Genomic DNA, 57460 nt, shown 5'->3' on the forward strand with positions numbered 1-57460 from the left:
GAACCTGGGAAGGCTGAGCCGGCAGATTTACAGTCTGCTCCCTTTGGCCGCTCGGGCACACCGCCTAGACCGTGTCACGAAGTGGAACCGGCTTGCGGCCGGGTCTCCCTCGCGACGACGTAAACAATACCTGATGCGCGGGGGTGCTCCGCCACTCCATTGATCGCGGTTCGGGGGCCGGGTGATGGCTAGGCTTGGGCGGGCTCGGTCCGGGGCGCGTTCCCGGGTCCGCGGCCCCGTCACGCACCCCGACACAGACCCCGATGCAAGGAGCCACAGGACATGGCCGACTCCAGTTTCGACATCGTCTCGAAGGTCGAGCGGCAGGAGGTCGACAACGCCCTCAACCAGGCCGCCAAGGAGATCTCGCAGCGCTACGACTTCAAGGGCGTCGGCGCCTCGATCTCGTGGTCCGGTGAAAAGATCCTGATGGAGGCGAACTCCGAGGACCGGGTCAACGCGGTCCTCGACGTCTTCCAGTCCAAGCTGATCAAGCGCGGCATCTCGCTGAAGGCCCTGGACGCCGGCGAGCCGCAGCTGTCCGGCAAGGAGTACAAGCTCTTCGCGGAGATCAAGGAAGGCATCTCCCAGGAGAACGCCAAGAAGGTCGCGAAGCTCATCCGCGACGAGGGCCCCAAGGGCATCAAGGCGCAGGTCCAGGGCGAGGAGCTGCGGGTCAGCTCCAAGAGCCGGGACGACCTGCAGGCCGTGATCGCACTGCTGAAGAACCAGGACTTCGACTTCGCGCTGCAGTTCGTCAACTACCGGTAACCATCGGTCGGTTGAGGCGCCGGACCGGCAGGGGCGCATCGCGGGGCCCGGCCCTGCGGTGCGCCCCTGCCGTGCCCCGCTGCCGTGCCCCCGGCCCGTGCCGCCCCGCCCTCGCGCCTGGCGGAAAGGGGACCGCGTCCGGCAGATTCGCCCCATGACTTCCGTGGTGCAGAACATGGCGATCGACTGTGCGGACGCGTACGCGCTGGCGCGGTTCTGGAGCGAGGTGACCGGGTTCCCGCTGGATCCGGACGCGCGGCCCGGGGACCTGGAGACGCAGGTGACGGCGCCGGAGGGGCCGCACCTGTACTTCAACCAGGTGCCGGAGCCCAAGACGGTCAAGAACCGGGTCCATCTCTGCCTGCGGCCCCGGACCTCGCGCGACGAGGAGGCGGCGCGGCTCATGGGGCTGGGCGCGACCCTGGTGAACGACCTGCGGAAACCCGACGGGTCGGGCTGGGTGGTGCTGGCCGACCCGGAGGGCAACGAGTTCTGCGTGCTGCGCGGGGACGCGGACCGCGCGGCGGCCACGGTCGCGGCCACGGCGACCTGAAGGCCCGCAGCGGCGGGCGCCTGACGCGTCCGCCGGTAGCGTGCCCGGCATGAGTGAGCAGGGCGGGCTGCGGCGGACGCTCGGGACCGGGGACGCCGTGGTGATCGGACTGGGTTCGATGGTGGGGGCCGGCATCTTCACGGCGCCCGCTCCCGCGGCACGGGCGGCCGGCTCCGGCCTGTTGGCGGGGCTCGCGCTGGCGGCGGTCGTCGCCTACTGCAACGCCATGTCCTCGGCGCGGCTGGCGGCGCTGTACCCGGCGTCCGGGGGCACTTACGTGTACGGGCGGGAGCGGCTCGGGGAGTTCTGGGGCCATCTCGCCGGGTGGGCGTTCGTGGTGGGGAAGACGGCGTCCTGCGCCGCGATGGCGCTGACGGTCGGGGCGTACGTCTGGCCGGGGCACGAGCGGGCGGTGGCCGTGGGCGCGGTGGTGGCGCTGACCGCCGTGAACTACCGGGGGGTGCGCCGTTCCGTCCGGGTCACGCGGGTGACCGTCGCGGTGGTGCTGGCCGTGCTGGCCGCCGTGGTGGTGGCGTGCCTGGGCGGGGGCGGGGGCGGGGAGGCGGGGCGGTCGCCGGGGCCCGCGGTGACCCCGGGCGGGGTGCTGGAGGCGGCGGGTCTGCTGTTCTTCGCGTTCGCCGGTTACGCCCGGATCGCCACGCTGGGTGAGGAGGTGCGGGACCCGGCGCGGACCATTCCGCGTGCCGTGCCGGTGGCCCTGGGCCTCGCGCTGGTGGTGTACGCGGTGGTGACCGTGGCCGTGCTGTCGGTGCTGGGGGCGGGCGGGCTGGCCGGGTCCGCGGCGCCGCTCGCGGACGCCGTGCGGGCCGCGGGGGCCGGGTGGCTGGCGCCGGTGGTGCGGGTGGGGGCGGCGGTGGCCGCGCTGGGGTCGCTGCTGGCGCTGATCCTGGGCGTGTCCCGGACCACGCTGGCCATGGCCCGGGACCGGCACCTGCCGGGCGCCCTGGCGGCCGTGCACCCGCAGTTCCATGTCCCGCACCGGGCCGAGGTGGCGGTGGGAGTGGTGGTCGCGGTGGTGGCGGCCACGGTGGACCTGCGGGGCGCGATCGGGTTCTCGTCGTTCGGCGTGCTGCTGTACTACGCGATCGCCAACGCCTCGGCCTGGACGCTCAACCGGACGGCCGCCGCGCGCGTCCTCCCCGGTGTCGGGCTGCTCGGCTGTCTGGTCCTGGCGTTCGCGCTGCCCGCCGTCCCGGTGGCCGTGGGGTCGGCCGTCGTCCTGGCCGGCGCGCTCGTGTACGGCATCAGGCGGACACTTGAGACGTAGAGGGCCTCACACGAAGGGGGAACAGCCGTGAAGCCGGTCAATCTGGTGCTCAACATCCTGTGGGTGGTGTTCTGCGGATTCTGGATGGCGGTGGGCTATCTGGTGGCCGCGCTGATCAGCTTCGTGCTGATCATCACCATCCCGTTCGGCGTCGCCTCGCTGCGGCTGGCCGGGTACGCGCTCTGGCCGTTCGGGCGGACCACGGTGCCCAAGCCGACGGCGGGCGTGGGATCGATGATCGGGAACGTGGTGTGGGTGATCGTGGCCGGCTGGTGGCTGGCCATCGGGCACCTGGTGACCAGCATCCCGTTGTTCATCTCCATCATCGGCATCCCGTTCGGCTGGGCGAACCTGAAGATGATCCCGATCTCGCTGATGCCGCTCGGCACCGAGGTCGTCTCCACGGAGGAGGCCGAGCGGGCTCCGGCGGGCGGCCCGCAGCGCTGGTGACCCCGACGGCGCGGTGAAGGGCGTTGGCCCGGCCCCGCCCTTCACCCGTGCCCTGGCGCCCCAGGCGGGCCAAAACGGCTCCAGCGGGGCTGGACTTCCCCTCCACGGCGGGTGGATGACCGCACGAGTGCTGCCGGAACTCACGCCCGCGCAGCCCGCCGCGCTGTCCGCCGCACGCGTGCGGAACCGGGCAGAAGCTGTCCGTCGACCCGTTCGCGACTCCCGCCGTCCCGACGGCTTCCGCCCCTCTTGCACCTCTGTGACCTGGGAGAACGAGGACCGGACGGGTGCCGGTGGGCACCGGACCGCGCACGCCGAACGCGTGTCGCCGCTGTCCGATTACTTTCCGTTGACTGACCGAACGGTGCCTGCCAAGGTCATGGCGCGGCGCACCGCCTGATCGATCGGAAGCGCCGCGGAACGGCCCGTTTCCCTTCTCACGGGGAAGCGCCCACCGCCCACCGCAACGGGGAGCGCCAACTGTCATGGACGACGTGACCACCGCCGCCGCGACACCACCCGCACCGCTCCTGCCGGCTCTCGCCGGACGGACCGCTCACGCGCGGTCGGCGGGCGCGTCGGTCCGGGTGACCTGATCCGTCCGCACCCCACGAGTGCGCTGGTGAAGCCGGCGTTCCCCCGTACCCGGCGCGCCGCCGAGCAGGAACACCCGCGTGGTCACCGCCTGCTTCCCGTGCCGCCGGGGGAGTCGTTCCGCCCCAGTTCGAGAGACACGGCCTTCGTATCAGGGAGCAGAGGAACAACCATGGCCCAGGACACCACGACCTCCGGCCCCACCGAGACCCGTCCGGTAGCGAGGGTGCGCCTCACCCCCGCGTCGGTTCGTGCGGCGTGCCGCCGGGGGACCGGCCGGTCGACGAGGGACCCGGTGCGTCCAGGACGGCGGCTTCGGCGCCTGCGCCTCCTGTCCGCACGTCCCCTGTCCGCACGCGTCTTGTCCGCACGCGTCTTGTCCGCACGCGCCTTGTCCGCGCGGGCGACGCCGGGGAAGCCGGTCGGGACCGGGTGATCTCCAGGACGCGTCCGCGCCACGACGGACGCCGCGGAGAGCGAGGCCGTCGCCGGGTGGAGTGCGGGGCCACCTCGGCGGTGGTCCCGGCCACCTCTGCCGCGGCCCGGGCTGCCCGGCCCGCGACCGGGGCGCCTCGTACCGGCTGATCCCCCCCACCCACACCTCCCAGCGAAGGACAGGACAGTCATGACGCACCCACCGGTCCCCCAGGTTTGCGTGGTGATCCCGACCTACAACCGGGCCGAACTGCTGCGCCGCCAGCTCGAGGGGCTCATCCGGCAGAGTCTGGCGCCAGAGCGGTTCGAAGTCGTCGTCGCCGACGACGGGTCCGCCGACCACACGGCCGAGGTCGTCGCCTCGTTCTCCGGCAAGCTCCGGATCGGGTTCCACACCCAGGAGGACCTGGGGTTCCGGGCCGCCGCCGCCCGCAACGGCGGAGCCCGGCTGGCCACCGCCCCGCTGCTGGTCTTCCTCGACACCGGCGCCCTGGTCGGACCCGATTTCCTCGCCGAGCACATCGCCGCGCACGTCGGGCCGCGGCCCGACGGCACCCCGGGCGGACGACTCGTCCTCGGCTACACCTACGGCTACAACCCCTACCGTCCCTTCCCCGGCCTCGCCGAGATCCTCAGGCAGAGCGATCCCGAGGACGTGGTGCGCTCCTACGGCGGGCAGAAGGACTTCCAGGACCTGCGCCACGAGGAACTCGCCGAGGCCGGGTTCGACCTCGGCCGGCTCGCCACACCGTGGATGCACGTGTGGGCGCTGAACCTGTCGCTGCCCACCGCCGACTTCGAGGCGGTGGGCGGCTTCGACGAGGACTTCCGCTCCTGGGGCGGGGAAGACCTCGAGTTCGGCTTCCGGGTCCACGAGCACGGCCTCCCCCTGGTGCTGTCGCAGCGGGCGTGGGCCCTGGAGAGCCCCCACGAACGCGACCTGGACGGCAACCGCAACAGCAACTGCGCCAATTCCTGGCTGCTGTGGGAGAAGCACCCCGAGCCGGTCATGGAGCTCTACGGCGCCATGTACTCCCGCAACCACTACGACCCGCCCCTGGAGTACGAGTACGGGCGGCTTCTGGAGTGGCAGGAGCACGCCAGGGATCTCGACGTGCGGGCGGAGGCGGAGCGGCTGGCGGCCGAGCCGCTCCCGGACGGCGGGACCGCCTCCCGGGTGGTGGTCGTGGGCGCCGGCGGTCACCCGCCCCGGCTTCCGGACGGCGCCTCGTGCACCCTGGTCGACTTCGACCGGGGGCTGCTCGACGCCCTGCCGGCGGCCGACGGCGTCACAGCGGTCCACGCCGTCGGCCTGCGCACCGTCCTCGCGGCGGGCTCCGCGGACCTCGTCGTGATCACGTCACGGCTGCGGGGGCTGTGGGGACGCTGGTCCGGCGACCTGCTGGACGAGGCCCGGCGGATCGGCGCCACGGTCCGGGTCGCGTTCACCGACGGGTCCGGGTCCCGGTGAAGGCGGTCACGACCCGGACCTCACTGGTCAGCACACCGCAGCGCAAGATCATGCTGGCCGTGCTGCTCGTCGACACGATCGCGGCCGGGGCGTTCTACCCCCTGACCTTCCTCTACGTCCGCCTCAGCACCGACCTGCCGGTCACCCGGATCGGCCTGATCCTGACCTGTGGCGGGGTGATCGCCCTGCTGCTCAACCCCCTCGCGGGAAGCATCGCCGACCGCTGGGGCGCGCAGCGGACGATCGTGGCGGCGAACGCCTGCTGCGGCGTCGGCTACCTGGGGCTCGTCGACATCCACGGCTGGCCCCAGCTCGTCGTCGCGGTCGCGTTCATCACGTTGTCCCAGCGGCTGTACTGGGTCGGCTGGCCGGTCTTCGTGGCCGAGCAGGCCGCCGAGGGCGAAACGCTGGACCGCTGGTTCGCGGTGGTCAACGCGTTCAAGAGCGGCGCGCTCGGCCTGGGAGCGGCCCTCGCGGCGGTGGCCCTCTCCGTCGGGGACGTCGGCACGCTGCGTGCCATCCTCCTCGCCGCGGTCGTCGCCTCGTTCCTGTCCGCGGTGGTGTTCGCACGGCTGCGGATGACCCCCTCACCCCCGTCGGGGAAGGACGGCGCGGACGAGGGGTCCGGCGGCGGGACGGGCCAGGGTTCCGGGGCGGGCCAGGGTTCCGGCGGGGCGGCCGAGGCGTCCGCGGCCGGCACGGGGTGGCTGGCGGTGCTCCGCGACCGCCCGTACACCGCGATGACCGCTGCCCACACCGCCCTGACCTTCGCCTGGCTGCTGCCGAGCGTGGCGCTGCCGGTGTACCTCGTCGACACCCTCAGCCTGCCGCCGTGGGTGCCGTCGGTCGCCTTCGCGATGAACACCGTCCTGCCCGTCCTGTTCCAGACGACGGTGTCCCGCATGCTCATGCCCCTGCGGCGCACCCGTGCCGTGCTGGTCGGGGCAGGCTTCTTCGTCCTGGCGTTCGCCCTGTTCGCCGGGGCCCACGACGCCCCACTGACCTTCGCCCTCCTGTGCACCGCAGCAGGCATGGTCCTCTTCTCCCTCGGCGAGATGGCGGCCGGGCCCGCGGCCCAGGCCCTGTCGATGGACGCCGCCCCCGTACCTCTGCGCGGCAGGTACTCCTCGGTCTTCCAGATGTCCTGGACCGTCTCCAACGTCGCCGGCCCCGCCGTCGTCGGCGCACTGCTGGGGTGGAACGGTCTGGTCCTCTGGCTCGTCCTGGGCCTGCTGATCGGAGCCGGGGGGCTGGGCTTCGTCGCCTGCGAGAAGAGGTTCCCGGCACGTGTGCTGCGTCCCGAGCCGAACGGAAGCAACCGATGAACGACGGACCCCGCATCCTGCATGTGAGCACCAGCACCGAACTGGGCGGCGTCGCCGAGGTCGTGCGCAGCGAACTGCCGTACCTCGCCGAACTCGGCTGGCGGACGCAGTGGGTCCTGGCGCACGCCCTGGACGCCGCCCACGACGCCGCGTTCGTCCTGCACAACGGCCTCTACGGAGCCCGGAGCGGGGACTTCCCCGAGGAGAGGGTGCGGCACGGTGTCGGCCACTTCCTCGCCGCCAACGAGGCGGCCGTGGTGGCGGCGGCCCGTGACGCCGACGTGGTCGTCCTGCACGACCCGCTGGTGCTCACGCTGGCGACCGCCGTCCGGGCGGTGGCACCACGCATCGCCTGGCGCTGCCACGTCGGCTCGGAGAACCTGGCCACGGTCGACCGGAACGCCATCGAGTTCCTCCGCCCCCAGCTCGACGTCGTCGACCATCTGCTCTTCTCCGACGCGGGCCAGGTCTGGCCGGGGTGGCGGGACGACGGCCGGACCGTCGTCGTCCCGCCGGGCATCGATCCCCGGTCGTGGAAGAACCGGGACCTCCCGGACGACCTCGTCGGCGAACTGTGGTCCTCCCTGCACGCCGCGCGCGGCTGCTCCCTCGCCCGTGTCACGGGCGAGGAGGACGCGCGGATCCTGGTCGACGACTTCGGTACCGGCGGTCTGCGCCACCCCGACGCCCCGTTCGTCCTCCAGGTCTCCCGGTGGGACCCGCTCAAGGGCCAGCTGGGAGTCCTCAAGTCCTTCGCCCGGCTCGCCGCCGACGACCCGGACACCGAGCTGGTCCTCGTCGGGCCGCACATCGACGACCGGCAGAACTATCCGATGAACCGTGCGATATGGCAGGACCTCATGGACTTCTGGGCGAAGCTCCGGCCCCGGACGCGCGACCGCGTGCACATCTGGCGCTTCGGCCCGGTCCAGCGCACCGGGGAGGACCTCGCCCTCAACCTGCTGCGCGGCCGGGCCCGCACGGTCGTGCAGAACAGCAGCCGGGAGAGCTTCGGCCTCACCGTCTCCGAGGCCCTGTGGAAGGGCGCGGTCGTCGTCGGCGCCGACACCGACGGCATCCGGGCCCAGATCCGGCACGACGTCAACGGCCTGCTCACCCCCTACACCGAAGGCGACGGGCCCTGGCCGCGGACGGTGCTCCGCTCGCTGACGGACGAGGAGGGGCGTGCCCGCTGGAGCGCGGCCGCGCGCGCCTCCGTCGAGGAGCACCACCTCTCCCGTCTCGGTGTCCTGCGGCAGGTGGCGGCCTACGAGGGCGCCACGGACCCCGCACGGGAACGCGTCCGTCCGGCCCCGTCCGCCGACGGGGCGGCCCCGGCCGCCCTGGTTCCGCCCGCTCCCCCCTCCTGACCTGTCCTGCCCCGTCTCCTGCGGCCTCGGCCGGGGGTCGGCGGCCGGGGTCGGCAGCCGGCGGTCGGGGGTCGGCGGTCGGCGGCGGGGGGTCGGCGGCCGGGGGTCGGCGGTCGGCGGCTGACAGCTGACGGTCGGCGGCTGACGGTCGAGGGCTGGCGGTCGGCCCGAGGCCGCAGAAACCGACGCCAGCCTCAGCCGCGGTCGCTGCCCGCCATGCGCTTCAACCGCCGCCCCAGCTCCTGCGGCCTCGGCCAGCGGCCGGGGGACGGCGGCCGGGGGACGGCGGCCGGGGGACGGCGGCCGGGGGACGGCGGCCGGGGGACGGCGGCTGACGGTCGGCGGCTGACAGCTGACGGTCGGCGGCTGACGGTCGAGGGCTGGCGGTCGGCCCGAGGCCGCAGAAACCGACGCCGGCCTCAGCCGCGGTCTCTGCCCAACATGCGCTCCAACCGCCGCCCCAGCTCCTGCGGCCTCGGCCGGCGGCCGGGGGCCGGGGGCCGGAGGCCGGGGGCCGGAGGCCGGGGGTCGGCGGCTGACGGTCGACGGGGGTCGGCGGCTGACGGTCGACGGCTGACAGTTGGCGGTCGAGGGCTGACAGCTGGCGGTCGAGGGCGGGCGGTCGGCACGGGGCCGCGGGAAGCGGCGCCGGCCTCAGCCGCGGTCGCTGCCTGCCATGCGCTCCAGCCGCCGCCCCAGCTCCTGCGGCCTCGGCCGGCGGCCAGCGGCCGGGGGTCGGCGGCTGACGGTCGACGGCTGACGGCTGACGGTCGGGGGCTGACAGCTGGCGGTCGGGGGCTGGCGGTCGGCACGGGGCCGCAGGAACCGACGTCGGCCTTAGCCGCGGTCGCTGCCCGCCATGCGCTCCAACCGCCGCCCCAGCTCCTGCGACCTCGGCCAGCGGCCGGGGGTCGGCGGCCGACGGCTGGCGGTCGGGGGATGGCGGCCAGGGGACGGCGGCTGACGGCTGACAGCTGACAGCTGACAGTCGGGGGCTGGCGGTCGGCCCGAGGCCGCAGGAACCGACGTCGGCCTCAGCCGCGGTCGCTGCCCGCCATGTGCTCCAACCGCCGCCCCAGCTCCTGCGGCCTCGGCCAGCGGCCGGGGGCCGGGGGCCGGGGGCCGGGGGCCGGGGGCCGGGGGTCGGCGGCTGACGGCTGGCGGTCGGCACGGGGCCGCGGGAAGCGGCGGCGGTCTCAGCCGCGGTCGCTGCCTGCCATGCGCTCCAGCCGCGCGATCCGCTCGGTCATGGGCGGGTGGGTGGAGAACAGCTTCGAGAGGCCCTGCCCCGGCCGGAACGGGTTGGCGATCATCATGTGGCTGGCCGTCTCGATCTTCGGCTCCGGCGGCAGCGGCAGCGCCTTGGTGCCCGCTTCCAGCTTGCGCAGGGCGCTGGCGAGGGCCAGTGGGTCGCCGGTGAGGCGGGCGCCGTCGGCGTCGGCCTCGTACTCCCGCGAGCGGCTGATGGCGAGCTGGATCACGGAGGCGGCGAGGGGGCCCAGCAGCATGATCAGCAGCATTCCGAGCAGGCCCGGCCCCTCGTCGTCGTTCGAGCGGCCGATGGGGATCAGCCAGGCGAAGTTGACCAGGAACATGATCACCGATGCGAGCGCTCCCGCGACGGACGAGGTCAGGATGTCCCGGTTGTAGACGTGGCTCAGCTCATGCCCGATCACGCCCCGCAGCTCGCGTTCGTCGAGGATGCGCAGGATGCCGTCGGTGCAGCAGACCGCGGCGTTGCGCGGGTTGCGTCCGGTGGCGAAGGCGTTGGGCGCGTCGGTCGGTGAGATGTAGAGCCGCGGCATGGGCCGCCGGGCCTGTGTGGAGAGATCGCGGACGATCCGGTAGAGGCCGGGGGCCTCGAACTCGCTGACCGGGCGGGCCCGCATGGCGCGCAGCGCCAGTTTGTCGCTGTTCCAGTACGCGTAGGCGTTGGTGGCCAGCGCCACCAGCACGGCGGCGATCAGGCCGTTGCGCCCGAAGAAGCCGCCGATGACGATGATGAGCGCCGACAGCCCCCCGAGGAGGACCGCGGTTCTGAGTCCGTTGTGCCGACGGTGCACGGTACGCCCTCCATTGGTGCGGCGGGGGGAGCCTCTGGTGCGTCGCGTCCAGTGGACCCTTACGTACAGGTCAACGCGGTGCGGGCGGTCGCAGTTCCCCGCACCGGTTCCGGGTGGGTACCCCGGCACGCCCGGGTCGCACCCGCCCCGCGGAGGGACGGAGGCCGTCCCGGGCGGGACCGGCGCCCGGGCGCGGGCAGCGGGTCGTCGGAGCGGGTCAGAAGAGGGTCACGCCGGTGAAACGGAGGATCAGCTGGGGCGCGCCGGAGAGGGCGACGGCGAGGAGTCCGGTGACCACCAGGGCGGCGGTGAGCGGGGCCGTGGCGCGGCGGGCCGCGGGGGCGTCCTCGGGGGCGTCCTCGGGGGCGGGACGGAAGAGCAGCGCGGTCCAGCGCAGGTAGTAGACCAGCGCGATGACCACGTTGACGGCCATCAGCACGGCCAGCCAGCCCATCCCCGCCTCCACGGCCGAGGCGAACACGGTGACCTTGGCGAAGAGACCGACGATGCCCGGCGGCAGTCCGGCCAGGGAGAGCAGGAAGAAGGCGAGCAGCAACGCGGCCACCGGGCGGGCGGCGTACAGGCCGCGGTGGTCGTCGACCCGGCCCGCGGGGCGGCCCCGGCCCACCAGGGCGACCACGGTGAACGCGCCGAGGTTCACGGCGGCGTACATCAGGGCGTAGGCGAGGGTCGAGCCGATCGCCCGGGAGGCGTCGTCGGTGTAGGCGGCGGCAGCGATCGGGACCAGCAGGTAGCCGGCCTGGCCCACCGACGACCAGGCCAGCAGCCGGACGGCGCTGCGGTCCCGGTCGGGGCGCTGGCGCAGCGCGCCGACGTTGCCGACGGTCATGGTGAGCGCGGCCAGCGCGGCCATGACCGGGCCCCAGACCGGGGCGTACGACGGGAAGGCGAGGACCGCGACCAGGATCAGGCCGGTGAAGCCGACCGCCTTGCCGGTGACCGAGAGGTAGGCGGCGACCGGCAGCGGGGCGCCCGCGTAGGTGTCCGGCACCCAGAAGTGGAAGGGCACGGCGGCGGTCTTGAAGGCGAACCCGACCAGGGTGAGGATCACGCCGGTGCGGGCCAGCGTCGAGAACTGGCCGTCGACCTGCTGGATCTCCTCCGCAACGACGGTGAGGTGCATCGACCCGGTGACGGCGTAGACGAAGCTGACGCCGAGCAGGCTGACGGCGGTGGCGGTGACCGAGGAGAGGAAGAACTTGAGGGCGGCCTCGGAGGAACGGCGGTCCCCGTGACGCAGGCCCACCAGGGCGAACGCGGGCAAGGAGGCCACCTCGAGGGCGACGATCAGGGTGGCCAGGTCACGGGAGGCGGGCAGCAGGGCGGCGCCCGCGGCCGAGCTGAGGAGCAGGAACCAGTACTCGCCCGCGGGCAGCCGCCGCGGCTCGTCCTTGAGCGCCGTCATCGACAGGAGGGCGGCGAGCAGCGCTCCGGCGAGGACGATGAGCTGGACGACCAGGGTGAAGCGGTCGGCGACGTAGCTGCAGACGCTGGGGTCGGTGGTGAGGCAGAAGGTGGAGCGGTCGCCGTCGAGCAGCGGCAGCAGGGTGAGCAGGGCGGCGGCGAGGGCGGCGACGGAGATCCACCCGAGGAGCGCCTTGCGGGCCTCGGGGAGGAACAGGTCGGCGACCAGGACCGCGAGGGCGGCCACGGCGGTGAGGGTGGGGGGCGCGACGGCGAGCCAGTCGACGGACTGGACCAGGCTCTCGGCGGCGGCCGGGGCGCTCATCGGGTGCCTCCTGCGAGGAGCTGCTGGACGGCCGGGTCGGTGAGGCCGAGGAGCACCTTCGGCCAGAGCCCGGCGAGGACGGTGAGGACCACCAGCGGGGTCCAGGCGGCGAACTCGTGGCCGCGGACGTCGGCGAGGAGTGGCACCTCGTCGGTGTCCCGCGGCGGCGCGCCCATGCAGACGCGGCGGACCACGACCAGCAGGTAGGCGGCGGTGAGCAGGGTGCCGAAGGCGCCGATCGTCATGAAGACGAGGTAGGCCGTGCGGCTGAGACCCGGCGCCGGTTCGAAGGCGCCGAAGAGGGCGAGCATCTCGCCCCAGAAGCCGGCCAGGCCGGGCAGGCCCAGGGAGGCGACGGCGGCGAAGGCGAGCAGGCCCCCCAGGCGGGGCGCGCGGCCGTAGAGGGCGGCGCCGGTGGCCTGGAGGCCTTGGGCGGAGAGGGTGTCCAGGTCGGTGGTGCCGGTGCGGTTTTTGAGGGCGCCGACCAGGAAGAAGAGGAGGCCGGTGATCAGGCCGTGGGCGACGTTGGCGAAGAGGGCGCCGTTGACGCCGGTGGGGGTCATGGTGGCGATGCCGAGCAGGACGAAGCCCATGTGGCCGACGGAGGAGTACGCGATCAGGCGCTTGAGGTCGCCCTTGGCGCCCTTGCGGGCCAGCGCGAGGCAGGCGAGGGACCCGTAGACGATGCCGACGACGGCGAAGGCGGCCAGGTAGGGCGCGAAGACCTCGAAGCCCTCGGGCGCGGCGGGGAGCAGGATGCGCACGAAGCCGTAGGTGCCCATCTTGAGCAGCACGCCGGCCAGCAGGACCGAGCCGACGGTGGGCGCGGCGGTGTGGGCGTCGGGCAGCCAGCTGTGCAGGGGCCACATCGGGGTCTTCACGGCGAGGCCGACACCGATCGCGAGGACCGCGACGACCTGCACCGTCACGGTGAGTGACCGGCCGTTGTCGGTGGCGAGTGCCACCATGTCGAAAGTGCCCGCCTTGATCCCGATCAGGAGCAGGCCGAGCAGCATGACCACGGAGCCGAGCAGGGTGAAGAGGATGAACTTCCAGGCCGCCTGCGCGCGGCCCGCGCCGCCCCAGCGGGCGATCAGGAAGTACATCGGGATCAGCACGGTCTCGAAGGCGAGGAAGAACAGCAGCAGGTCGAGGACGGCGAAGGAGGCGAGGGTGCCGGTCTCCAGGACGAGCAGCAGGGCGACGAACCCCTTCGGGGAGCCGCCCGGTGGCTGGTTGAAGTACGCGTGGAGGGCGCAGAGGAAGGTGAGCAGGGCGGTGAGGACCAGCAGGGGCAGCGAGATCCCGTCGACGCCCAGGTGGATCCGCACGTCGAGGGCGGGGATCCAGCTGATGTCGGTGGTGGCCTGCATGGTCTGGGGCCGGCTGTGGTCGAACCCGGCGGCGAGCGCCAGGGCGGCCAGGAGGACGGCCGCGGTGACGGTCACACCGTGCCGCAGGACGGCCTGTTCGGGTGACTTCCCCTTCAGCCCGGGCGGGGCCGGAAGGAGGGCCGCCGCGGCCCCGACCAGCGGGATCACCACGACGAACGCGAGAAGGGCCCGCATCACGGACTCGTTGATATCGATCACGCCTGCTCACGCTCCCGAGACGGCGAGGACGACGGCGACCGTGAGGACCACGGTTCCGGCGAGCAGCGCGCTCACATAGGTCTGGAGGTTGCCGGTCTGGGCGCGGCGGACGGCGGCGCCCAGCAGGCGGGGCGCGGCGGCGGCGCCGCGGACGTAGGTCTCGACGACCTCGCGGTCCAGGAACCGGACCAGGGATGCCGCGGCGGTCACCGGGCGGACGAAGGCCGCGCGGTAGAGGGCGTCCAGGTGGAATCCCTCGGCCGCGTGGCGGTGCAGGGGTCCCAGCAGGAGGCGGCCCGGGTCGGAGGGGTCGGGGGCGTCGGCCAGGTCGCCGTAGGCGGGGGCGTGGCTGGCGATGGCCTCCGCCTCGACCTGGCCGGGGTCCGCGTCCGGGTGGGCGGCGACCGCGCCGAGCGGGGTGCCGGCCGCGAAGGCGGTGGTGTGCCGCCAGGTCCCGTAGGTCACGATGCCGCCGACCAGGGCGATGCCGGTGGCGAGCAGCGAGGTGGCCCAGCCCGGGGCCAGCGAGCCGCCGCCGAACCAGTCGGGGAGCACGCCGAAGGCGGCGCCCAGTGCGAGGGAGGGGACGGCCAGCACCCACAGGACGGCGTTCATGGCGACCGGCTGCCTGCCGTGGTCGGGGGCATCGGTCCCCCGGCCGCGGAAGGCGCGCAGCCACAGGCGGGTGGCGTAGGCGGCGGTCAGCAGCGCGGTGAGCAGGCCCGCCGCCAGCACGATCCATCCGGCGGCGACCGGGCCGCCCTCGCCGGTGGCGGCGTGCTCGGCGGCGACCAGGACGGCCTCCTTGGAGAAGAAGCCGCTGAACGGCGGGATCGCGGCCAGCGCGAGCAGGGCGACGGTCATCGTCCAGTAGGCGTCGGGCACGCGGGTGCGCAGCCCGCTCATGCGGGACATGGCGGCCAGCGAGTTGGTGCCGGCGGCGTGGATGAGCACGCCGGCGGTGAGGAACAGCAGCGCCTTGAAGGCGCCGTGGGTGAGGAGGTGGAACGCGGCGGCGGAGCGGTCTCCGGCGGCGAGGGCGCCGGTCATGTAGCCGAGCTGGCCGATGGTCGACCAGGCCAGGACCCGTTTGACGTCGTCCTGGGCGAGTGCGGCGAGGGCCGAGCCGATCATGGTGACGGCGGCCATCACCGCCAGCACCAGCATGGCGGCGGCCGACGCCTGGAAGAGCGGGAGCAGCCGGGCGACGAAGTAGACGCCGGCGGCGACCATGGTCGCGGCGTGGATCAGCGCGGAGACGGGCGTGGGGCCGGCCATCGCGTCCGGCAGCCAGGTGTGCAGCGGGAACTGCGCCGACTTGCCGGCCACTCCGGCCAGCAGGAGCAGGGCGATCAGGGTGGGGTTGTCGATCCGCTCGACCGCGGCGAAGGTCGGCGTGCTCGGGTCCAGGGCCGTGTTCCGGACGGCTTCCAGGATCTCGGTGATCCGGAACGAGCCGGCGTCGGCGGCGAGCACGAAGAGGCCGATCAGGAACGGGACGTCACCGGCCTTGGTGACCAGGAAGGCCTTGATCGAGGCGGCACGTGCCTCGGGGGTCTCCCAGTAGTGGCCGACCAGGAAGTAGGAGCAGATGCCCATGACCTCCCAGCCGACCAGCAGCACCATCAGGTCGCCGGTGTAGACGACCAGCAGCATGGCGGCGGTGAACAGGGAGACCAGCGCCGCGTAGGAGGCGTACCGGGCGTCGTGGCGGAGGTAGCCCGTCGAGTAGATCTGCACGCACGCCGAGACCAGGGTCACCAGCAGGGCGGTGAGGGCGGCGAAGCCGTCGACGTGCAGGGCCAGCTCGATCGGCACCGAGCCGGTCGGGGTGAGTTCGGTCGCGGCGTCGATCGGGTCCCCGCCGCCTTGGCGGGCCGCGACCAGCGCGGCGAGGGCGAGGGAGGCGACCACCGGGAGCACGGCGAGGGGGCGGACGAAACCGGGGGCGGTGCGGCCCAGCAGGAGTCCCGCGACCGCGCCGAGGAACGGCAGCAGGGGGACGAGGACGGCGAGGGTGATCGTGCTCATGCTGAGGCCTCGGCCTTCTCGCCGCTCCCCGGGGCGGGGACGCCGGCCCGTGCGGTCGCGTCCGTGCCGTCGGACCCGCCGCGGTCCTCCGCGGTGTCGCGGAGGCGGTCGACGTCGGCGGTGCCGCGGTTGCGGTACACGGCGAGGACGATCGCCAGGCCGATGCCGATCTCGGCGGCGGCGATGGCGATGGTGAACAGGGTCAGTGCCTGGCCCGAGTGGAGCCCGTCGTGCGGGAACGCGGCCTGGGCGGCGCGGCTCAGCCAGGCGTCGAAGGCGACGAGGTTGAGGTTGACGGCGTTGAGCATCAGCTCGACCGACATCAGCACCAGGATCGCGTTGCGGCGCGCCAGGACGCCGTAGACCCCGGTGCAGAAGAGGAGGGCGGAGAGGACGACGGGGTAGGCGAGGTGCATCAGCGCTCTCCTCCTTCGCCGGAGTCGGCGTTCCGCTTGCGGGAGAGGACGATGGCGCCGACCAGGGCGGCCAGCAGCAGGACCGACAGGGCCTCGAAGGGGAGCACCCAGTGCTGGAAGAGGGACGCGCCGGTGACCTCGGTGGTCCCGGCGGAGGCGCCGTCCAGGTCGATCCAGGTGGTGCGGAAGGCGTCGACGACCACCCAGACCAGGGCGACCGCCGCGGCCACCGCCACCCCGAGGGCGACCCCGCGGTTGCCGGAGTCGGCGTCCGGGGAGCGGCCGATCGGCGCCCGGGTGAGCATCAGTCCGAAGAGGAGGAGGACGACCACCGAGCCGACGTAGATCAGGACCTGCACCCAGGCGATGAACTCGGCGGTGAGCAGCAGGTACTCGACGGCGAGCCCGCCGAGGGCGACCACCAGCCAGAGCGCGGCGTGCACCAGTTGCCGGGTGGTCACGCTGACCACCGCGGCGCCCAGGGTGACCAGGCCGACCAGGACGAAGGTGATCTCGACCCCGGTCGGGGAGAGGAATCCGTGGCTCACGGGGTCTCCTCCCCCGCCGGGCCTTCCGCCTTGCCATCCGCCGGGCCTTCCGCCTGGCGCAGTTTGTCGGCCGTCCTGCGCGCGGCGGCGACCTCCTTGGGCTCCTCCGCGGCGGCGTCCAACGCGGGCGGCGCCGGAACCGTCCACATCCACTCGCGGAGCTTGTCCCGCTCGTGGGTGAGCTCGCGGATGTCCGTCTCGGCGTACTCGAACTCCGGGGACCAGAAGAGGGCGTCGAACGGGCACACCTCGATGCAGATCCCGCAGTACATGCAGAGCGCGAAGTCGATGGCGAACCGGTCGAGGACGTTGCGCTGCCGCTCGCGGCCGCCGGGCGCGGCCGGGGGCACCGTCTCCTTGTGGGAGTCGATGTAGATGCACCAGTCCGGGCACTCGCGGGCGCACAGCATGCAGACGGTGCAGTTCTCCTCGAAGAGACCGATCACCCCGCGGGTGCGGGGGGCGAGCTCGGGCTGGACGTCCGGGTACTGCGCGGTGACGTTCTTCCGCACCATGGTGCGCAGCGTGACGGCCAGGCCCTTGGCCAGCCCGCTGCCGGGGATGCCGCGGGAGGACGAGGCGGAGGCCGACGCGGAGTCGGAGGCGGAGACCGACGGCTTCACGGGATCACCACCTTGACGACGCCGGTGAGGGCGATCTGGGCGAGGGCGAGCGGAACCAGGAAGGTCCATGACAGCTTCTGCAACTGGTCCTCCCGCAGCCGGGGGTAGGTGACGCGCAGCCAGATGACCACGAAGGCCAGGACGGCGGTCTTCAGCAGCGTCCAGAACCAGCCGAGGTCGTCGCCCCCGAACGGGCCGTGCCAGCCGCCGAGGAACAGCACGGTGGTCAGACCGCAGAGGACGACGATGCCGGCGTACTCGGCGAGCAGGAAGAACGCGAAGCGCAGGCCGGTGTACTCGGTGTACGCGCCGAAGATGATCTCCGAGTCGGCCACCGGCATGTCGAACGGCGGGCGCTGGAGCTCGGCGAGGCCGGCCACGAAGAAGACGACCGCGCCGACGAGCTGCCAGGGCAGCCACCACCACTGGAAGGCGCCGGCGATGCCGGTGAGCGAGACGGTCCCGGCCGCCATGGCGACGGAGGCCGCCGCGAGCAGCATCGGCAGTTCGTAGGAGAGCAGCTGGGCGGCCGTGCGGAGGCCGCCCAGCAGGGAGTACTTGTTGGCGGAGGCCCAGCCGGCCATCAGCGAGCCGAGGACGCCGACGCCCATCACGGCGAGGGCGAAGAAGACGCCCGCGTCGATGGCCTGGCCGACCGCGTCGCCGGGTCCGAGCGGGATGACCAGCAGGACCAGCAGGTACGGCAGGAGGGCGACGGCGGGAGCGAGCTGGAAGACGCGGCGGTCGGCACCGGCCGGGACCACGTCCTCCTTCTGCACGAACTTCACGCCGTCCGCGACGAGCTGGGCCCAGCCGTGGAAGCCGCCGGCGTACATCGGGCCGAGGCGGCCCTGCATGTGGGCCATCACCTTGTGCTCGGTCTGGCCCACGACGAGGGGGAGGACCAGGAAGGCGGCGAGGACGGCGAGCAGGCGCAGCGTGACGTCGAGCGCGTCGGTCACTGTCCGCCTCCCTCGGGGTCGTCGGTGGGTCGTTCCTCCGGACGTTCGTCCGGTCGTTCGCCCGAACGCTGTTCCGGACGTTCGTCCCGCGCGGGCCCGCCGTCGCGGGAACCGTCCGGCTCCTCGTAGGCGGGCTTGGCGTGGTGCCACGGGGCGTCGGGGCTGCGCGGCGCGGTCCTCGGCCGCCGGGGTTCCGGCTCGGCCGGGGGCGTCCCCTCGGCCGGGGACGGCGTCCCCTCGGCCCGCTGCGACGCGGACCCGCCGGAGGCGGAACGGGACCGACGCGGCCCGGGGGGCGGTGCGGCCTCGCCGCCCGGCTCCTCACGCTGCGAGGCAGAGCCCTCCGACACGCTCCGCGACCGCCGCGGACCGGTCCCGCGCGCCGGTGCCGCGGGGGCGCCGCCCTCCTCGCGCTGCGAGGCGGACCCCGCGGACGCGCTGCGGGAACGCCGGGGTGCGGCCGGGGACTGCCCGGCCGGGGTCTCCGCGGCGGGGGTTTCCGCGACCGGGGTCTCCGCGGCCGGGGTCCGCCCGGCTGAGCTCCCGGCGGCCTGGGAGGCCGTGCCCTCGGCGGCGGTCCGGGTGCGGCGCGGGCGGTCTCCGCCCGCCGCGCGGGCCGCGCCGCGGGCCGGGGCGGCCGGGAGCTGCCCCTTCAGCGGGCCCCACTCGTTCGGGTCGGGCACCCCCGGCGGCAGCATCTGCCGCCGCTTGGGCCCACCGTGCTCCGACTCACCCGGTTCCTTCGCCCCGGGCCATGCCTTGGCGACCCGCGCCGCCAGTACGAAGTCCTTGCGCAGCGGATGCCCCTCGAAGCCCTCGGGCAGCAGCAGCGGTTCCAGGCCGGGATGGCCCTCGAACCGCACGCCGAACATCTCGTGGGTCTCCCGCTCGTGCCAGGCCGCGCCCGCGTGGACGCCGACCGCGGAGGCCAGCACCGGGGCGTCGTGCGGCACGGTGGTGCGCAGCAGCAGCCGGCGGACCGGCCGGCCCAGGGCGGCGACATGGGCGCAGACCCGGAAGCCCGTGCCCGGCTCGTCCACCGCGCTCAGCCAGTCGAAGAAGGTGCAGCCCAGCCGGTCCCGGGCGACGGTCAGCGCCTCGGTCCAGGACTCCGGCGGCACGTCGACGGTCAGGACCTCGTAGGACTCCTCGGCCACGGCCCGGTCGCCGAAGAGCGCGGCCGCCGGTTCCGGGAGCCAGCCCTCGCTCATCGGTCCCCCTCCGCGGCGGGCGGCCGGACCAGTCCGCTCGTGAGCGCCGCGGTGGAAGGACGCGGGGCCGTGCCGCTCCCGCCGTACCGCTTTCCCAGCGACTCCCGGGCGATCTTCTCCTGGAGTTTGATGATCCCCTGCAGCAGCGCCTCGGGCCGCGGCGGGCAGCCCGGCACGTAGACGTCGACGGGGACGATCTGGTCGACGCCCTTGGTGACCGAGTAGGAGTCCCAGTACGGCCCGCCGCAGTTGGAGCAGGCGCCGAAGGAGATGACGTACTTCGGCTCCGGCATCTGCTCGTAGAGCCGCTTCACCGCGGGCGCCATCTTGTCGGTGACGGTGCCCGAGACGACCATCAGGTCGGCCTGGCGCGGTCCCGGCGCGAACGGGATGACGCCGAGGCGCATGAAGTCGTGCCGGGACATCGACGCGGCGATGAACTCGATGGCGCAGCAGGCGAGCCCGAAGTTGAAGACCCAGAGCGAGTAGCGGCGGCCCCAGTTGAGGACCACCTTCATCGGCTCGGGCGCCAGCCGGGACAGCACGCCCAGCCGCTGGGGCTCGGGCAGCATCACCGGCTCCGGCTCGGGGGTGGCGGCGGAGGCAGCGGTCACGTCCACTCCAGGACGCCCTTCCTGTAGGCGTACAGCAGGCCCACGGCGAGGAAGCCGAGGAAGAGGAACATCTCCACGAGGGTGGCGGCGCCGTAGCCCGGCGCGTCGAAGACGGTCGCCCAGGGGAAGAGGAACACCGAGTCCACCGCGAAGATCACGTAAAGGAACGCGTACACGTAGTACCGGACCTGGGTGTGCGCCCAGCCCTCGCCGACCGGGTCGACGCCGCACTCGTAGGTGAGCAGCTTCTCGGGCGTCGGCACCATGGGCCGCAGCAGGCGTCCCGCGCCGAAGGCGACGGCGACGAACAGCACGCCGACCACGGCGAGGAGTCCGACGACCGAGTAGGACGAAAAGTAGTCGGGCACCTCGGTCCTCGCTCCCCACTCCGGTTGCCTCGTGAACGTACGCAACGGGAGTCTAGGCCCTGCCTCCTCGGCGGCGGCCGGGTGCGGTGGTGGGGTTTTCCCCCGTACCTCTCGGCCGGACCGCCTCATGGCGCGGGCGGACCGCCGCCGGGCAGGCTGGCCCCATGACCACCGAACCGACACCGGCCCCGCTGCCGGCCTCGTCCCCGGCGGCCCCGGTTCAGGCTTCGTCCCCGGCGGCCCCGCTCCCGGACGGCGACCGCCTGCCTCCGGCACGCCTGGCCTACGACGCGTACACCTGGCGGGAGATCGCGTACCTGCTGTGCAACCTCCCGGTCACCGTGCTCGGCTTCACCTACGTCGCGGTGGTGCTGCCGACCGGCGCCGGGCTGGCCGTGACCGCGATCGGGCTGCCCCTGCTCGCGCTGGCCCTGATGGGCGCGCGGGTGCTGGGCCGGCTGGAGCGGGGCCGGGCCCGCGGCCTGCTGGGGCTGCGGATCGACGAGCCGAGCCCGCTGAGCTCGCACAACCGGTCCGGCAACTTCTTCGTCCGGCTGTGGACGGCGCTCAAGGACCCGGTGGGCTGGCGGTCGATGCTGTACCACCTGATCCGCCTGCCCTGGGGCGTCGTCACCTTCACGGTCACGCTGACCGGACTCTTCGTCCTGTGGCCGGTGCTCCCCTATCTGGTGCGCGCGATGACGACGGTGGACCGGGCGATGGTCCGCGGGCTGCTGTCGCCGTCCCCGGACCTGGAGCGGCGGATCGCCGAGCTGGAGTCCGACCGCGGGGTGGTGATCGACACCGCGGCGGCGGACCTGCGGCGCATCGAGCGCGACCTGCACGACGGCGCGCAGGCCCGGCTGGTCAACCTGGCGATGGGACTGGGCCTGGCCAAGGAGAAGCTCCTGGAAGACCCGCAGACGGCCGCCGCCATGGTCGACGAGGCGCACGGCGAGGTGAAGCTGGCCCTGCAGGAGCTGCGCGACCTGGCCCGCGGCATCCACCCGGCGGTGCTCACCGACCGGGGCCTGGACGCGGCGCTCTCCTCGGTGGCGTCCCGCTGCACGGTCCCTGTGCGGGTCTCGGTGGAGCTGGAGACCCGGCCGGCCGAGGCCCTGGAGGGCATCGCCTACTTCACCGTCTCCGAACTGCTGCAGAACGTCAGCAAGCACAGCGGGGCGCGCGGCGCCTCGGTGGACGTGTGGCGCGCCGAGGACCGGCTGATGCTCCAGGTCCACGACGACGGCCGGGGCGGCGCCCGCACGGACGCCGGCTCGGGCCTGGCGGGGCTGACGGAACGACTGGGCGCGGTGGACGGCGTGTTCGTCGTCGACTCCCCGGAGGGCGGTCCCACCACGGTCACCGCCGAACTTCCCTGGCGGGACCGGCCCGTCACCCTCACGAAGGAAGGCTGACGTCATGACCGCCGTCCACCCCTACAAGCGGACCGCGGGGCTCCCCGCACCGCTCGCGCCGCTCCTGGAGCCGGCGACCCTGCTGGCCGTGGTGCACTCGCTGCTGAACCTGCCGGTCGCGATCGTGCTGTTCACCTATGTCGTGACCACCCTGTCGCTGGGCGCCGGACTGCTGGTCACGGTGGTCGGGCTGCCGGTGCTGGTGCTGGCCCTGGCCGGCTGCCGGCTGCTGGGCGCCGCGGAGCGGGCCCGGGTGCGGCTGCTGCTGGGCGCGCGGGTCGCCGAGCCCGAGCCGCCGGCGCCCCGCGGGGACGCGCCGCGGCTCATCGCCTGGTGCGGCGCGGTGCTGCGCAGCGGGTCGACCTGGCGGCAGGCGCTGTACGCGCTGGTGCACCTGCCGTGGGCGGTGTTCTCGTTCACCGTGACGGTGACCCTCTGGTCGGTCGGGCTGGGGCTGCTGACGCTGCCGGCCTGGTACTGGTCGCTGCCGGACGACAACCGGGAGATCCACGTCCTCGGCGACGGCGCCCTGCTGGGCTCCGAGCCGTTCGAGCTGGCCGTGTGCTGCCTGGTGGGCGCGGCGGTGACCCTGGGGGCCGCCTGGACGACGCGGGGCATGGCCGTGGTCGACACGGCACTGGCCCGCGGCCTCCTCGGCCCGTCGGGACGCGCCGGGCACTGACGGGGGACGGCGGGGAACGGCCGGAGGGACGGCCGGGGAACGGCCGGCGAACGGCCGCGGGACGGCGGGATCGATGGCGCGAACGACGGCGGCGGGGACGGAAATCGTCCCCGCCGCCGGGATGTTGCTGGGATGCTGGGCCGGTGGAGACTGTGCTGCGGCAGGACGCGGAGGACGACAGGGTGCGGGTGGTCATCGCCGAGGATTCGGTGCTGCTGCGGGAGGGACTGACGCGGCTGCTCACCGACCGCGGCCACGAGGTGGTCGCGGGGGTCGGCGACGGAGACGGGCTGGTGAAGACGATCAGCGATCTCGCCGCCCGGGGCGAACTCCCCGACGTGGTGGTGGCGGATGTGCGGATGCCGCCCACCCATACGGACGAAGGGGTGCGGGCCGCCGTCCGGATCCGCAAGGACCACCCCCAGGTGGGCGTGCTGGTGCTGTCGCAGTACGTGGAGGAGCGGTACGCCACCGAGCTGCTGGCCGGTTCCAGCCGGGGCGTGGGGTACCTGCTCAAGGACCGGGTGGCCGACGTCCGGGAGTTCACCGACGCGGTGGTCCGGGTCGCCCGGGGCGGAACTGCCCTGGACCCGGAGGTGGTGGCGCAGCTGCTGGGCCGCAGCCGGCGCCAGGACGTGCTGGAGGGCCTGACCCCACGCGAGCGGGAGGTGCTGGGGCTGATGGCGGAGGGCCGCACCAACTCGGCGATCGCGCGTCGCTTGGTGGTCAGTGATGGAGCGGTCGAGAAACACGTGAGCAACATCTTCATGAAGCTGGGCCTGGCACAGAGTGACGGGGATCACCGTCGGGTTCTGGCCGTCCTGACCTATCTGAACTCCTGAGCCGGTGAACTGCTGCCACGCTGGACCGGGGGGTCACTGTTGACAAAATGTCAACGGTTCGCGGGCGGCCTGGCGACGGGCTCCGGCTCCCTCGCCTTTCCACGCCGAGCGGTTCAACGAATGACACAGGAAGGCAGCCCTTACAGACTTAGGGTTGAGGCGGGAGCGACCGGCCGAAGGCGTTTCCCGCACATGCCGCCCAGGGAGGTCCAGTTCAGTGACCAGCCAGGTCAGTACAGAGCGCGAGCCGACAGCGGCGAAGGACGTCCGCCGGCTCGAACGGGTGGTCATCCGGTTCGCGGGTGACTCGGGTGACGGGATGCAGCTCACCGGCGACCGTTTCACCTCGGAGACGGCGTCCTTCGGCAACGACCTGTCGACCCTGCCCAACTTCCCCGCCGAGATCCGCGCACCCGCAGGCACCCTCCCGGGCGTCTCCTCGTTCCAGCTCCACTTCGCGGACCACGACATCCTCACCCCCGGCGACGCACCGAACGTGCTGGTCGCCATGAACCCGGCCGCGCTGAAGGCGAACCTCGCCGACCTGCCGCGCGGCGCGGAGATCATCGTCAACACCGACGAGTTCACCTCCCGTGCGCTGCAGAAGGTCGGCTACGCGGCCGATCCGCTCGCGGACGGGTCGCTCGACGCCTACCAGGTGCACCCGGTGCCGCTGACCACCCTCACGGTGGAGGCGCTGAAGGAGTTCGGTCTCACCCGGAAGGAGGCCGAGCGCAGCAAGAACATGTTCGCGCTGGGCCTGCTCAGCTGGATGTACCACCGGCCGACCGAGGGAACCGAGGCGTTCCTGAGGAAGAAGTTCGCCAAGAAGCCGCAGATCGCCGAGGCGAACATCGCGGCGTACCGGGCCGGCTGGAACTTCGGCGAGACGACCGAGGACTTCGCCGTCTCCTACGAGGTGGCGCCGGCGTCGAAGGCGTTCCCGCCCGGCGTCTACCGCAACATCTCCGGCAACCTGGCGCTCTCCTACGGCCTGGTCGCCGCGTCGCGCCAGGCCGGGCTGCCGCTCTACCTGGGGTCGTACCCGATCACCCCGGCCTCCGACATCCTGCACGAGCTCAGCCGGCACAAGAACTTCGGCGTGCGCACGTTCCAGGCGGAGGACGAGATCGCCGGCATCGGGGCGGCGCTCGGCGCGGCCTTCGGCGGCTCGCTGGCGGTCACCACGACCTCCGGTCCCGGGGTGGCGCTGAAGTCGGAGACGGTGGGCCTCGCGGTCTCGCTGGAGCTCCCGCTGCTGATCGTGGACATCCAGCGGGGCGGGCCTTCGACGGGTCTGCCCACCAAGACGGAGCAGGCCGACCTGCTCCAGGCGATGTACGGGCGCAACGGCGAGGCGCCGGTGCCGGTGGTCGCCCCGCGCACCCCGGCGGACTGCTTCGACGCGGCGCTGGAGGCGGCCCGGATCGCGCTGACCTACCGCACCCCGGTCTTCCTGCTCTCCGACGGCTACCTCGCCAACGGCAGCGAGCCGTGGCGGGTCCCCGAGGTGGAGGACCTGCCGGACCTGCGGGTGGAGTTCGCCGACGGGCCGAACCACACCACCGAGGACGGCGTCGAGGTCTTCTGGCCGTTCAAGCGGGATCCCGAGACGCTGGCCCGCCCATGGGCGGTGCCGGGCACGCCCGGTCTGGAGCACCGGATCGGCGGCATCGAGAAGCAGGACGGCACGGGGAACATCTCCTACGACCCGGCCAACCACGACTTCATGGTCCGCACCCGCCAGGCCAAGGTGGACGGCATCGCGGTGCCGGACCTCGAGGTCGACGACCCGGACGGCGACGCCCGGATCCTGGTCCTCGGCTGGGGCTCCACCTACGGCCCGATCACCGCGGCGGTCCGCCGGCTGCGCGGCATCGGCCACCCGGTCGCCCAGGCCCACCTGCGGCACCTCAACCCGTTCCCGGCCAACCTGGGCGAGGTGCTCCGGGCCTACGACAAGGTGGTGGTCCCGGAGATGAACCTCGGCCAGCTCGCCACCCTGATCAGGGCGAAGTTCCTGGTCGACGCCCGCTCCCACACCCAGGTCAACGGCATGCCGTTCAAGGCGGAGCAGCTCGCCGCGGCGCTGAAGGAGGCCATCGATGGCTGACACGACCGAGACGTCGGCGAACCTGCTGTCACTGGTCCCCAAGGCGGCCGGCAAGCAGACGATGAAGGACTTCAAGTCGGACCAGGAGGTCCGCTGGTGCCCCGGCTGCGGCGACTACGCGATCCTCGCCGCCGTCCAGGGCTTCATGCCGGAGCTGGGGCTGGCGAAGGAGAACATCGTCTTCGTCTCCGGCATCGGCTGCTCGTCCCGCTTCCCCTATTACATGAACACCTACGGGATGCACTCCATCCACGGGCGTGCGCCGGCCATCGCGACCGGGCTGGCCACCTCGCGGCGGGACCTGAGCGTCTGGGTGGTCACCGGTGACGGCGACGCGCTGTCCATCGGCGGCAACCACCTGATCCACGCCCTGCGCCGCAACGTCAATCTGAAGATCCTGCTCTTCAACAACCGGATCTACGGACTGACCAAGGGCCAGTACTCCCCCACCTCCGAGATCGGCAAGATCACCAAGTCGACGCCGATGGGCTCGCTGGACGCCCCCTTCAACCCGGTGTCGCTGGCGCTGGGCGCGGAGGCGACCTTCGTGGCGCGAACGGTGGACTCCGACCGCAAGCACCTCACCGAGGTGCTCCGGCAGGCGGCCGCCCACGAGGGCACGGCGCTGGTGGAGATCTACCAGAACTGCAACATCTTCAACGACGGCGCCTTCGACGTGATCAAGGACCGGGAGCAGGCCCAGGAGGCGGTGATCCGCCTGGAGCACGGGCAGCCGATCCGCTTCGGCGTGGACGACGCCAAGGGCGTGGTCCGCGACCCGGTCACCGGCGACCTGGTGGTGGTCGACGTCACGCCGGAGAACGAGGCCGACGTGCTGGTCCACGACGCGCACGCGGCCTCGCCGACCACCGCGTTCGCGCTCTCCCGCCTGGCCGACCCGGACACGCTGCACCACACGCCCATCGGAGTCCTCCGATCGGTGGGGCGCCCGGTGTACGACACGCTGATGGCGCGACAGCTGGAGGACGCCGTCGAGCGGCAGGGCACGGGCGACCTGGGGGCGCTGCTGGCGGGCAGCGACACCTGGACCGTCGCCGGGTGACGGCGGCGGGTGACCGGCGGCGGGTGACCGGCGGCGGGTGATCCCCGCCGCACGGCCCGCGCCGCACGGCCCGCGCCGGGTGACGCCCCGTGCGCCCGCGCTTCGCCGCCAACGCCGCGCCCCCCGCGTGTCAGGACCGTATGTCGATACGGGAATGACATGCGGGGGGCGCGGCGTTACCTTCCGGATGGTGCCTACGCTGCGGGAGCGTGGCAGCCAGAAGGAGGAGCAATGCCACAGCCGGCGCCGCGGAACGAGAACCGGATCGGTCTGCTGAACGGATTCGCCGCCTACGGCATGTGGGGACTGGTCCCCCTCTTCTGGCCGCTGCTGAAGCCGGCCGGCGCCGTGGAGATCCTGGCGCACCGGATGATCTGGTCCCTGGTCCTGGTCGGGCTGATCCTGCTGGTGGTGCGCCGCTGGGCCTGGGCCGGCGAGCTGATACGCCAGCCCCGCAAGCTCGCGCTGATCACCCTGGCCGCGACGGTGATCACCGTGAACTGGGGCGTCTACATCTGGTCCGTCAACGCCGGGCACGTCGTCGAGGCGTCCCTCGGCTACTTCATCAACCCCCTGGTCACCATCGCCCTCGGCGTCCTCCTCCTCAAGGAGCGGCTGCGTCCCGTGCAGTGGGCGGCGGTCGGTGTCGGCCTCGCCGCCGTGGTGGTGCTGACCGTGGGCTACGGGCGGCTGCCGTGGATCTCGCTGACCCTCGCCTTCTCCTTCGCCGCGTACGGCCTGGTCAAGAAGAAGGTGAACATCGGCGGGCTCGAGTCGATGGCCGCCGAGACCGCCGTCCAGTTCCTGCCCGCCCTGGCCTACCTGCTGTGGCTCGGCTCGCGGGGGCAGGCCACCTTCGGCACGGAGGGGGCCGGGCACGCCGCCCTGCTGGCCGCCACCGGTGTGGTCACCGCGGTGCCGCTGATCTGCTTCGGCGCCGCCGCCATCCGGGTACCGCTGTCCACGCTGGGCCTGCTGCAGTACCTGGCGCCGGTCTTCCAGTTCGGTCTGGGCGTCCTCTACTTCCACGAGGCCATGCCGCCGGAGCGGTGGGCGGGCTTCGCCCTGGTGTGGCTGGCGCTGTCCCTGCTCACCTGGGACGCCCTGCGCACCGCCCGCCGCTCGGCCCGCGCCCTGCGCGCGGCGGCCGCCGCCGCGGTGGCGGCGGCCACCCCGGTGGGCCCGGCCGACCCGGCCGCCCTGCCGGAGCCCGGTGAGGCAGGGGCGGCGGGCTCCCGGGAGCGCACCGCCTGATCGCGCGTTCCGGTTGCGCGCGCCCGCACACCACCCGTAAGAGTGGTGGCATGACGCAATCCACGGTGCCTGTCCACTGGAAGCTCGTCGTCGACGCGGCCGATCCACACGCACTGGCCGACTTCTGGGCGGCCGCGCTGCACTACGTCCCGGAGGACAACAGTCCGCTGGTGGAGAAGCTGCTGAGCGCGGGGGTGGTGCCCGTCGAGGCCACCCTGGAGTGGCGGGGCCGGGCCGCCTGGCGCAACCTGGCGGCGGTCCGCCACCCGGAGGACCCGTACGACGAGGAGTCCGGCACCGGTCTGGGGCGGCGGCTGCTGTTCCAGCGGGTCCCGGAGCCCAAGACGGTCAAGAACCGGCTCCACCTGGACCTCCACCCCGGCGAGGGGGCGCGTGGCGGCGAGGTCGGGCGGCTGACGGCGCTGGGCGCCCGTGTGCTGCGCGAGGTCCGGGAGCCGGGCGGCGCGTGGACGGTCATGTACGACCCGGAGGGCAACGAGTTCTGCGTCCACTGAACCCGGCCGCCCCGGCTCCGGACCGGCCGGGCCTGTGGAAAACTCCGGCGCCGTCGGCGCGCCCCCCTATGGTGGAGGGAGGTCGACAGGGACGGGCGGTACAGGTGTGACCACGGCAACAACGGCATCCACGACGGACGCGGACGGGCTGGACGCGGGCGCGCGCGAGGCGGACGGCCCGGCGCTGGAGACGCTGCGCAAGGTCTTCGGCTACGAGTCGTTCCGCGGCGAGCAGCGGGCCGTGGTCGAGCACGTGGTCTCCGGCGGGGACGCCGTGGTCCTGATGCCCACCGGCGGCGGCAAGTCGCTGTGCTACCAGATCCCCGCCCTGGTCCGCCCGGGCACGGGCGTGGTGGTCTCCCCACTGATCGCGCTGATGCAGGACCAGGTCGACGCCCTGCGCGCGGCCGGTGTGCGGGCCGGCTTCCTCAACTCCACCCAGGACCTCGACGAGCAGCGGCTGGTGGAGGCGCAGTTCCGGGCCGGTGAACTGGATCTGCTCTACCTGGCCCCCGAGCGGCTCCGCCTGGAGTCCACCCTGAACCTGCTCTCCCGCGGCCGGGTCTCCCTCTTCGCCATCGACGAGGCGCACTGCGTGGCCCAGTGGGGCCACGACTTCCGCCCCGACTACCTGGCCCTGTCGGTGCTGGGGGAACGCTGGCCGGACGTGCCGCGGATCGCCCTGACCGCGACGGCCACCCGCGCCACCCACCAGGAGATCACCCGCCGTCTCGGCCTGGACTCGGCGCGGCACTTCGTCGCCGGGTTCGACCGCCCCAACATCCAGTACCGGATCGTGCCCAAGGCGGAGCCGAAGAAGCAGCTGCTGGCCTTCCTGCGCGAGGAGCACCAGGGCGACGCCGGGATCGTCTACTGCCTCTCCCGGAACTCCGTGGAGAAGACCGCCGAGTTCCTCCGCGCCAACGGCGTCGAGGCGGTGCCGTACCACGCGGGCCTCGACGCGGCCACCCGCGCCGCCCACCAGTCCCGGTTCCTGCGCGAGGAGGGCCTGGTGGTCGTGGCCACCATCGCCTTCGGCATGGGCATCGACAAGCCGGACGTGCGGTTCGTGGCCCATCTGGACCTGCCGAAGTCGGTGGAGGGCTACTACCAGGAGACCGGCCGCGCGGGGCGCGACGGGCTGCCGTCGACGGCGTGGATGACGTACGGGCTCAACGACGTCGTCCAGCTGCGGAAGATGATCCTGTCGGGTGAGGGCGACGAGGCCTTCCGCCGGCGCGCCCAGGCCCATCTGGACGCCATGCTGGCCCTCTGCGAGACGGTCCGGTGCCGCCGGGGCCAGCTGCTGGCCTACTTCGGCCAGGAGGCGGCCGAGGAGGCGTGCGGCAACTGCGACACCTGTCTCACCCCGCCGGAGACCTGGGACGCCACCGTGGCCGCGCAGAAGGTGCTCTCCACGGTGGTCCGGCTGGACCGGGAGCGGCGGCAGAAGTTCGGCGCGACCCAGATCATCGACATCCTCCTCGGCAAGCGCACGGCCAAGGTGATCCAGTTCGACCACGACCAGCTGTCCGTCTTCGGCATCGGCGAGGACCTCGCCGAGGGCGAGTGGCGCGGTGTGGTCCGGCAGCTGCTGGCGCAGGGCCTGCTCTCCGTGGAGGGCGAGTACGGCACGCTGGTGCTGACCGAGGGCAGCGCCGACGTGCTGCGCGGCGAGCGTCCGGTGCCGATGCGCAAGGAGCCCCGGAAGGCGCCCTCCGCCCGCGGCGAGCGCAAGGCGAAGGCCGCCGCGGCCGTGGCGGAGCTGCCCGAGGAGCTCCAGCCGGTCTTCGAGGCGCTGCGGGCCTGGCGCGGCGAGCGCGCCCGGGAGCAGGGCGTCCCCGCCTACGTGATCTTCCACGACGCGACCCTGCGGGAGATCGCCGCGGCCCGCCCCACCTCGGTGGACGAGCTGCGCGGGATCAGCGGCATCGGCGAGAAGAAACTGGCCACCCACGGCGAGAGCGTCGTCGGCCTCCTGGCGTCACTCGACGACGCCTGAGCACAGGGGCAGGCCTCGCCGCCCGGGCACGGCCTCGAGCGCGGGGCAGGCCGCGCCGCCCGGGCACGGGGCCCCGCATCGACGCCCGGGCGCGAAGGCACGCCTCGGCGCCTGAGCGCGGGGCCGTGTCTCCGGTACCCGAGCACGGGGCCGCGGCCTCCACCGCCGGAGCACGGGGCCAGGCCTCCGCCGCCCGAGCGCGGGGCCGGCCTCGGGCGCACGGGCGCGGGGTCGCGCCACCGGCGCGCGAGGGAATCACCCCGGATCGCGCTCACATGAGACGATCAGCGCCCTATTGCACACATCCGGTCGGCGTGTCAACCCGTCACGGGGGCGCTCCGGATCGTCCGTATTCTCTGATCATGCCCGCACCCGCCGCCTATGCGCCCCCTTCCCGTGCGCTCCCCGCGTACGCCCTCATCGCCACGGACCTGGACGGCACGCTCCTGCGTGACGACGACACCATCTCCCCCCGCACCCGCGCGGCACTGGGACGCGCCGCCCGGGCGGGTGCCCGGCATCTGGTGGTGACGGGGCGCCCCGCACCGCGGGTACGCGACCTGCTCGCCGGGATCGGCGGCGGTTTCGCGGTGTGCGGGCAGGGCGCGCAGCTCTACGACGCGGACCGGGACCGCCTGGTGTGGTCGATGACGCTGGACCGCGAGCTGGCGGAGACCGCCATCGGCAAGATCGAGGCCGAGGTGGGCCAGGTGTACGCGGCCGTCGACCAGGACGGCGCCAACGGGCTCACCCTGATCGAGCCCGGCTACCGGATGGCCCGCCCCACCCTCCCCTCGGTGCGGGTGGACCGCCGGGACGCCCTGTGGGAGCGCCCGATCACCAAGGTCCTGCTCTGCCACCCCGAGCTGACCGACGACGAGCTGACGGCGACGGCCGCCGCGGCCGTCGGATCACTGGCGACGGTGACGATGTCGGGGCCGGGCACCGTGGAGCTGCAGCCGCACGGCATCACCAAGGCGACCGGCCTGGCCATGGCGGCGTCACGGCTCGGCCTGGGCCCCGAGGACGCCATCGCCTTCGGCGACATGCCGAACGACGTGCCCATGTTCCACTGGGCGGCCCGCGGGGTGGCCATGGCCAACGCCCACCCCGAGCTGAAGGCGGTCGCGGACGAGGTCACCACGACGAACGAGGACGACGGCGTGGCCGTCGTCCTCGAGCGCCTGTTCCTCTGAGGGAACCGGTCAGTACGCGCTGTTGACGTTGTCGATCGAGCCGTAACGGTCGGCGGCGTAGTTGCACGCGGCGGCGATGTTGGCGACCGGGTCGAACGGCGAGGAGCCGGTGCCCTCCACGTGGTACTCGTCGAAGGTGGGGTCGATCACCTGGAGCAGGCCCTTGGACGGGATGCCGTTGACGGCGTTGATGTCCCAGTCGTTGATGGCCAGCGGGTTGCCGGAGGACTCGCGCATCACATTGCGGTGGATGCCCTCGTAGGTGCCCGGGATGTCGTGCTTCTCCATGACGTCGAGGGCCTCGTTGATCCACGCGTCCAGGTTGTCCGGCGTCGCGGCGAGCTGGGTGACCTTGTTGCCGGCGGCGGCCGCGGAGTCCTTGGCAGCGGTCGCGGAGTCCTTGGCGGTGGCCGGGGTCTCGGCCGCCCAGGCGCCGGTCGCGCCCGCGATCGGGGCGGCGACGACGGCCGCGGCGACAGCGAGGGCGGAGGCGGTACGGGTGAAGCGGGACATGGCTCTTCCTTTCCGGCGCCTGCGAGGTGAGCTGTCGGGTTCGGGCCAGAAAGGCTGCCCGGCCCGTCGCCCTGGTCGGGCGACAGGCTTCACCCCGAGCCGTCCGGAGCGTGCTCCGGTCCGGCGGCGTACCTGGGTCCCCCGCTCCTGCCGTCATGGAATGGGTTTGTGGTGACCGGACGGCGGCAGGATTCGGCGTTCCACCCGGCTGGCCAGAAACGTACGTGAGAGCGGATGTCCGAAACAAGTACGAAAGCCTGTGGATCACGCCGGTTGATCGGGATTACGGGTGATTTGCACCCCGCCTCCACGCCGCCACCGGACCTCAACTGCGCCCGATAGAGGGCGAGTTCGCATGATTCGCCGGCGCACGGCCGCACCCCGCCCCTGTGGCTCACCTCACGGATCGGTCGATGCCCACCCAAAGGGATCGAATGTGCACTGACTCACTCAACCCGTCGAAACCGGACAGGGCATCTCCGGCCATCTGGCGGGTGGGGGCTGTCGGTGATCGAAACCTGACCGGATACGCTGAGTGGGGTGATGGCAATGACCTATCGACAAACCGTGTAACCGTCAGCACACACCAGCAGACAGGAGACCCCTCGTGACCGTGGTCGGGCCGTTCGGGCTGAGGGTTCGGGACCAGGCGCTGGAGGCCGCCGTCCAGGCCGGCATGGCGGCCGTCGAGGAAGGTCTGCTCGAAGCCACCAAGAGCGAGGTCCCGTTCATCACGGAGGCCGCGCAGCACCTCGTGAAGGCCGGCGGCAAGCGGTTCCGCCCGCTGCTCGTCACGCTCGCCGCACAGTTCGGTGACCCTGAGGCGCCGGGGATCGTCCCGTCGGCCGTGGTCGTCGAGCTCACCCACCTCGCCACGCTGTACCACGACGACGTGATGGACGAGGCCGAGGTGCGCCGCGGCGTGCCCAGCGCCAACAGCCGCTGGGGCAACTCGGTGGCCGTCCTCACCGGCGACTTCCTCTTCGCCCGTGCCTCGCACATCCTGGCCGACCTCGGCCCGGAGGCGGTGCGGGTGCAGGCCGAGGCGTTCGAGCGGCTGGTCACGGGCCAGATCCTGGAGACCGCCGGCCCCTCCGACGGGCGCTCCCCCATCGACCACTACCTCGACGTGCTGGCCGGCAAGACCGGCTCGCTGGTGGCCGTCGCCTGCCGGTTCGGCGCGATGATGTCGGGCGCCGACGACCAGGTCGTGGACGTGCTCACGCAGTACGGCGAGCGGCTCGGCGTGGCCTTCCAGCTCGCCGACGACGTCCTGGACATCGCCTCCGACTCCTCCGACTCCGGCAAGACCCCCGGCACCGACCTGCGCGAGGGCATCGCCACGCTGCCCGTGCTGCGCCTGCGCGAGCGGGTGGAGCGGCTTGGGCTGGCGGAGGACGCCGAGCTCTGCGAGCTGCTCGACTCCGACCTGACGGACGAGGCCCGCCTCGCCGAGGCGGTGGCCCGCCTGCGGGCCCACCCCGCCCTGGAGGACGCCCGGGCGGACACCGTCCGCTACGCCCAGGAGGCCCGGGCGGCACTCACCCCGCTGCCGGAGTGCGAGGCCAAGAACGCCCTCGTGCACCTGTGCGACGCCGTAGTGCACCGCGCGGGCTGAGCGCCCCGTCGGCGGTCCCCGCCACGCACCGGCCCCGCACGTCGGTCCCCGCGGCCATCGCTGCACGCCGCGGCCGCCGTCATCGAACTCCGCCGCACGACGCGCGTACGCCGAAGGCCCGGCCCCCGTCCATCGGGGCCGGGCCTTCGGCGTGCGTGCGGGGACCCGCTGGTGCGGGCCCCGTCAGCGGACGAACACGCCCGCCGAATTCGCCAGGTCCAGGAAGTACTGCGGCGCCACGCCCAGCACCACCGTCACCGCGGCACCCACCGCGATCGCGGTGGTCGTCAGCGGCGACGGCACCGCCACCGTGGGCCCCTCCGGCTTGGGCTCGCTGAAGAACATCAGGACGATCACCCGGATGTAGAAGAACGCCGCGACCGCCGAGGACAGCACGCCGACCACCACCAGCGGCGCCGCGCCGCCCTCCGCCGCCGCCTTGAAGACGGCGAACTTGCCCGCGAACCCCGAGGTCAGCGGGATGCCCGCGAAGGCCAGCAGGAAGACCGCGAACACCGCCGCCACCAGCGGCGAACGCCGCCCGAGACCTGCCCACTTGGACAGGTGGGTGGCCTCGCCGCCCGCGTCGCGCACCAGCGTCACCACGGCGAACGCGCCCACCGTGACGAAGGAGTAGGCGGCCAGGTAGAAGAGGACCGAGGAGATCCCCTCCGGCCGCGTCGCGATCACACCGGCCAGGATGAACCCGGCGTGCGCGATCGACGAGTAGGCCAGCAGCCGCTTGATGTCGGTCTGGGTGATGGCGACGATCGCGCCGATCACCATGGTGACCGCGGCCACCGCCCACATCACCGGCCGCCAGTCCCAGCGCAGCCCCGGCAGCACCACGTAGAGCAGCCGCAGCAGCGCGCCGAAGGCCGCCACCTTGGTGGCCGACGCCATGAACCCGGTGACCGGGGTGGGCGCGCCCTGGTAGACGTCCGGCGTCCACATGTGGAACGGCACCGCGCCCACCTTGAAGAGCAGGCCCATCGTCACCAGCGCCGCCCCGATGAGCAGCAGCACGTCGTTGCCCATCGTCCCGGCGAGCGCCGGGCTGACCTCCTGCACGGTGCCCTCGACGACCTGCGCGATCCGGCCGTAGTTGACCGAGCCGGCGTAGCCGTAGAGCAGCGCGATGCCGAACAGGGTGAACGCCGAGGCGAAGGCGCCCAGCAGGAAGTACTTGACCGCGGCCTCCTGCGACAGCAGCCGCTTGCGGCGGGCCAGCGCGCACAGCAGGTACAGCGGGAGGGAGAAGACCTCCAGCGCGATGAACAGGGTCAGCAGGTCGTTGGCGGCCGGGAAGACCATCATGCCGCCGACCGCGAACAGCAGCAGCGGGAAGACCTCGGTGGTGGTGAAGCCGGCCTTCACGGCCGCCTTCTCGCTGTCGCTGCCGGGTACCGAGGCCGCCTGGGCGGCGAAGGAGTCGACCGGGTTGCCGTGGGTGGCCGGGTCGAGGCGGCGCTCGGCGAAGGTGAACAGGGCCACCAGGCCGACCAGCAGGATCACGCCCTGCAGGAACAGCGCGGGCCCGTCCACCGCGACCGCGCCCTCCGCGGCGACTCCCGCCCCGGTGGTGGCGTAGCCGCTGACCGCAAGCGCCACCACGGCGGCGAAGCCGGCGGCGAGCGCCACGCCGGAGACGAAGAGCTGGGCGTGGTAGCGGCCCCGGCGGGGCACGAAGGCCTCCACCAGGATGCCCAGCACCGCGGCGCCGATCACGATCAGCACGGGCGAGAGCTGCGCGTACTCGATCGTCGGGGCCTGGATCCTGGCGATCGGCTCGGCCGCCGGTGCGGCCAGATCTGTCCACAGGCCGTGGACGGCTGATGCGCTCACTTGGCCGCCTCCACCTCGGGCTCGGGGTCGTGCTCCTGCACGTCGGACATGGTGTGCCGGACCGCCGGGTTGACGAGGTCCGTGAGGGGCTTCGGGTAGACGCCCAGGAAGATCAGCAGGGCGATCAGCGGTGCCACCACCGCCAGTTCACGCACCCGCAGGTCGGGCAGCTTGACCAGCTCCGGCTTGACCGGGCCGGTCATGGTGCGCTGGTAGAGCACCAGCGTGTAGAGCGCCGCCAGCACGATGCCGAAGGTGGCGATGATGCCGACCACCGGGTAGCGGGCGAAGGCGCCGACCAGCACCAGGAACTCGCTGACGAACGGGGCGAGGCCGGGCAGCGACAGGGTGGCCAGCCCGCCGATCAGGAAGGTGCCGGCCAGCACCGGGGCCACCTTCTGCACCCCGCCGTAGTCGGCGATCAGGCGCGAGCCGCGGCGGGAGATCAGGAAGCCGGCCACCAGCATCAGCGCCGCCGTCGAGATCCCGTGGTTGACCATGTACAGCGTGGCGCCGGACTGGCCCTGGCTGGTCATGACGAAGATGCCGAGGATGATGAAGCCGAAGTGGGAGATCGAGGCGTACGCCACCAGCCGCTTGATGTCCCGCTGCCCGACCGCCAGCAGCGCGCCGTAGACGATGCTGATCAGCGCCAGCACCAGCACCACCGGGGTGGCCCACTTGCTGGCCTCCGGGAAGAGCCCGAGGCAGAAGCGGAGCATCGCGAAGGTGCCGACCTTGTCGACCACGGCCGTGATCAGCACCGCGACCGGGGCGGTGGCCTCGCCCATGGCGTTGGGCAGCCAGGTGTGCAGCGGCCACAGCGGGGCCTTGACGGCGAAGGCGAAGAAGAAGCCGAGGAAGAGCAGCCGCTCGGTGTTCGCGCCCATCTCCAGCTCGCCGCTCGCGCGGGCCGCCACGATGTCCGGGAGCGAGAAGCTGCCCGCGGCCACGTAGAGCCCGATCACCGCGGCCAGCATGATCAGACCGCCGGCCAGGTTGTAGAGCAGGAACTTGACCGCCGCGTACGACCGCTGGGTGGCGGCCGCCTCCTCGCCGCCCTGGTGGGCGCGGTCCCCGAAGCCGCCGATCAGGAAGTACATCGGGATCAGCATGGCTTCGAAGAAGATGTAGAAGAGGAAGACGTCGGTGGCCTCGAAGGAGAGGATCACCATCGCCTCGACCATCAGGATCAGCGCGAAGAAGCCCTGGGTGGGCCGCCACCGCTTGCTGCGTGTCTCCAGGGGGTCGGCGTCGTGCCAGCCGGCCAGCACGATGAACGGGATCAGCAGGGCGGTCAGCAGCATCAGCGCCACGCCGATGCCGTCCACGCCGAGCTCCCAGCGGACCCCGAAGGCCGGGATCCACTCGTAGGTCTCGGTGAGCTGGTACCGCGCGCCGCCCGGCTCGAAGCGGACGGCGACCACGACGGCCAGCACCAGCGTGGCCAGCGAGACCAGCAGCGCCAGCCACTTGGCGGCCGTGCGCCGCGCCGCGGGGACGGCGGCGGTGGCGACCGCCCCGAGGGCGGGCAGCACCGCCGTCGCCGTCAGCAGGGGAAAGCTCATGTCAGACCGCCCTCATCAGCAGGGTCGCGGCGACCAGGACCGCCGTACCGCCGAACATCGAGACCGCGTAGGAGCGCGCGAAGCCGTTCTGCAGCCGGCGCATCCGGGAGGAGAGCCCGCCCACCCCCGCCGCGGTGCCGTTGACCACTCCGTCGACCAAGGTGTGGTCGACGTACACCAGGGAGCGGGTCAGGTGCTCGCCGCCGCGGACCAGGACCACGTGGTTGAAGTCGTCCTGGTACAGGTCGCGGCGGGCCGCCCGGGTGAGCAGCGAGCCGCGCGGGGCGACCACCGGCACCGGACGGCGGCCGTAGTGGAGCCAGGCCAGCCCGACGCCGATCGCCATCACGGTGACGGTGGCGGCGGTGACGGTCAGCGCGCTGACCGGCGGGTGGCCGTGCTCGAAGGAGGTCACCGGCTCAAGCCAGTGCACGAACCGCTCGCCGATGCCGAAGAACGCTCCGGCGAAGACCGAGCCGAAGGCCAGCACGATCATCGGGACGGTCATCACCTTCGGCGACTCGTGCGGGTGCGGCACCCCGCCGTGGCCCGCGGCCGGCTCCACGTCGGGAGCGTCCGGGGAGGCCGCCGGAAGGTTGCGCCAGCGCTCCTCGCCGAAGAAGGTCATCAGCATCACCCGCGTCATGTAGTACGCGGTGATTCCGGCGCCCACCAGGGTCACCGTGCCGAGGATCCAGCCCTGTACGCCGCCCTTGGCGAAGGCCGCCTCGATGATCAGGTCCTTGGAGAAGAACCCGGACAGGCCCGGGAAGCCGATGATCGCCAGGTAGCCGAGGCCGAAGGTCACGAAGGTGACCGGCATGTACTTCCGCAGGCCGCCGTACTTGCGCATGTCGACCTCGTCGTTCATGCCGTGCATCACGGAGCCCGCGCCGAGGAACAGTCCGGCCTTGAAGAAGCCGTGCGTCACCAGGTGCATGATGGCCACCGCGTAGCCGATCGGGCCGAGGCCCGCGGCCAGCACCATGTAGCCGATCTGCGACATCGTCGAGCCGGCCAGCGCCTTCTTGATGTCGTCCTTGGCGCAACCGACGATCGCACCGAAGATCAGCGTGACCGCGCCCACGACGGTGACCACCAGCTGCGCGTCGGGCGCCGCGTCGAAGATCGCGCCGGAGCGGACGATCAGGTAGACGCCCGCGGTGACCATGGTCGCCGCGTGGATCAGGGCCGAGACCGGGGTCGGGCCCTCCATCGCGTCACCCAGCCAGGACTGGAGCGGCACCTGGGCGGACTTGCCGCAGGCGGCCAGCAGCAGCATCAGGGCGATCGCGGTGAGCGTGCCTTCGCCCACCGGCGCGGCAGCGCCTGATGTCGCAGCCCCCACCGAGTCCAGCACCGGCGTGAAGGCGAACGTGCCGAAGGTGGTGAACATCAGCATGACCGCGATCGACAGGCCCATGTCGCCGACCCGGTTGACCAGGAAGGCCTTCTTGGCGGCCGTGGCCGCGCTGGGCTTGTGCTGCCAGAAGCCGATCAGCAGGTAGGAGGCGAGACCCACGCCCTCCCAGCCGAGGTACAGCAGCAGGTAGTTGTCGGCGAGCACCAGGATCAGCATCGCCGCGAGGAACAGGTTGAGGTAGCCGAAGAACCGGCGGCGGCGCTCGTCGTGCTCCATGTACCCGATCGAGTACACGTGGATGAGCGAGCCCACGCCGGTGATCAGCAGGACGAAGGTGATGGACAGCTGGTCCAGCCGGAACGCCACGTCCGCCTGGAAGCCCTCCACCGGGACCCAGCTGTACAGGTGCTGGACCAGGGTGCGGTCCTCGGCGCCCCGGCCCAGCAGGCCGGCGAAGAGGACGGCGCCCAGGCCGAAGGAGACGAAGGCCAGCGCGGTGCCGATCCAGTGGCCCGCCTTGTCCAGTCTCCGGCCGCCGCACAGCAGGACGGCCGCTCCCAGCAGAGGCGCCGCGATCAGCAGCGCGATCATGTTCTCCACGTCTGCGACCCCTTAGAGCTTCATCAGTCGAGCGTCGTCGACCGAGGCCGAGTGGCGGGTACGGAAGAGCGACACGATGATCGCGAGACCGACCACGACCTCCGCGGCGGCGACGACCATCGTGAAGAAGGCGATGATCTGGCCGTCGAGGTTGCCGTGCATCCGCGAGAAGGCGATCAGTGAGAGGTTGCAGGCGTTGAGCATCAGCTCGATGCACATGAACACCACGATGGCGTTCCGCCTGACCAGCACACCGGTGGCTCCGATGGTGAAGAGCAGAGCCGCGAGATAGAGGTAGTTGACCGGATTCACTGCTGGGCCTCCTCCGCCCGCGTCAGCTCCGTGGACCCGCCGGGCCGTGGCTGCCGGTCCAGGGGCTTTCGCTCCAGCCGCTCCGCGGACCGCTGCTCCAGCGCCCGCAGGTCCGCGATGGCCTCGGTGGACACGTCACGGATCTGGCCGCGCTCGCGCAGCGTGGCGCTGACGGTCAGCTCGGACGGGGTGCCGTCGGGCAGCAGGCCCGCGATGTCCACCGCGTTGTGCCGGGCGTAGACGCCGGGCGCGGGCAGCGGCGGGATGTACTCGCCCTTGCGGATGCGCTCCTCGGCCAGTTCCCTCTGGGTCTTGGCCCGCTCGGTGCGCTCCCGGTGGGTGAGCACCATGGCGCCGACCGCCGCCGTGATCAGCAGCGCGCCGGTGATCTCGAAGGCGAAGACGTACTTGCCGAACAGCAGGGCCGCCAGGCCCTGGATGTTGCCGCCGGAGTTGGCGGCGGCCAGGCCCTCGAACTCGGTGAGCGTCGCGTTGCCGATCCCGCCCACCAGCAGCGCGCCGAAGCCCAGACCGCAGAGCAGGGCGAGCCAGCGCTGGCCCCGGATGGTCTCCTTCAGCGAGTCCGCCGCCGTGACGCCGACCAGCATGACCACGAACAGGAACAGCATCATGATCGCGCCGGTGTAGACGACGATCTGCACGATGCCCAGGAAGTAGGCCCCGTTGGCCAGGTAGAACACGGCGAGAACGATCATCGTGCCGGCCAGGCAGAGGGCGCTGTGCACCGCCCTCTTCATGAAGACCGTGCCCAGGGCGCCGAGCACCGCGATCGTGCCGAGGATCCAGAACTGGACAGCCTCGCCGGTGGAGGTGGAGTACGCGGCGAGCGCGTTCATGCCCCCACCTCCTGTCCGGTCCCGGCGTCCTCGGCGCTCTCACCCTTGGACACCGCGACCTGCCGGACCGTGCCGGGGGCGGCCTCGGTGACCAGGCCCCGGTAGTAGTCCTGCTCGTCGGTGCCCGGGAAGATGGCGTGCGGCGCGTCGACCATGCCCTCCTCCAGCCCGGCCAGCAGCTGTTCCTTGGTGTAGATCAGGTTCTGCCGGGTCAGGTCGGCGAGCTCGAAGTCGTTGGTCATGGTCAGCGCCCGCGTCGGGCACGCCTCGATGCACAGACCGCAGAAGATGCAGCGCGCGTAGTTGATCTGGTAGACGCGGCCGTACCGCTCGCCGGGCGAGTAGCGCTCCTCGTCGGTGTTGTCCGCGCCCTCCACGTAGATCGCGTCGGCGGGACAGGCCCAGGCGCACAGCTCGCAGCCGACGCACTTCTCCAGGCCGTCCGGATGGCGGTTGAGCTGGTGCCGTCCGTGGAACCGCGGGGCCGTGGTCTTCTTCTGCTCCGGGTACTGCTCGGTCAGCCGCTTCTTGAACATGGCCTTGAAGGTCACGCCGAAGCCGGCCACCGGATTCATGAACCCCGGCCTGGTGTCAGCCGCGTCGTTCGTCGCCGCGGCCTTCTGCACCTCGGCCTTGTTTTCCTCAGCCATCAGACGCCTCCTTTCCATCCAGAGATCCGTCACGAGGTCCGTCACTGAGAGTGTCCGCACCGCCGCTGGTGACCAGCTCCCGCTCGGTGCGCGAGCGGCGGCGGGGCACCGGCGGCAGCTGCTGCCCCGGCAGCGGGGGCACCGGGAAGCCGCCGGCCATCGGGTCGAAGGCGGCCGGTTCCGCGGCGGCGGACCCGTCCTTCGGTCCGCGGCGGTCGCGCAGCGTGTCGACGGCCAGCGAGGCCAGCAGCACGGCGAGGATCGCCCCGCCCACGTAGAGGGCGATGTCGGTGAACCCGTAGCCCTCGTTGCGCAGCGCCCGCATGGTGGCCACGACCATCAGCCAGACCACCGAGACCGGGATGAGGACCTTCCAGCCCAGCTTCATCAGCTGGTCGTAGCGGACGCGGGGCAGCGAGCCGCGCAGCCAGATGAAGAGGAAGAGCAGCAGCTGCACCTTGAGGACGAACCAGAGCATCGGCCACCAGCCGTGGTTCGCGCCCTCCCAGAAGGTGCTGATCGGGTACGGGGCCCGCCAGCCGCCCAGGAAGAGCGTGGTGGCGACCGCCGAGACCGTCACCATGTTCACGTACTCGGCGAGCATGAACATCGCGAACTTGATGGACGAGTACTCGGTGTTGAAGCCGCCGACCAGGTCGCCCTCGGACTCCGGCATGTCGAACGGGGCCCGGTTGGTCTCGCCGACCATGGTCACGATGTAGAGGACGAAGGAGACCGGCAGCAGCACGATGAACCAGCGGTTCTCCTGCTGCGCGACGATCTCGGACGTCGACATCGACCCGGAGTAGAGGAACACCGAGGCGAAGGCGGCGCCCATGGCGATCTCGTAGGAGATCATCTGGGCGCAGGAGCGCAGGCCGCCGAGGAGCGGGTAGGTCGAGCCGGAGCTCCATCCCGCCAGCACGATGCCGTAGATGCCGACGGAGGCGACCGCCAGGATGTAGAGCATCGCGATCGGCAGGTCGGTCAGCTGCATGGTGGTGCGCTGGCCGAAGATGGAGACCTCGTTGCCCGGCGGGCCGAACGGGATCACCGCGATGGCCATGAAGGCGGGGATCGCGGCGACGATCGGCGCCAGGATGTAGACCACCTTGTCGGCCCGGCGGACGATCACGTCCTCCTTGAGCATCAGCTTCACACCGTCGGCCAGCGACTGCAGCAGTCCCCAGGGGCCGTGGCGGTTGGGGCCGACGCGCAGCTGCATCCAGGCGACGACCTTGCGCTCCCAGACGATGGCGAACAGCACCGTCACCATCAGGAACGCGAAGCAGAAGACGGCCTTGACGACGACCAGCCACCAGGGGTCCTGGCCGAACATCGAGAGGTCCTCCGCGGCCAGACGCGTCAGGTTCGGGTTCACGCTTCGGCCTCCTCGGCGGTACCGGGGGCCTCGGCGGCGAGGGTCGCCGGGCCGACACGGACCAGGGCGCCGGGCAGCGCACCGGTGTCGGAGGCGACGCCGCCCCCGGTGGAGTTGAGCGGCAGCCAGACCACCCGGTCCGGCATCGCGGTGACCGTCAGCGGCAGCACGACGCTGCCGGCCGGGCCGCTCACGGCGACCAGGTCGCCGTCCTTGACGCCGGCCTCGGCGGCGGTGGCGGCGGAGAGCCGCGCGGTCGCCGCGTGGCGGGTGCCGGCGAGGGCGTCGTCGCCCTGCTGGAGGACGCCCTGGTCGAGCAGGAGCCGGTGGCCGGCGAGGACCGCCTCGCCCGCGGCGGGGCGGGGCAGGTCGGCGGGGACGGCGGCCGGGCCCTCGGGGCGCTGCCCCTCCCAGGCGCCGAGCCGGTCGATCTCCGCGCGGGTGGTGCGCAGGTCGGGCAGGCCCAGGTGGCGGTCCATGGCGTCGGCCAGCATGTGCAGCACCCTGCTGTCCGCGGGGTTGCGGCGGGTGGCCGACTGCTCGGGCTTCAGGGCCGCCTCGAACGGGCGGACCCGGCCCTCCCAGTTGACGAAGGCGCCGGCCTTCTCGGCGACCGCGGCCACCGGCAGCACCACGTCGGCGTGGTCGGTGACCTCGCTCGGCCGCAGTTCCAGCGAGACCAGGAAGCCCACCTCGGCGAGCGCCCGGCGGGCGAGGGCCGGGTCGGGCAGGTCGGCGACCTCGACGCCGGCGACCACCAGCGCCGCGAGGTCGCCCTCGGCCGCCGCGTCGAGGATGCGCGCGGTGTCACGGCCCGGCCGCTCCGGCAGGGCGGAGGTGCCCCAGGCGGCGGCCACCTCGCGGCGGGCCCGCGGGTCGTGGGCGGGGCGGCCGCCGGGCAGCAGCCCGGGCAGGGCGCCCGCCTCGATCGCGCCGCGCTCGCCGGCCCGGCGCGGGATCCACGCCAGCCGGGCCCCGGTGGCGGTGGCCACCCGGACGGCGGCGGTGAGCGCGCCGGGGACGGCGGCCAGCCGTTCGCCGACCAGGATCACCGCGCCCTCGGCACGCAGCGCCTCGGCCACCTGCGGGGCGTCGCCCTCCAGGCCGGTGCCGTCGGCGAGCGCCTCCAGCCAGGCGGTCTCGGTGCCCGGGGCGGCCGGCAGCAGGGTGCCGCCCGCCTTGGTGAGACCCCGGGTGGCGTGGCTCGCCAGCGAGAACACCTTCTGGCCGTGCTTGCGCCAGGCCTTGCGGAGCCGCAGGAAGACGCCGGGGGCCTCCTCCTCCGCCTCGAACCCGGCCAGCAGCACGGAGGGCGCCTGCTCAAGCGTCGTGTACGTCAGCCCCGTGCTGTCGATGCCGACACCGCGTCCGGCGACCCGCGAGGCGAGGAAGACGGACTCCTCGTCGCTGTGCGTCCGGGCCCGGAAGTCGATGTCGTTGGTGTCCAGGGCGATCCGGGCGAACTTGCTGTACGCGTAGGCGTCCTCGACGGTGAGCCGGCCGCCGGTGAGCACGCCGGCCCGGCCGCGCGCGGCGTTCAGCCCGCGGGCCGCGGCCTCCAGCGCCTCCGGCCAGGAGGCCGGCTCCAGCACGCCCTCGGCGTTGCGCACCAGCGGCGAGGCCAGACGGTCACGCTGCTGGGCGTAGCGGAAGGCGAAGCGGCCCTTGTCGCAGATCCATTCCTCGTTGACCTGCGGGTCGTCGGCGGCCAGCCGGCGCATCACCTTGCCGCGCCGGTGGTCGGTCCGGGTGGCGCAGCCGCCGGCGCAGTGCTCGCAGACCGAGGGGCTGGAGATCAGGTCGAACGGGCGGGCGCGGAATCGGTAGGCGGCCGAGGTGAGCGCGCCGACCGGGCAGATCTGGATGGTGTTGCCGGAGAAGTACGACTCGAACGGGTCGCCCTCGCCGGTGCCGACCTGCTGGAGCGCGCCGCGCTCGACCAGTTCGATCATCGGGTCGCCCGCGACCTGGTTGGAGAAGCGGGTGCAGCGGGCGCAGAGCACGCAGCGTTCGCGGTCCAGCAGCACCTGGGTGGAGATCGGGACCGGCTTCTCGAAGGTGCGCTTGTGGCCCTCGAAGCGGGACTCGGCGTTGCCGTGCGAGACCGCCTGGTTCTGCAGCGGGCACTCGCCGCCCTTGTCGCAGACCGGGCAGTCCAGGGGGTGGTTGATGAGCAGCAGCTCCATCACCCCCTTCTGCGCCTTCTCGGCGACCGGGGAGGTCAGCTGCGTCTTCACCACCATGCCGTCGGTGCAGGTGATGGTGCAGGAGGCCATCGGCTTGCGCTGGCCCTCCACCTCGACGATGCACTGGCGGCAGGCGCCGGCCGGGTCGAGGAGCGGGTGGTCGCAGAACCGGGGGATCTCGATGCCGAGCTCCTCGGCGGCCCGGATGACCAGGGTGCCCTTGGGCACGCTGATCTCCGCACCGTCGATGGTCAGCGTGACGAGGTCCTCCGGGGGCACGGCCCCGGCTCCTCGTCCGCCGCCGGAGGGAGCGCTGGTCGGCGCGGTCATGCGTTCACCTCCAGGTGCTTGTCCGCCCAGAGGGTGGACTTCGCCGGGTCGAAGGGGCAGCCGCGTCCCCTGATGTGCTCCTCGTACTCGTCGCGGAAGTACTTGAGGGAGGAGAAGATCGGCGAGGCTGCGCCGTCGCCGAGGGCGCAGAACGACTTGCCGTTGATGTTGTCGGCGATGTCGTTGAGCTTGTCGAGGTCGGCCATGACGCCCTTGCCCGCCTCGATGTCGCGCAGCAGCTGGACCAGCCAGTAGGTGCCCTCGCGGCAGGGGGTGCACTTGCCGCAGGACTCGTGCGCGTAGAACTCGGTCCAGCGGGTGACCGCGCGGACCACGCAGGTGGTCTCGTCGAAGCACTGGAGTGCCTTGGTGCCGAGCATGGAGCCGGCCTCGCCGACCCCCTCGTAGTCCAGCGGGACGTCGAGGTGCTCGTCGGTGAACATCGGGGTGGACGAGCCGCCGGGCGTCCAGAACTTCAGGCGGTGGCCCGCCCGCATGCCGCCGCTCATCTCGAGCAGCTGGCGCAGCGTGATGCCGAGCGGGGCCTCGAACTGGCCGGGGTTGGCCACGTGGCCGCTGAGCGAGTACAGCGTGAAGCCCGGGGACTTCTCGCTGCCCATGGAGCGGAACCACTCCTTGCCGTGCTGCAGGATCGCGGGAACCGAGGCGATCGACTCCACGTTGTTCACCACGGTGGGGCATGCGTAGAGGCCGGCGACCGCGGGGAAGGGCGGGCGCAGCCTGGGCTGGCCGCGGCGTCCCTCCAGCGAGTCGAGCAGGGCGGTCTCCTCGCCGCAGATGTACGCGCCCGCGCCCGCGTGCACGGTGATGTCGAGGTCGAGGCCGCTGCCCAGCGCGTCCTTGCCGAGGTAGCCGGCCGCGTAGGCCTCGCGCACGGCGGAGTGCAGGCGCCGCAGCACGGGGACGACCTCGCCGCGCAGGTAGATGAAGGCGTGCGAGGAGCGGATCGCGTAGCAGGCGATGATCATTCCCTCGATGAGGGAGTGCGGGTTGGCGTAGAGGAGGGGGATGTCCTTGCAGGTGCCGGGCTCCGACTCGTCGGCGTTGACGACGAGGTAGTGCGGCTTGCCGTCGCCCTGGGGGATGAACTGCCACTTCATCCCGGTGGGGAAGCCCGCGCCGCCCCGGCCGCGCAGGCCGGATTCCTTGACGTAGGCGATGACCTCGTCGGGCGTCATGGCCAGCGCCTTGCGCAGCCCCTGGTAGCCCTCGTGCCGCCGGTAGACGTCCAGGGTCCAGGAACGGTCCTCGTCCCAGAACGCCGACAGCACGGGAGCGAGCAGCTTGTCCGGGCTCGTCTCGTTGAGTTCGCCGGTCGCCACGCTCATCACTCCCCCTCCTCTTCTTCGGCAGAGCCGGCGGAACCGGCCACGGGACCTGCCGGGTGGGCCGGGTCGGACGCCGAGGTGGTGCTCGGCGCGTCGTGCGAGCTGGGGTGGGACGCGGGCGAGGGGCCGGTGCGCGGCCCGTCGCCCCAGGAGGCGCCGTGCGACGGCTCCCCGCCCTGGCCCGCGGCGTCGCGCGGGTGGACGACGCGGGCGCCGAGCGGCTGGCCCTTGGCGAGGCGGAGCCCGAGCAGCGAGGCGGGTCCGGCGCTGCCGCCCGCCTCGACGGCGCCGGGGCGCTCGTCGGGGAAGCCGGCCAGGATGCGCGCCGTCTCCTTGAAGGTGCACAGCGGGGCGCCGCGGGTCGGCGTGACCGGGCGGCCCTCGATCAGGTCGTCGACCAGCTGCCGCGCGGCGGCCGGCGTCATGTTGTCGAAGAACTCCCAGTTGACCATCACCACGGGGGCGAAGTCGCAGGCCGCGTTGCACTCGATGTGCTCCAGCGTGACCTTGCCGTCCGGCGTGGTGCCGTTGTTGCCGACGCCCAGGTGCTGCTGGAGGTCCTCGAAGATGGCGTCGCCGCCCATCACCGCGCAGAGCGTGTTGGTGCAGACGCCCACCTGGTAGTCGCCGCTCGGCCGGCGCCGGTACATCGTGTAGAAGGTGGCGACGGCGGTGACCTCGGCGGTGGTGAGGTCCAGCGTCTCGGCGCAGAACCGCATGCCGGTGCGGGTGACGTGCCCCTCCTCCGACTGCACCAGGTGCAGCATCGGCAGCAGCGCGGACCGGGAGTCCGGGTAGCGGGCGATGATCTCGCGCGCGTCGGTCTCCAGCCGGGCCCGCACGTCCTGCGGGTAGTCCGGGGCGGGCAGTTCGGGCATGCCGAGACCGACGCCCTGGGAGGGTGTGCCCTGGGCAGGTGTGCTGGTCACCGGTCGACGCCTCCCATCACGGGGTCGATGGACGCGACGGCGACGATGACGTCGGCCACCTGGCCGCCCTCACACATCGCCGCCATGGCCTGCAGGTTGGTGAAGGACGGGTCGCGGAAGTGGACCCGGAAGGGGCGGGTTCCGCCGTCGGAGACGACGTGCACGCCCAGTTCGCCCTTGGGCGACTCGACCGCCGTGTAGGCCTGGCCGGGCGGGACCCGGAAGCCCTCGGTGACCAGCTTGAAGTGGTGGATCAGGGCCTCCATGGAGGTGCCCATGATCTTGCGGATGTGGTCGAGGGAGTTGCCGAGCCCGTCCGGGCCGAGCGCCAGCTGGGCCGGCCAGGCGATCTTCTTGTCGGCGACCATCACCGGGCCCGGCTTCAGCCGGTCCAGGCACTGCTCGACGATGTGCAGCGACTGGCGCATCTCCTCCAGCCGGATCAGGAACCGGCCGTAGGAGTCACAGGTGTCGGCGGTCGGGACGTCGAAGTCGTACGTCTCGTAGTCGCAGTACGGCTGCGTCTTGCGCAGGTCGTGCGGGAGGCCGGTGGAGCGCAGGATCGGGCCGGTGGCGCCGAGCGCCATGCAGCCGGCCAGGTCGAGGTGGCCGACGTCCTCCATGCGGGCCTTGAAGATGGGGTTCCCGGTGGCGAGCTTGTCGTACTCCGTGAGGTTCTTCCGCAGCTTCTTGATCGCCTCGCGGATCTGGTCGACGGCGCCGGGCGGGAGGTCCTGGGCGAGCCCGCCGGGCCGGATGTACGCGTGGTTCATCCGCAGGCCGGTGATCAGCTCGTAGAGGTCCAGGATGATCTCGCGGTCCCGGAATCCGTAGATCATGATCGTCGTGGAGCCGAGCTCCATGCCGCCGGTGGCGATGCACACCAGGTGGGAGGAGAGCCGGTTGAGCTCCATCAGCAGGACGCGGATGACCGTCGCCCGGTCGGGTACCTGGTCCTCGATGCCGAGGAGCTTCTCCACCGCGAGGCAGTAGGCCGTCTCGTTGAAGAAGGACGTCAGGTAGTCCATGCGGGTCACGAAGGTGGTGCCCTGCGTCCACGTCCGGTACTCGAGGTTCTTCTCGATGCCGGTGTGCAGGTAGCCGATGCCGCAGCGGGCCTCGGTGACGGTCTCGCCCTCGATCTCCAGGATCAGCCGGAGCACTCCGTGGGTGGACGGGTGCTGGGGACCCATGTTGACGACGATGCGCTCGTCGTCCGCCTTGGCGGCCGCCTCGACGACCTCGTCCCAGTCGCCTCCGGTGACCGTGTAGACCTTGCCCTCGGTGGTCTCGCGGGCTGTTGCCGACTGCGTGCTCATGAGTACGACCTCCGCTGGTCCGGAGCCGGGATCTGGGCGCCCTTGTACTCGACGGGGATGCCGCCGAGGGAATAGTCCTTGCGCTGCGGATGGCCCTGCCAGTCGTCCGGCATCATGATCCGCGTCAGTGCCGGGTGGCCGTCGAAGACGATGCCGAAGAAGTCGTACGTCTCGCGCTCGTGCCAGTCGTTGGTCGGGTACACCGACACCAGCGAGGGGACCCGCGGGTCGCTGTCGGGCGCGCTGACCTCCAGGCGGATCAGCCGGTTGTGGGTGATCGACCGCAGGTGGACGACGGCGTGCAGCTCACGCCCCTTGTCGTTCGGGTAGTGCACGCCGCTGACCCCGGTGCACAGCTCGAAGCGCAGGGCCGGGTCGTCGCGCAGGGTGCGGGCCACCCGGAGCAGGTGCTCGCGCTCGATGTGGAAGGTGAGCTCGCCGCGGTCCACGACGGTGCGCTCGATCGCGTTCTCCGGCAGCAGGCCCTGCTCCTCCAGGGCGCCCTCCAGCTCGTCGGCGACCTCGTCGAACCACCCGCCGTAGGGCCGGGAGGACGGGCCGGGGAGCCGCACCGGGCGGACCAGCCCGCCGTAACCCGAGGTGTCGCCGCCGTTGTTCGCGCCGAACATGCCGCGCTGGACGCGGATCTCCTCGCCGTGGTCCCCCCGCTGTCCGGGGAGGTTGGAGGCGGAGAGGTCCTTCTCCGGGTTGGGCTCGCTGTTCAGGTCGGGTTCTTTGGCGTCGCTCATCGCAGGAGGCCCTTCATCTCGATGGTCGGCAGGGCCTTCAGCGCCGCCTCCTCCGCCTCCCGGGCCGCCTGCTCGGCGTTCACGCCGAGCTTGGAGGTGCGGACCTTCTCGTGGAGCTTGAGAATCGCGTCCATCAGCATCTCCGGCCGCGGCGGGCAGCCGGGGAGATAGATGTCGACCGGCACGATGTGGTCGACGCCCTGCACGATCGCGTAGTTGTTGAACATCCCGCCCGACGAGGCGCAGACGCCCATGGAGATCACCCACTTGGGAGCGGGCATCTGGTCGTAGACCTGGCGCAGGACGGGCGCCATCTTCTGGCTCACCCGGCCCGCCACGATCATCAGGTCGGCCTGGCGCGGTGATCCGCGGAAGACCTCCATGCCGAACCTCGCCAGGTCGTACCGGCCGGCGCCTGTCGTCATCATCTCGATGGCGCAGCACGCCAGGCCGAACGTGGCGGGGAACATGGATGACTTGCGCACCCAGCCCGCGGCCTGCTCGACGGTGGTCAGCAGGAATCCGCTCGGCAGCTTTTCCTCGAGTCCCATGTCTCTCTCAGCCCCTCAGGCCCCTTGGGGGCCTCTCAGTCCCAGTCCAGGCCGCCGCGCCGCCACACGTAGGCGTACGCGACGAAGACGGTGAGCACGAAGAGCAGCATCTCGACGAGCCCGAAGATCCCCAGGGCGTCGAAGGTGACCGCCCACGGGTAGAGGAAGACGATCTCGATGTCGAAGATGATGAAGAGCATCGCCGTCAGGTAGTACTTGATGGGGAATCGCCCACCGCCGGCCGGTTGAGGGGTCGGCTCGATACCGCACTCGTACGCCTCGAGCTTCGCTCGGTTGTAGCGCTTTGGACCGACCAGCGTGGCCATGACCACGGAGAAGATCGCAAAGCCTGCCCCGAGGGCTCCCAGTACGAGGATGGGCGCATACGCGTTCACCGCTCCTCGCTCCTCTCAGTCGGCACTGACTGCTGGCGATTGCACACCGGATCCGCCTCCTGCCTCTCGGTGCTCGCTCGGTGCTCGCTCGGCGCTCGTGAAGATCGAGAACATGTGAAGCAGGTCACAAGCCCGGTAGCTCCGCATCTTATGCCTGGTGGTCTGTGATCTGCGACACGCGATACGAGACGGTCTTTGTGATCTCTGCCACCCGGACGGCGATCAACGGGTGGGAACGGCTTGGATCTTGACGCTGCACGTACACAACTGATCACACAAAGCGACAAGTTGCCACGTACGCCCAGGCCAGAGGGCGCGTCTCTATATCAAGAGTCTTCCCGTGCAAGCAAATTCGCGGCAGTGGTTGATCATTGATATAAGCGCCCGCTTCCTCCGTCGGCGACGAAAAACGTCGCACGCCGGTGTCCGGAAACCGCCCCGCGGCGTGTGCACGCGTTCACGAGCGACACAGGAAGATCACAACAGTGACCTCGCCGTGACCTCCGCCACATCGGACCACCGCCGGAACCCCTTCGAGTTGGCGAACTCGTGCACGGATGGTAAGCGTGGGCAAATCGGGCGTACCGCTGGAAGTCCATGCTCACAGCCCCGTGACCGCGTGCCCGTTTTAACCCTTTGGCACGCTATGCCCGTTCCGGGAGGGAGACTTCGGGGACGACGGGCGCCAAATGTGGCGGACGGCACGATTGTTGAAGGGAGGGACGATCCCCTGGTAGGTCTGGTTGCCATGTCCCAGACCGCTCACATACGCAGCCACCGGAAGCCCCGCCGCAGCGCATCGAAGATCGCGATGCGGGCCGGAGTCGCCGGTGGCGTTCTCAGCACCCTGGCCGTGGCCGGCGCCTCGGGTACGGCGACTGCGGCCGAGCCCGTGACGCAGACGCTGGAACTGCCCACGCTCACGGCCGACCTGACGGCCGAGGCCGCCCTCTCCGCGGAGGCCACCGCGTCGGCCGCCGCCACCTATGAGCTCCAGGCGGAACGCGACGCCGCCGCCGAGCGCGCCGCCGACCTGGCCGAGCGCAACCTCAAGAAGGCCAAGGCCGAGGCCGAGGCCAAGGAGGAGGCCGAGGAGAAGGCCGCCCGCGAGGCCGCCGAGCGCGCCTCCCGCGACTCCGCCCGGGAGACCCTCTCCACCGCCTCCGCGAGCTCCTCCTCCGCCTCCACGGCCGTCAGCGGTTCCGCCGCCGCCGTGGTCGCCTTCGCCAAGGCCCAGGTCGGCGACGCCTACGTCTCCGGCGCCACCGGCCCCAACGCCTGGGACTGCTCCGGCCTGGTGCAGGCCGCCTACAAGCAGGCGGGCGTCAGCCTGCCGCGCGTCTCCCAGAACCAGTCCGTGGCCGGCACCCAGGTCTCGCTGAGCAACCTCCTGCCGGGCGACATCCTGTACTGGGGTGGCGCGGGCAGCGCGTACCACGTGGCCATCTACGTGGGCGGCGGGCAGTTCGTCGGCGCGCAGAACTCCGGCACCGGCGTCGTGCAGGCGTCCCTGGACTACGACCCGCCGTCCGGCGCGGTCCGCGTCCTCTGACGTCACCCACCAGCGACACACACGGCGAAGGGCCGCAGCCTCGGGGCTGCGGCCCTTCGTTTCGTCCGGGAGCGGTGTGCCCTCCCGGGGAGCGGCGGATCAGACCGCGGTCGTCCCGGCCGCCCGGCGGCGGATCAGGTACAGACCGGCGCCCAGCGCGGTCAGCAGCAGCGCGCCGCCGCCGATGAGCAGGGCGTTGCCCGCACCGGTGGAGGCCAGGCCTCCGCCGGTGTCACCGTCCTGCTCGCCGTCCTTGGCCCCGCCGTCGCCGTCCTGGCCGTCGTCCTCGCCGTCACCGGGGCCGGGCGTCGGCTCGTCGTCCTCGCCCGGGGTGGTGTCCTGGTCGCCGTTGACCACGATCCAGGCGGTGTCGTTCGACGGGTCGGAGTCCGGACGGCCGCCGTCGGGGAGGGCCGCCTTGCCCTTGGCGCCCGCCACCACCTTGTCGACGCGCAGTTCGAACGGCAGGTCGTAGGCGGCGTCGGGGAGCATCGGGGTGGCGACCGAGCAGAGGTACTCGCGCCTGTCCTCGACGTTGGCCTGCCGGCAGTTCGCCGGGGCCTTCGTCACCGTGGTGCCCTCCGGCGTCCCGACCGTGAACCTGATGGGCTCGCCGCCCGAACGGAGCGAGCTGATCCAGGCCGGGCCGTTGTTGCGGAAGCCCAGCTCGGCCGTGACGGTGTCGCCCTTGCCGCCCTTCACCGAGGCGCCGGTCAGCTCCAGGTCGATGGGGGTGTTGGTCGGGAAGTCGAGCTCGGTGTAGGTGGCGTAGTCACCGGCGTCCGCGCCCGGGACCTCGCGCAGGGTCAGCTCCGGGCCGTCGCCCGGCTTCCCGGTGCCGGAGGCCGTCCCGGTGGAGAAGCGGTAGTGGACGATGTCGAACGCGGCGTAGTCGTGGGTGGCGATCTCCATGGGCGCCGACAGCTCGTACGCCGCGCCGGCCTCGAAGGTGCCGGGGAAGACGCAGACCACGTCGGTGCCCTGGTGGAGCAGGGAGCCGGTGGTGGTCTCCGTGTACGTGCAGTTCCGGTACCGCTGCTCGAAGAGCAGGCCGTAGCTGCCGTGGACCTTGAGCACGGCGCCCTTGCCGTCCTGGCCGCCGGCGTTCCTGAAGCCGAGCGGAGCCTTCAGGGTGTCGCCCGCCGCGAACCCCTTGGGCTCGGTGAGCGTGCGGCCCTTGTAGGTGGCGCCGCCGACCAGGACGTCGATGCTCTGCGGGGTGAAGGTCAGGTTCTCGCCCTCGCCCGTGATGCGGACGGTTCCGGTGTCACCGGAGGCGCTGCGGGAGTTGGCGTTGAACTGGATGCTGCCGAGCTCGTTGTAGTACTCGCCCGCGTAGACCTCCCAGCCGCTGCAGACCGCGACCATGTCCTCCACGTCGCAGTTGTGCAGCCCCGACAGGTCGACCGAGGCGACGCCCTCCAGGTCGCTGGCGTCGACGGTGACCTTGAAGTCCGCGTAGCGGACCGGGTAGATCACGCCCTCCTCGTCCGGCTCCGGCTCCTCGCCGGGGCCCTTGAAGCCGATGGTGGCCTCCGGGCCCTGCATGCCCTCCGCGTGGTCGGCGAGGTCGACGTCCACGTGGGTCTTGCTCGCGGTGATCGGGAGGGTGAGCGGAGCCTCGTCCTCGGCCTGCGCGGTGCCCGCGAGGCCGCCGGTCAGCAGGACGGCGGTGGCCAGCAGACCGGCAGCTCCGCGGGGCCCCAGTGGCCGTCGGGCCGATGCGTTCATGAGGTGACAACCTTTTCGCCGAAGGGGTGCACCGGGTGATGCACCCCGTTCGACCGAACACAAGGGCCTCTGGTTGCCCGGGAGTTCATCACGAACCCGTCACACCCGCGCAGTCGGCTCGGCCGGGCGGCCGAGGAGGCGGTCCACGGGGGATTCCCTCGCACGGGCGATGCCCTCGGCGGGTCCACCCGGACCGGTGCGGACGGGTGGACCCGCCGGGGCGGACCGGGTCGGGGCGCGTCGGACGAGGCCCGCGTCAGGGCGGGGTCCGCGTCAGGCCGGGACCCCGGTCAGGGCGGACCCCGGTCAGGCCGGGGTCCCGGTCAGGGCGGGACCCCGGTCAGGGGCGCCCGACCGGGTTCACGACGATCGCGGCGGTGTCGTCGGCGTGGTCCGAGTCCTGCGACAGGTCGCCCGCGAGGGTGACGGATCCCTTCGCTCCGTGCACCTTCCTCTCGACGCGCAGTTCGAAGACGTACGTCCACCGGGCATCCTCCGCGACCGCGTCCAGCCGGCACCGGTGGCGTCCGTCCCCTTCGGGGGCGCAGCCCGCGGGCGCGCCGACCACCGTGGTGCCCGGCGGGGCGTCGAGAACCAGGGACAGCGGCTCGCCCCCGCCGGCGCCGGAGTACCAGGCGGGGCCCGCGTTGCGGAAGCCGGCCTCTACGGTCACCGTGCGGCCGGTGCCGGCGCGTGCCGTGTCGCCGGTCAGCTCGAGGTCGTAGGCACCGGTGCTCGGCAGCGTCAGCGTGACGTCGTCGGCGTGTCCCTCGGCCGGCCCGGCCGCCCGCCGCACGGCCAGCGGGGCGCCGTCGCCCCGCACGAAGGCACGGCCCGCCGTCAGTTCGGCGGCCCGCGCGGCCCCGCCCTCCTGGAACGTGTACGTGAAGGCCTCGCGGAGCGCGAAGGGGCGGGCGGTGACGCCGAAGGGCTCCGTGAGCTCGTAGGCCGCGCCCGCCTCGAAGGTGCCCGGCACGACGCAGACGGCCTCGGCGCCCTGTGCCGTCAGGGGGCCCTCGGTGGTCTCGGCGTACCAGCAGTTGTCGTGGGCCCGCGCGAAGGCGAGCCCACGGGTGCCGGTGACGCGCAGGACGGCGCCCTGGCCGGTGAGGCCGTTGCCGATGCGGAAGCCCAGCGGGGCGGGAAGGACGTCACCGGCGCGGAACCCGGCCGGTTCGGTGAGGACCCGCTCCTGGTACTCGGGGGCGGCCACCCGGACGGTCAGGGGGAACGAGGTGAAGGCCAGCCCTTCGCCCTGCCCGGTCAGGGTGAACGTGCCGGTCGCGCCGGGCACGGCCTCGGGGTCGACACGCAGCGTGAGGACGTCGACCGGCGCGTCCGGCCAGTACATCCGGTCGTACGCGCAGGTGGTGACCGGGCCGTCCCCGCAGGACAGGTCGACCGAGGCGATGCCGTCGAGGCCGCTCGCGTCGAAGGTGAGGGTGTAGGGCCCGTCGTGCACCGGGGGGACCACTCCGGTCTCCGGGTCCGGCTCGGGTTCGGAGACCGGCACCTCCAGGTACGGGAAGACCTCCACCCACTGGCCCGGCAGCACGTCCAGCTGCTGGGGGGAGAAGCCGACGGAGACGGGCCAGGGATCCGTGGTTCCGGCCCGGGCGGTTCCCGTGGTGCCGCCGAGCAGAAGTGCCGTCACCGCCAGCAGCCCCAGCGCCCCCCGGCGGCGGGCGCCCCGGCCCACCCGCTCACGTCTTCCGCGTCGCCGTCGCACGTCCCACGTCATGGCGTTGCCCTCCCGTCACCACGCGGGCGCCGGCCGGCGCCCGGCTCGTACGACGGCCTGCCGGCGCCACCGGTTGCCCCGACATGCCGGAAAGAAGCGGAAGAGTGCTTCCGGTCGTCATGACCGGGGCGACCCTCGTCAGGACCGAGGGCGCTCCTCGTCAGGACCGGGGGGCGATCTTCTTCAGGGCGGTCAGGACGCGGTCCACGGCGTCTCCGCCGGTGGGATCGGTCAGGTTGTTCACCAGGCGGAAGGCGATCTTCATCAGCTGCGGGTGGGACAGCCCCCGCTCGGTGGCCAGTCCCATCAGCGCCGGCCGGCCGATCAGCTTCACGAAGGCACGGCCGAGCGTGTAGTAGCCGCCGTGGGTGTCCTTCAGGACGCGCGGGTAGAGCCGCAGCGCCGCCTCACGGCCCTGCGCGGTGCGCCGGGCCCGGGCCTGCGCCACCACCTCGGCGGCGGTACGCCCGGATTCCATCGCATAGGCGATGCCCTCGCCGTTGAACGGGTTGACGGCGCCCGCCGCGTCGCCGACCAGCAGCAGCCCGTCGGCGTAGTGGGGCTGCCGGTTGAAGCCCATCGGCAGCGCGGCGCCGCGGACCGGGCCGGTCATGTGTTCAGGGGTGAAGCCCCACTCCTCCGGCAGGGAGGCGCACCAGTCCCGCAGCACCCGTCGCCAGTCCGGGTCCGGGTACGGCAGCGAGGCGTCCAGGACGCCCAGGCCCACGTTGCAGGTGCCGTCCCCCAGGCCGAAGACCCAGGCGTAGCCGGGCAGCAGGCGGCCGCCGGGGCCCGGCCGGTCCCGCACCTCCAGCCAGGACTCCAGGTAGTCGTCGTCGTGGCGCGGGCTGGTGAAGTAGGTCCGCACGGCCACTCCCATCGGCCGGTCCGCGCGGCGCCGCAGTCCCGTCGCGAGGGAGAGGCGGCTGGAGTTGCCGTCGGCCGCCACCACCAGCGGGGCGCGGAACGTCACCGGACGCTTCTCCTCGCCGAGCCTGGCGTGTACGCCGGCGATGCGGCCGGTGCGGTCGTCGAGGACCGGTCCGGTGACGTTGCAGCGCTGGAGGAGACGGGCTCCGGCCTTCTCCGCCTGCCGGGCCAGCCGTTCGTCGAAGTCGTCGCGGCGGCGGACGAGTCCGTGGTCCGGGAAGGTGGCCAGCTGCGGCCAGTCCAGCTCCAGCCGCATCCCGCCGGCGATCACGCGCAGCCCCTTGTTGGGCAGCCAGCCGGCCTCCGGGGAGGTGTCGACGCCCATCGCCACCAGTTCCTTGACGGCCCGGGGGGTGAGGCCGTCGCCGCAGACCTTCTCGCGGGGGAAGGCGGTCTTCTCCAGCAGCAGGACGTCGAGTCCGGCGCGGGCCAGATGATGGGCGGCGGCCGAGCCGGACGGCCCGGCGCCGACCACGATCACGTCGGCGTCCGCCGCGCTGCCGGGGTCCACGGCGCTGTCGGGGCTCGCCGCACTGTCGGTGTCCGCGGTGCTGTCGGGGCGGTCGGGGAGCGGCTCGGTCACAGCGGATTCTCCCCGGGAACGAGGGTGCCGACGGGGCATGACATGGGCAGTCTATGCAGCGACCACCGATCTCCGGCCGAAGGCAGACCCCGTGAACCGAACGCTTCCCGTGGTGAGACTCCGCGTCCCGACCGACGAGGACGCCTGGACCTGGCACGAGCTCTTCGACGACCCGGAGGTGATGGAGTTCTTCGGCGGCGTCTCCCGGGACGTCTCCTCCTACCAGCTGAGCACGGCCCGCCAGCGCAGGAACGCGGCCGAACACGGCTACTGCTTCTGGTCGGTGCTCGACGAGGAGGAAAGGGTGATGGGCTTCGTCGGCGCCCAGCCGTGGCCGCAGGACTGGGGGCCGGCGGTCGGCGAGATCGAGATCGGCTGGCGGCTGGGCCGCCGGTACTGGGGACGGGGCTACGTGACCGCGGCGGCCCGGCAGACGCTGGAGCGGGTCCGGGAGGCCGGGGTCGAGTCGGTGGTGGCGATGGTCGACGCGGAGAACGAGCGGTCCGTCGCGGTCACCCGGAGGCTGGGCATGGAGCTCGTCCAGCGGTTCGTCACCCCGGACCTGGGTCGGGAGGGGCACATGTACCGGCTCTCCCTGGTCTGACGCCGCGGGAGGTGGGACCGGGTGCCACGGCACGGGGTCCGGCGGCTCGCCGGGCCCCGCCGCCACGGCCCCGTCAGACCCGCTTGAACCCCCGGTGCAGCGCCACGATGCCGCCCGTGAGGTTGCGCCAGGCCACCTCGCTCCAGCCTGCCTTGCCCAGCAGGGCCGCCAGGGACGGCTGGTCGGGCCACTCCTGGATCGACTCGGCCAGGTACACGTACGCGTCCGGGTTGGACGAGACGGCCCGCGCCACCGGCGGCAGCGCCTTCATCAGGTACTCCATG

49 protein-coding genes, 1 tRNA gene and 1 riboswitch (2 of these 51 only partly in view) are annotated in these 57460 nt (G+C 72.4%); of the genes, 19 read left to right on the top strand and 31 right to left on the bottom strand.

The window, feature by feature from the left end; translation table 11 throughout:
• Window positions 1-65: transfer RNA gene (locus tag GBN72_RS12810), tRNA-Tyr, on the bottom strand; it reaches 20 nt to the left of the window's first position.
• Window positions 66-282: 217 nt separating this feature from the next.
• Here GBN72_RS12810 and GBN72_RS12815 point away from each other — a divergent pair.
• The 7 genes from GBN72_RS12815 to GBN72_RS12845 all read left to right on the top strand — a co-directional run bounded on the left by GBN72_RS12815 (window position 283) and on the right by GBN72_RS12845 (window position 8257).
• Window positions 283-771, top strand: coding sequence for a YajQ family cyclic di-GMP-binding protein (locus GBN72_RS12815; protein ID WP_151771801.1), 489 nt, complete (start codon window positions 283-285; stop codon window positions 769-771).
• A gap of 154 nt (window positions 772-925) precedes the next feature.
• Window positions 926-1324: a VOC family protein gene (locus GBN72_RS12820; protein ID WP_151771802.1), complete on the top strand. Its 399-nt coding sequence runs from the start codon at window positions 926-928 to the stop codon at window positions 1322-1324.
• Between the two features lie 49 nt (window positions 1325-1373).
• On the top strand, window positions 1374-2612 hold the full coding sequence (locus GBN72_RS12825) for an APC family permease (protein ID WP_151771803.1): 1239 nt from the start codon (window positions 1374-1376) through the stop codon (window positions 2610-2612).
• Between the two features lie 27 nt (window positions 2613-2639).
• Window positions 2640-3062, top strand: a complete 423-nt coding sequence (locus tag GBN72_RS12830) for a YccF domain-containing protein (protein WP_151771804.1) — start codon at window positions 2640-2642, stop codon at window positions 3060-3062.
• 1219 nt (window positions 3063-4281) lie between these two features.
• Window positions 4282-5562 (top strand): glycosyltransferase, encoded by a 1281-nt coding sequence (locus tag GBN72_RS12835; RefSeq protein WP_151771805.1) that lies wholly within the window; start codon window positions 4282-4284, stop codon window positions 5560-5562.
• The gene (locus GBN72_RS12840) at window positions 5559-6887 is read left to right on the top strand and encodes an MFS transporter (RefSeq protein ID WP_151771806.1); all 1329 of its coding nucleotides are present in this window, start codon (window positions 5559-5561) and stop codon (window positions 6885-6887) included. The genes GBN72_RS12835 and GBN72_RS12840 overlap by 4 nt, the downstream gene beginning before the upstream one ends.
• Window positions 6884-8257 (top strand): glycosyltransferase, encoded by a 1374-nt coding sequence (locus GBN72_RS12845; RefSeq protein ID WP_151771807.1) that lies wholly within the window; start codon window positions 6884-6886, stop codon window positions 8255-8257. Before GBN72_RS12840 ends, GBN72_RS12845 begins: the two co-directional genes overlap by 4 nt.
• 1196 nt (window positions 8258-9453) lie before the next feature.
• Here GBN72_RS12845 and htpX read toward each other — a convergent pair.
• The 11 genes from htpX to GBN72_RS12900 form a co-directional block, all read right to left on the bottom strand.
• Window positions 9454-10320, bottom strand: coding sequence for a zinc metalloprotease HtpX (htpX, locus tag GBN72_RS12850; RefSeq protein WP_151771808.1), 867 nt, complete (start codon window positions 10318-10320; stop codon window positions 9454-9456).
• 217 nt (window positions 10321-10537) lie between these two features.
• Window positions 10538-12070: an NADH-quinone oxidoreductase subunit N gene (locus GBN72_RS12855; protein WP_151771809.1), complete on the bottom strand. Its 1533-nt coding sequence runs from the start codon at window positions 12068-12070 to the stop codon at window positions 10538-10540.
• Window positions 12067-13662 (bottom strand): complex I subunit 4 family protein, encoded by a 1596-nt coding sequence (locus GBN72_RS12860; protein WP_151771810.1) that lies wholly within the window; start codon window positions 13660-13662, stop codon window positions 12067-12069. Before GBN72_RS12860 ends, GBN72_RS12855 begins: the two co-directional genes overlap by 4 nt.
• Before the next feature lie 6 nt (window positions 13663-13668).
• Window positions 13669-15693, bottom strand: coding sequence for an NADH-quinone oxidoreductase subunit 5 family protein (locus tag GBN72_RS12865; protein ID WP_151771811.1), 2025 nt, complete (start codon window positions 15691-15693; stop codon window positions 13669-13671).
• Entirely contained in the window at window positions 15690-16109 is a 420-nt protein-coding gene (gene nuoK, locus GBN72_RS12870; protein ID WP_151771812.1) for an NADH-quinone oxidoreductase subunit NuoK, read from the bottom strand. The genes GBN72_RS12865 and nuoK (GBN72_RS12870) overlap by 4 nt, the downstream gene beginning before the upstream one ends.
• Entirely contained in the window at window positions 16109-16657 is a 549-nt protein-coding gene (locus tag GBN72_RS12875; protein WP_151771813.1) for an NADH-quinone oxidoreductase subunit J family protein, read from the bottom strand. Before GBN72_RS12875 ends, nuoK (GBN72_RS12870) begins: the two co-directional genes overlap by 1 nt.
• A complete protein-coding gene (locus tag GBN72_RS12880) occupies window positions 16654-17172 on the bottom strand; it encodes a 4Fe-4S binding protein (RefSeq protein ID WP_151772022.1) in 519 nt (172 codons plus the stop codon). Before GBN72_RS12880 ends, GBN72_RS12875 begins: the two co-directional genes overlap by 4 nt.
• Before the next feature lie 104 nt (window positions 17173-17276).
• Window positions 17277-18242, bottom strand: a complete 966-nt coding sequence (locus GBN72_RS12885) for a complex I subunit 1/NuoH family protein (protein WP_151771814.1) — start codon at window positions 18240-18242, stop codon at window positions 17277-17279.
• Entirely contained in the window at window positions 18239-19453 is a 1215-nt protein-coding gene (locus GBN72_RS12890; protein ID WP_151771815.1) for an NADH-quinone oxidoreductase subunit C, read from the bottom strand. The genes GBN72_RS12885 and GBN72_RS12890 overlap by 4 nt, the downstream gene beginning before the upstream one ends.
• Window positions 19450-20025 (bottom strand): NADH-quinone oxidoreductase subunit B, encoded by a 576-nt coding sequence (locus GBN72_RS12895; protein WP_151772023.1) that lies wholly within the window; start codon window positions 20023-20025, stop codon window positions 19450-19452. The genes GBN72_RS12890 and GBN72_RS12895 overlap by 4 nt, the downstream gene beginning before the upstream one ends.
• A gap of 38 nt (window positions 20026-20063) precedes the next feature.
• Entirely contained in the window at window positions 20064-20435 is a 372-nt protein-coding gene (locus GBN72_RS12900; RefSeq protein ID WP_246212439.1) for an NADH-quinone oxidoreductase subunit A, read from the bottom strand.
• Window positions 20436-20599: 164 nt separating this feature from the next.
• Here GBN72_RS12900 and GBN72_RS12905 point away from each other — a divergent pair, with 164 nt between their 5' ends.
• The 9 genes from GBN72_RS12905 (at window position 20600) to GBN72_RS12945 (ending at window position 31520) form a co-directional block, all read left to right on the top strand.
• Window positions 20600-21853 (top strand): sensor histidine kinase, encoded by a 1254-nt coding sequence (locus GBN72_RS12905; RefSeq protein ID WP_151771817.1) that lies wholly within the window; start codon window positions 20600-20602, stop codon window positions 21851-21853.
• A gap of 4 nt (window positions 21854-21857) precedes the next feature.
• Complete coding sequence (locus GBN72_RS12910; protein ID WP_151771818.1) at window positions 21858-22535, top strand: sensor domain-containing protein; 678 nt, start codon at window positions 21858-21860, stop codon at window positions 22533-22535.
• A gap of 182 nt (window positions 22536-22717) precedes the next feature.
• A complete protein-coding gene (locus tag GBN72_RS12915; protein WP_164540610.1) occupies window positions 22718-23377 on the top strand; it encodes a response regulator transcription factor in 660 nt (219 codons plus the stop codon).
• Between the two features lie 217 nt (window positions 23378-23594).
• The gene (locus tag GBN72_RS12920) at window positions 23595-25490 is read left to right on the top strand and encodes a 2-oxoacid:acceptor oxidoreductase subunit alpha (RefSeq protein WP_246212440.1); all 1896 of its coding nucleotides are present in this window, start codon (window positions 23595-23597) and stop codon (window positions 25488-25490) included.
• Window positions 25483-26553: a 2-oxoacid:ferredoxin oxidoreductase subunit beta gene (locus tag GBN72_RS12925; RefSeq protein ID WP_151771819.1), complete on the top strand. Its 1071-nt coding sequence runs from the start codon at window positions 25483-25485 to the stop codon at window positions 26551-26553. Before GBN72_RS12920 ends, GBN72_RS12925 begins: the two co-directional genes overlap by 8 nt.
• 231 nt (window positions 26554-26784) lie before the next feature.
• Window positions 26785-27807 carry an EamA family transporter RarD gene (gene rarD, locus GBN72_RS12930; protein ID WP_151771820.1) on the top strand — a complete coding sequence of 341 codons (1023 nt, stop codon included), beginning with the start codon at window positions 26785-26787 and terminating at the stop codon, window positions 27805-27807.
• Between the two features lie 50 nt (window positions 27808-27857).
• Entirely contained in the window at window positions 27858-28322 is a 465-nt protein-coding gene (locus tag GBN72_RS12935; RefSeq protein WP_151771821.1) for a VOC family protein, read from the top strand.
• A gap of 148 nt (window positions 28323-28470) precedes the next feature.
• Window positions 28471-30324, top strand: a complete 1854-nt coding sequence (gene recQ, locus GBN72_RS12940) for a DNA helicase RecQ (protein WP_151772026.1) — start codon at window positions 28471-28473, stop codon at window positions 30322-30324.
• A 362-nt stretch (window positions 30325-30686) separates the two neighbouring features.
• On the top strand, window positions 30687-31520 hold the full coding sequence (locus GBN72_RS12945) for an HAD family hydrolase (protein WP_151771822.1): 834 nt from the start codon (window positions 30687-30689) through the stop codon (window positions 31518-31520).
• Between the two features lie 9 nt (window positions 31521-31529).
• Here the strand turns inward: GBN72_RS12945 and GBN72_RS12950 are convergent, their stop codons facing one another.
• Window positions 31530-32033, bottom strand: a complete 504-nt coding sequence (locus GBN72_RS12950; protein ID WP_151771823.1) for a transglycosylase SLT domain-containing protein — start codon at window positions 32031-32033, stop codon at window positions 31530-31532.
• A 3-nt stretch (window positions 32034-32036) separates the two neighbouring features.
• A riboswitch (cyclic di-AMP (ydaO/yuaA leader) is annotated at window positions 32037-32208 on the bottom strand.
• A 432-nt stretch (window positions 32209-32640) separates the two neighbouring features.
• Here GBN72_RS12950 and GBN72_RS12955 point away from each other — a divergent pair.
• On the top strand, window positions 32641-33651 hold the full coding sequence (locus GBN72_RS12955; RefSeq protein WP_151771824.1) for a polyprenyl synthetase family protein: 1011 nt from the start codon (window positions 32641-32643) through the stop codon (window positions 33649-33651).
• A gap of 183 nt (window positions 33652-33834) precedes the next feature.
• On the opposite strand, the gene nuoN is transcribed toward GBN72_RS12955, so the two are convergent.
• The 14 genes from nuoN to GBN72_RS13025 are packed head-to-tail and all read right to left on the bottom strand — an operon-like array spanning window position 33835 to window position 50035.
• Window positions 33835-35496: an NADH-quinone oxidoreductase subunit NuoN gene (gene nuoN, locus GBN72_RS12960; protein WP_151771825.1), complete on the bottom strand. Its 1662-nt coding sequence runs from the start codon at window positions 35494-35496 to the stop codon at window positions 33835-33837.
• On the bottom strand, window positions 35493-37064 hold the full coding sequence (locus tag GBN72_RS12965) for an NADH-quinone oxidoreductase subunit M (protein ID WP_151771826.1): 1572 nt from the start codon (window positions 37062-37064) through the stop codon (window positions 35493-35495). The genes nuoN and GBN72_RS12965 overlap by 4 nt, the downstream gene beginning before the upstream one ends.
• A 1-nt stretch (window position 37065) precedes the next feature.
• Window positions 37066-39027 (bottom strand): NADH-quinone oxidoreductase subunit L, encoded by a 1962-nt coding sequence (gene nuoL / locus GBN72_RS12970; RefSeq protein ID WP_151771827.1) that lies wholly within the window; start codon window positions 39025-39027, stop codon window positions 37066-37068.
• Window positions 39028-39039: 12 nt separating this feature from the next.
• Window positions 39040-39339, bottom strand: coding sequence for an NADH-quinone oxidoreductase subunit NuoK (gene nuoK, locus GBN72_RS12975; protein WP_108954875.1), 300 nt, complete (start codon window positions 39337-39339; stop codon window positions 39040-39042).
• A complete protein-coding gene (locus GBN72_RS12980; protein ID WP_151771828.1) occupies window positions 39336-40196 on the bottom strand; it encodes an NADH-quinone oxidoreductase subunit J in 861 nt (286 codons plus the stop codon). The genes nuoK (GBN72_RS12975) and GBN72_RS12980 overlap by 4 nt, the downstream gene beginning before the upstream one ends.
• Window positions 40193-40846 carry an NADH-quinone oxidoreductase subunit NuoI gene (gene nuoI, locus GBN72_RS12985; RefSeq protein WP_218042046.1) on the bottom strand — a complete coding sequence of 218 codons (654 nt, stop codon included), beginning with the start codon at window positions 40844-40846 and terminating at the stop codon, window positions 40193-40195. Before nuoI ends, GBN72_RS12980 begins: the two co-directional genes overlap by 4 nt.
• Entirely contained in the window at window positions 40839-42185 is a 1347-nt protein-coding gene (gene nuoH, locus GBN72_RS12990; RefSeq protein WP_151772028.1) for an NADH-quinone oxidoreductase subunit NuoH, read from the bottom strand. The genes nuoI and nuoH overlap by 8 nt, the downstream gene beginning before the upstream one ends.
• 38 nt (window positions 42186-42223) lie before the next feature.
• Window positions 42224-44743, bottom strand: a complete 2520-nt coding sequence (locus GBN72_RS12995) for an NADH-quinone oxidoreductase subunit G (RefSeq protein ID WP_151771829.1) — start codon at window positions 44741-44743, stop codon at window positions 42224-42226.
• The gene (nuoF, locus tag GBN72_RS13000) at window positions 44740-46092 is read right to left on the bottom strand and encodes an NADH-quinone oxidoreductase subunit NuoF (protein ID WP_151771830.1); all 1353 of its coding nucleotides are present in this window, start codon (window positions 46090-46092) and stop codon (window positions 44740-44742) included. The genes GBN72_RS12995 and nuoF overlap by 4 nt, the downstream gene beginning before the upstream one ends.
• A complete protein-coding gene (gene nuoE, locus GBN72_RS13005; protein ID WP_151772029.1) occupies window positions 46092-46970 on the bottom strand; it encodes an NADH-quinone oxidoreductase subunit NuoE in 879 nt (292 codons plus the stop codon). Before nuoE ends, nuoF begins: the two co-directional genes overlap by 1 nt.
• Window positions 46971-47017: 47 nt before the next feature.
• A complete protein-coding gene (locus GBN72_RS13010) occupies window positions 47018-48340 on the bottom strand; it encodes an NADH-quinone oxidoreductase subunit D (RefSeq protein WP_151771831.1) in 1323 nt (440 codons plus the stop codon).
• Entirely contained in the window at window positions 48337-49089 is a 753-nt protein-coding gene (locus GBN72_RS13015) for an NADH-quinone oxidoreductase subunit C (RefSeq protein WP_151771832.1), read from the bottom strand. Before GBN72_RS13015 ends, GBN72_RS13010 begins: the two co-directional genes overlap by 4 nt.
• Window positions 49086-49640 (bottom strand): NuoB/complex I 20 kDa subunit family protein, encoded by a 555-nt coding sequence (locus GBN72_RS13020; protein WP_151771833.1) that lies wholly within the window; start codon window positions 49638-49640, stop codon window positions 49086-49088. Before GBN72_RS13020 ends, GBN72_RS13015 begins: the two co-directional genes overlap by 4 nt.
• Window positions 49641-49675: 35 nt before the next feature.
• Window positions 49676-50035, bottom strand: a complete 360-nt coding sequence (locus tag GBN72_RS13025; protein WP_151771834.1) for an NADH-quinone oxidoreductase subunit A — start codon at window positions 50033-50035, stop codon at window positions 49676-49678.
• A 748-nt stretch (window positions 50036-50783) separates the two neighbouring features.
• Here GBN72_RS13025 and GBN72_RS13030 point away from each other — a divergent pair.
• The gene (locus tag GBN72_RS13030; RefSeq protein WP_151771835.1) at window positions 50784-51587 is read left to right on the top strand and encodes a C40 family peptidase; all 804 of its coding nucleotides are present in this window, start codon (window positions 50784-50786) and stop codon (window positions 51585-51587) included.
• Between the two features lie 99 nt (window positions 51588-51686).
• On the opposite strand, the gene GBN72_RS13035 is transcribed toward GBN72_RS13030, so the two are convergent.
• The 3 genes from GBN72_RS13035 to GBN72_RS13045 form a co-directional block, all read right to left on the bottom strand.
• The gene (locus GBN72_RS13035; RefSeq protein WP_151771836.1) at window positions 51687-53318 is read right to left on the bottom strand and encodes a hypothetical protein; all 1632 of its coding nucleotides are present in this window, start codon (window positions 53316-53318) and stop codon (window positions 51687-51689) included.
• Between the two features lie 340 nt (window positions 53319-53658).
• The gene (locus tag GBN72_RS13040) at window positions 53659-55059 is read right to left on the bottom strand and encodes an alpha amylase C-terminal domain-containing protein (RefSeq protein WP_151771837.1); all 1401 of its coding nucleotides are present in this window, start codon (window positions 55057-55059) and stop codon (window positions 53659-53661) included.
• Window positions 55060-55219: 160 nt separating this feature from the next.
• Window positions 55220-56572, bottom strand: coding sequence for a geranylgeranyl reductase family protein (locus GBN72_RS13045; protein WP_439959755.1), 1353 nt, complete (start codon window positions 56570-56572; stop codon window positions 55220-55222).
• A gap of 91 nt (window positions 56573-56663) precedes the next feature.
• On the opposite strand from GBN72_RS13045, the gene GBN72_RS13050 reads away from it, so the two are divergent.
• Window positions 56664-57176 carry a GNAT family N-acetyltransferase gene (locus GBN72_RS13050; protein WP_151771839.1) on the top strand — a complete coding sequence of 171 codons (513 nt, stop codon included), beginning with the start codon at window positions 56664-56666 and terminating at the stop codon, window positions 57174-57176.
• 73 nt (window positions 57177-57249) lie between these two features.
• Here the strand turns inward: GBN72_RS13050 and GBN72_RS13055 are convergent, their stop codons facing one another.
• A protein-coding gene (locus GBN72_RS13055; protein WP_151771840.1) for a demethylmenaquinone methyltransferase crosses the window boundary here: on the bottom strand, window positions 57250-57460 show its end. 485 nt of this gene lie beyond the right edge of the window; only the last 211 of its 696 coding nucleotides appear in the window; the start codon falls outside the window, past its right edge; the stop codon is at window positions 57250-57252.

The organism is Streptomyces abyssomicinicus, from assembly GCF_008974245.1.
In the GTDB taxonomy this organism is placed as follows: Bacteria; Actinomycetota; Actinomycetes; order Streptomycetales; family Streptomycetaceae; genus Streptomyces; species Streptomyces abyssomicinicus.

What these genes read in the sequence shown, in the direction of transcription:
- GBN72_RS13030 (WP_151771835.1), top strand. Translation starts at nt 50,784, where the DNA reads ATGTCCCAGACCGCTCACATACGCAGCCACCGGAAGCCCCGCCGCAGC.
- rarD (WP_151771820.1), top strand. Translation starts at nt 26,785, where the DNA reads ATGCCACAGCCGGCGCCGCGGAACGAGAACCGGATCGGTCTGCTGAAC.
- GBN72_RS12950 (WP_151771823.1), bottom strand. Translation starts at nt 32,033, where the DNA reads ATGTCCCGCTTCACCCGTACCGCCTCCGCCCTCGCTGTCGCCGCGGCC.
- GBN72_RS12925 (WP_151771819.1), top strand. Translation starts at nt 25,483, where the DNA reads ATGGCTGACACGACCGAGACGTCGGCGAACCTGCTGTCACTGGTCCCC.
- GBN72_RS13015 (WP_151771832.1), bottom strand. Translation starts at nt 49,089, where the DNA reads ATGAGCGACGCCAAAGAACCCGACCTGAACAGCGAGCCCAACCCGGAG.
- GBN72_RS12980 (WP_151771828.1), bottom strand. Translation starts at nt 40,196, where the DNA reads ATGAACGCGCTCGCCGCGTACTCCACCTCCACCGGCGAGGCTGTCCAG.
- nuoK (WP_151771812.1), bottom strand. Translation starts at nt 16,109, where the DNA reads ATGCACCTCGCCTACCCCGTCGTCCTCTCCGCCCTCCTCTTCTGCACC.
- GBN72_RS12935 (WP_151771821.1), top strand. Translation starts at nt 27,858, where the DNA reads ATGACGCAATCCACGGTGCCTGTCCACTGGAAGCTCGTCGTCGACGCG.
- GBN72_RS12835 (WP_151771805.1), top strand. Translation starts at nt 4,282, where the DNA reads ATGACGCACCCACCGGTCCCCCAGGTTTGCGTGGTGATCCCGACCTAC.
- GBN72_RS12910 (WP_151771818.1), top strand. Translation starts at nt 21,858, where the DNA reads ATGACCGCCGTCCACCCCTACAAGCGGACCGCGGGGCTCCCCGCACCG.
- GBN72_RS12865 (WP_151771811.1), bottom strand. Translation starts at nt 15,693, where the DNA reads ATGAGCACGATCACCCTCGCCGTCCTCGTCCCCCTGCTGCCGTTCCTC.
- GBN72_RS12825 (WP_151771803.1), top strand. Translation starts at nt 1,374, where the DNA reads ATGAGTGAGCAGGGCGGGCTGCGGCGGACGCTCGGGACCGGGGACGCC.
- GBN72_RS12880 (WP_151772022.1), bottom strand. Translation starts at nt 17,172, where the DNA reads ATGGTGCGGAAGAACGTCACCGCGCAGTACCCGGACGTCCAGCCCGAG.
- GBN72_RS13035 (WP_151771836.1), bottom strand. Translation starts at nt 53,318, where the DNA reads ATGAACGCATCGGCCCGACGGCCACTGGGGCCCCGCGGAGCTGCCGGT.
- GBN72_RS12905 (WP_151771817.1), top strand. Translation starts at nt 20,600, where the DNA reads ATGACCACCGAACCGACACCGGCCCCGCTGCCGGCCTCGTCCCCGGCG.
- GBN72_RS12855 (WP_151771809.1), bottom strand. Translation starts at nt 12,070, where the DNA reads ATGAGCGCCCCGGCCGCCGCCGAGAGCCTGGTCCAGTCCGTCGACTGG.
- nuoE (WP_151772029.1), bottom strand. Translation starts at nt 46,970, where the DNA reads ATGCCCGAACTGCCCGCCCCGGACTACCCGCAGGACGTGCGGGCCCGG.
- nuoH (WP_151772028.1), bottom strand. Translation starts at nt 42,185, where the DNA reads ATGTTCGGCCAGGACCCCTGGTGGCTGGTCGTCGTCAAGGCCGTCTTC.
- GBN72_RS12845 (WP_151771807.1), top strand. Translation starts at nt 6,884, where the DNA reads ATGAACGACGGACCCCGCATCCTGCATGTGAGCACCAGCACCGAACTG.
- GBN72_RS12815 (WP_151771801.1), top strand. Translation starts at nt 283, where the DNA reads ATGGCCGACTCCAGTTTCGACATCGTCTCGAAGGTCGAGCGGCAGGAG.
- GBN72_RS13040 (WP_151771837.1), bottom strand. Translation starts at nt 55,059, where the DNA reads ATGACGTGGGACGTGCGACGGCGACGCGGAAGACGTGAGCGGGTGGGC.
- GBN72_RS12895 (WP_151772023.1), bottom strand. Translation starts at nt 20,025, where the DNA reads ATGCTGCCCGAGCCCCAGCGGCTGGGCGTGCTGTCCCGGCTGGCGCCC.
- GBN72_RS12820 (WP_151771802.1), top strand. Translation starts at nt 926, where the DNA reads ATGACTTCCGTGGTGCAGAACATGGCGATCGACTGTGCGGACGCGTAC.
- nuoI (WP_218042046.1), bottom strand. Translation starts at nt 40,846, where the DNA reads ATGGCTGAGGAAAACAAGGCCGAGGTGCAGAAGGCCGCGGCGACGAAC.
- GBN72_RS12965 (WP_151771826.1), bottom strand. Translation starts at nt 37,064, where the DNA reads ATGAGCTTTCCCCTGCTGACGGCGACGGCGGTGCTGCCCGCCCTCGGG.
- nuoF (WP_151771830.1), bottom strand. Translation starts at nt 46,092, where the DNA reads ATGAGCGTGGCGACCGGCGAACTCAACGAGACGAGCCCGGACAAGCTG.
- GBN72_RS12995 (WP_151771829.1), bottom strand. Translation starts at nt 44,743, where the DNA reads ATGACCGCGCCGACCAGCGCTCCCTCCGGCGGCGGACGAGGAGCCGGG.
- GBN72_RS13010 (WP_151771831.1), bottom strand. Translation starts at nt 48,340, where the DNA reads ATGAGCACGCAGTCGGCAACAGCCCGCGAGACCACCGAGGGCAAGGTC.
- GBN72_RS12890 (WP_151771815.1), bottom strand. Translation starts at nt 19,453, where the DNA reads ATGAGCGAGGGCTGGCTCCCGGAACCGGCGGCCGCGCTCTTCGGCGAC.
- GBN72_RS13020 (WP_151771833.1), bottom strand. Translation starts at nt 49,640, where the DNA reads ATGGGACTCGAGGAAAAGCTGCCGAGCGGATTCCTGCTGACCACCGTC.
- GBN72_RS12945 (WP_151771822.1), top strand. Translation starts at nt 30,687, where the DNA reads ATGCCCGCACCCGCCGCCTATGCGCCCCCTTCCCGTGCGCTCCCCGCG.